This is a genomic window from Mycobacterium genavense ATCC 51234, from assembly GCF_000526915.1.
GTDB lineage: Bacteria > Actinomycetota > Actinomycetes > Mycobacteriales > Mycobacteriaceae > Mycobacterium > Mycobacterium genavense.
Map to the genome: position 1 here is coordinate 115,343 of NZ_JAGZ01000007.1, position 57,228 is coordinate 172,570.

44 protein-coding genes and 17 pseudogenes (2 of these 61 only partly in view) are annotated in these 57,228 nt (G+C 66.9%); 36 read left to right on the forward strand and 25 right to left on the reverse strand.

Annotated features, from left to right (window positions below; genetic code table 11):
* Positions 1 to 323, reverse strand: partial view of an NADP-dependent oxidoreductase gene (locus T428_RS0116595; protein WP_084298781.1) — the 5' portion only. Its footprint begins 544 nt before the window's first position; the window shows 323 of its 867 coding nt (coding positions 1-323); its start codon is at positions 321 to 323; its stop codon lies off the left edge, out of view.
* Between the two features lie 386 nt (positions 324 to 709).
* On the opposite strand from T428_RS0116595, the gene T428_RS28815 reads away from it, so the two are divergent.
* The gene (locus T428_RS28815; RefSeq protein ID WP_245604956.1) at positions 710 to 1,117 is read left to right on the forward strand and encodes a hypothetical protein; all 408 of its coding nucleotides are present in this window, start codon (positions 710 to 712) and stop codon (positions 1,115 to 1,117) included.
* Positions 1,118 to 1,121: 4 nt separating this feature from the next.
* On the opposite strand, the pseudogene car reads toward T428_RS28815, so the two are convergent.
* Positions 1,122 to 4,641 (reverse strand): annotated as a pseudogene (car, locus tag T428_RS28820) (carboxylic acid reductase).
* Between the two features lie 200 nt (positions 4,642 to 4,841).
* Positions 4,842 to 5,597: a L,D-transpeptidase gene (locus T428_RS0116610; protein WP_025737355.1), complete on the reverse strand. Its 756-nt coding sequence runs from the start codon at positions 5,595 to 5,597 to the stop codon at positions 4,842 to 4,844.
* Between the two features lie 161 nt (positions 5,598 to 5,758).
* Here T428_RS0116610 and T428_RS28825 point away from each other — a divergent pair.
* Positions 5,759 to 6,413: pseudogene (locus T428_RS28825) on the forward strand (cysteine hydrolase family protein).
* Positions 6,414 to 6,455: 42 nt separating this feature from the next.
* On the forward strand, positions 6,456 to 7,388 hold the full coding sequence (locus T428_RS0116620; RefSeq protein ID WP_025737356.1) for a LysR family transcriptional regulator: 933 nt from the start codon (positions 6,456 to 6,458) through the stop codon (positions 7,386 to 7,388).
* Here T428_RS0116620 and oxc read toward each other — a convergent pair.
* On the reverse strand, positions 7,372 to 9,126 hold the full coding sequence (gene oxc, locus T428_RS0116625) for an oxalyl-CoA decarboxylase (RefSeq protein ID WP_025737357.1): 1,755 nt from the start codon (positions 9,124 to 9,126) through the stop codon (positions 7,372 to 7,374). The genes T428_RS0116620 and oxc overlap by 17 nt on opposite strands.
* A gap of 237 nt (positions 9,127 to 9,363) precedes the next feature.
* Here oxc and T428_RS0116630 point away from each other — a divergent pair, with 237 nt between their 5' ends.
* Entirely contained in the window at positions 9,364 to 10,938 is a 1,575-nt protein-coding gene (locus T428_RS0116630; RefSeq protein ID WP_025737358.1) for a FadD7 family fatty acid--CoA ligase, read from the forward strand.
* 25 nt (positions 10,939 to 10,963) lie between these two features.
* On the opposite strand, the gene T428_RS0116635 is transcribed toward T428_RS0116630, so the two are convergent.
* The 3 genes and pseudogenes from T428_RS0116635 to T428_RS28840 form a co-directional block, all read right to left on the reverse strand.
* Complete coding sequence (locus tag T428_RS0116635; protein WP_025737359.1) at positions 10,964 to 11,434, reverse strand: DUF2231 domain-containing protein; 471 nt, start codon at positions 11,432 to 11,434, stop codon at positions 10,964 to 10,966.
* 43 nt (positions 11,435 to 11,477) lie between these two features.
* Positions 11,478 to 13,655, reverse strand: a pseudogene (locus T428_RS28830) (elongation factor G-like protein EF-G2).
* 132 nt (positions 13,656 to 13,787) lie between these two features.
* Positions 13,788 to 14,214: pseudogene (locus tag T428_RS28840) on the reverse strand (TIGR03668 family PPOX class F420-dependent oxidoreductase).
* A 146-nt stretch (positions 14,215 to 14,360) separates the two neighbouring features.
* Here T428_RS28840 and T428_RS28845 point away from each other — a divergent pair.
* From T428_RS28845 to T428_RS0116665, 4 genes are all read left to right on the forward strand, one after another.
* Positions 14,361 to 15,440 (forward strand): S1C family serine protease, encoded by a 1,080-nt coding sequence (locus T428_RS28845; RefSeq protein WP_036468240.1) that lies wholly within the window; start codon positions 14,361 to 14,363, stop codon positions 15,438 to 15,440.
* A 108-nt stretch (positions 15,441 to 15,548) separates the two neighbouring features.
* Positions 15,549 to 17,333, forward strand: a complete 1,785-nt coding sequence (treS, locus tag T428_RS0116655) for a maltose alpha-D-glucosyltransferase (protein WP_036468242.1) — start codon at positions 15,549 to 15,551, stop codon at positions 17,331 to 17,333.
* A gap of 49 nt (positions 17,334 to 17,382) precedes the next feature.
* Entirely contained in the window at positions 17,383 to 18,756 is a 1,374-nt protein-coding gene (locus tag T428_RS0116660; protein WP_025737361.1) for a maltokinase N-terminal cap-like domain-containing protein, read from the forward strand.
* A 27-nt stretch (positions 18,757 to 18,783) separates the two neighbouring features.
* Positions 18,784 to 19,464 (forward strand): YoaK family protein, encoded by a 681-nt coding sequence (locus T428_RS0116665; protein ID WP_025737362.1) that lies wholly within the window; start codon positions 18,784 to 18,786, stop codon positions 19,462 to 19,464.
* A gap of 56 nt (positions 19,465 to 19,520) precedes the next feature.
* On the opposite strand, the gene ag85C is transcribed toward T428_RS0116665, so the two are convergent.
* The 5 genes and pseudogenes from ag85C to T428_RS0116700 form a co-directional block, all read right to left on the reverse strand.
* Positions 19,521 to 20,513: a diacylglycerol acyltransferase/mycolyltransferase Ag85C gene (ag85C, locus tag T428_RS28850; protein WP_036468245.1), complete on the reverse strand. Its 993-nt coding sequence runs from the start codon at positions 20,511 to 20,513 to the stop codon at positions 19,521 to 19,523.
* Between the two features lie 216 nt (positions 20,514 to 20,729).
* A pseudogene (locus T428_RS28855) lies at positions 20,730 to 21,522 on the reverse strand (ABC transporter permease).
* 28 nt (positions 21,523 to 21,550) lie between these two features.
* Entirely contained in the window at positions 21,551 to 22,375 is an 825-nt protein-coding gene (locus T428_RS0116690; RefSeq protein ID WP_025737369.1) for an ATP-binding cassette domain-containing protein, read from the reverse strand.
* Positions 22,336 to 22,833: a MarR family winged helix-turn-helix transcriptional regulator gene (locus T428_RS0116695; protein ID WP_025737371.1), complete on the reverse strand. Its 498-nt coding sequence runs from the start codon at positions 22,831 to 22,833 to the stop codon at positions 22,336 to 22,338. The genes T428_RS0116690 and T428_RS0116695 overlap by 40 nt, the downstream gene beginning before the upstream one ends.
* A gap of 64 nt (positions 22,834 to 22,897) precedes the next feature.
* Positions 22,898 to 23,389, reverse strand: a complete 492-nt coding sequence (locus T428_RS0116700; protein ID WP_025737373.1) for a metallophosphoesterase family protein — start codon at positions 23,387 to 23,389, stop codon at positions 22,898 to 22,900.
* Between the two features lie 35 nt (positions 23,390 to 23,424).
* Between T428_RS0116700 and T428_RS0116705 the strand changes: the two genes are divergently transcribed.
* The gene (locus tag T428_RS0116705; protein ID WP_025737374.1) at positions 23,425 to 23,880 is read left to right on the forward strand and encodes a MaoC family dehydratase; all 456 of its coding nucleotides are present in this window, start codon (positions 23,425 to 23,427) and stop codon (positions 23,878 to 23,880) included.
* A 74-nt stretch (positions 23,881 to 23,954) separates the two neighbouring features.
* On the opposite strand, the pseudogene T428_RS28860 reads toward T428_RS0116705, so the two are convergent.
* From T428_RS28860 to T428_RS28865, 3 genes and pseudogenes are all read right to left on the reverse strand, one after another.
* A pseudogene (locus tag T428_RS28860) lies at positions 23,955 to 25,246 on the reverse strand (acyl-CoA dehydrogenase family protein).
* A gap of 125 nt (positions 25,247 to 25,371) precedes the next feature.
* The gene (locus T428_RS0116715; RefSeq protein ID WP_025737375.1) at positions 25,372 to 26,067 is read right to left on the reverse strand and encodes a GAF and ANTAR domain-containing protein; all 696 of its coding nucleotides are present in this window, start codon (positions 26,065 to 26,067) and stop codon (positions 25,372 to 25,374) included.
* 115 nt (positions 26,068 to 26,182) lie between these two features.
* A pseudogene (locus T428_RS28865) lies at positions 26,183 to 27,275 on the reverse strand (F420-dependent hydroxymycolic acid dehydrogenase).
* Positions 27,276 to 27,352: 77 nt separating this feature from the next.
* Between T428_RS28865 and T428_RS32860 the strand changes: the two are divergent.
* Together T428_RS32860 and T428_RS28870 are read left to right on the forward strand one after the other, a co-directional pair.
* On the forward strand, positions 27,353 to 27,538 hold the full coding sequence (locus T428_RS32860; RefSeq protein ID WP_156942979.1) for a hypothetical protein: 186 nt from the start codon (positions 27,353 to 27,355) through the stop codon (positions 27,536 to 27,538).
* Between the two features lie 29 nt (positions 27,539 to 27,567).
* A pseudogene (locus tag T428_RS28870) lies at positions 27,568 to 28,172 on the forward strand (GNAT family N-acetyltransferase).
* A gap of 3 nt (positions 28,173 to 28,175) precedes the next feature.
* On the opposite strand, the gene T428_RS0116735 reads toward T428_RS28870, so the two are convergent.
* A complete protein-coding gene (locus T428_RS0116735; protein WP_025737376.1) occupies positions 28,176 to 28,850 on the reverse strand; it encodes a TetR family transcriptional regulator in 675 nt (224 codons plus the stop codon).
* Positions 28,851 to 28,919: 69 nt separating this feature from the next.
* On the opposite strand from T428_RS0116735, the pseudogene T428_RS28875 reads away from it, so the two are divergent.
* From T428_RS28875 to T428_RS28880, 4 genes and pseudogenes are all read left to right on the forward strand, one after another.
* A pseudogene (locus T428_RS28875) lies at positions 28,920 to 30,025 on the forward strand (ferredoxin reductase).
* Between the two features lie 16 nt (positions 30,026 to 30,041).
* Positions 30,042 to 31,163 carry a fatty acid desaturase family protein gene (locus T428_RS0116745; protein ID WP_025737377.1) on the forward strand — a complete coding sequence of 374 codons (1,122 nt, stop codon included), beginning with the start codon at positions 30,042 to 30,044 and terminating at the stop codon, positions 31,161 to 31,163.
* Positions 31,164 to 31,185: 22 nt separating this feature from the next.
* The gene (locus T428_RS0116750) at positions 31,186 to 31,710 is read left to right on the forward strand and encodes an SRPBCC family protein (protein WP_211243966.1); all 525 of its coding nucleotides are present in this window, start codon (positions 31,186 to 31,188) and stop codon (positions 31,708 to 31,710) included.
* Positions 31,710 to 32,760: pseudogene (locus T428_RS28880) on the forward strand (LLM class flavin-dependent oxidoreductase). The gene T428_RS0116750 and the pseudogene T428_RS28880 overlap by 1 nt, the downstream one beginning before the upstream one ends.
* Positions 32,761 to 32,764: 4 nt before the next feature.
* Here T428_RS28880 and T428_RS28885 read toward each other — a convergent pair.
* Together T428_RS28885 and T428_RS0116765 are read right to left on the reverse strand one after the other, a co-directional pair.
* The gene (locus T428_RS28885; protein ID WP_245604965.1) at positions 32,765 to 33,847 is read right to left on the reverse strand and encodes a DUF1214 domain-containing protein; all 1,083 of its coding nucleotides are present in this window, start codon (positions 33,845 to 33,847) and stop codon (positions 32,765 to 32,767) included.
* A 29-nt stretch (positions 33,848 to 33,876) separates the two neighbouring features.
* On the reverse strand, positions 33,877 to 34,452 hold the full coding sequence (locus tag T428_RS0116765) for a TetR/AcrR family transcriptional regulator (RefSeq protein ID WP_025737379.1): 576 nt from the start codon (positions 34,450 to 34,452) through the stop codon (positions 33,877 to 33,879).
* A gap of 29 nt (positions 34,453 to 34,481) precedes the next feature.
* Between T428_RS0116765 and T428_RS0116770 the strand changes: the two genes are divergently transcribed.
* The 4 genes from T428_RS0116770 to T428_RS0116785 all read left to right on the forward strand — a co-directional run bounded on the left by T428_RS0116770 (position 34,482) and on the right by T428_RS0116785 (position 38,096).
* Positions 34,482 to 35,711 carry a sulfotransferase family protein gene (locus tag T428_RS0116770; RefSeq protein WP_025737380.1) on the forward strand — a complete coding sequence of 410 codons (1,230 nt, stop codon included), beginning with the start codon at positions 34,482 to 34,484 and terminating at the stop codon, positions 35,709 to 35,711.
* Between the two features lie 158 nt (positions 35,712 to 35,869).
* Positions 35,870 to 36,427 (forward strand): CsbD family protein, encoded by a 558-nt coding sequence (locus T428_RS0116775; RefSeq protein WP_025737381.1) that lies wholly within the window; start codon positions 35,870 to 35,872, stop codon positions 36,425 to 36,427.
* Between the two features lie 27 nt (positions 36,428 to 36,454).
* Complete coding sequence (locus tag T428_RS0116780; protein ID WP_025737382.1) at positions 36,455 to 37,129, forward strand: hypothetical protein; 675 nt, start codon at positions 36,455 to 36,457, stop codon at positions 37,127 to 37,129.
* 76 nt (positions 37,130 to 37,205) lie between these two features.
* Positions 37,206 to 38,096 carry an alpha/beta fold hydrolase gene (locus T428_RS0116785; RefSeq protein WP_025737383.1) on the forward strand — a complete coding sequence of 297 codons (891 nt, stop codon included), beginning with the start codon at positions 37,206 to 37,208 and terminating at the stop codon, positions 38,094 to 38,096.
* Between the two features lie 63 nt (positions 38,097 to 38,159).
* On the opposite strand, the gene T428_RS0116790 is transcribed toward T428_RS0116785, so the two are convergent.
* Positions 38,160 to 38,372 carry a TOBE domain-containing protein gene (locus tag T428_RS0116790; protein ID WP_025737384.1) on the reverse strand — a complete coding sequence of 71 codons (213 nt, stop codon included), beginning with the start codon at positions 38,370 to 38,372 and terminating at the stop codon, positions 38,160 to 38,162.
* A 16-nt stretch (positions 38,373 to 38,388) separates the two neighbouring features.
* Positions 38,389 to 38,993: pseudogene (locus tag T428_RS28890) on the reverse strand (TetR/AcrR family transcriptional regulator).
* A 129-nt stretch (positions 38,994 to 39,122) separates the two neighbouring features.
* Between T428_RS28890 and T428_RS28895 the strand changes: the two are divergent.
* Positions 39,123 to 40,458: pseudogene (locus T428_RS28895) on the forward strand (cytochrome P450).
* Here T428_RS28895 and msrA read toward each other — a convergent pair.
* Complete coding sequence (gene msrA / locus T428_RS0116805; RefSeq protein WP_025737385.1) at positions 40,455 to 40,964, reverse strand: peptide-methionine (S)-S-oxide reductase MsrA; 510 nt, start codon at positions 40,962 to 40,964, stop codon at positions 40,455 to 40,457. The pseudogene T428_RS28895 and the gene msrA overlap by 4 nt on opposite strands.
* A gap of 142 nt (positions 40,965 to 41,106) precedes the next feature.
* Between msrA and T428_RS28900 the strand changes: the two genes are divergently transcribed.
* From T428_RS28900 to T428_RS0116820, 3 genes are all read left to right on the forward strand, one after another.
* Complete coding sequence (locus T428_RS28900) at positions 41,107 to 41,562, forward strand: nuclear transport factor 2 family protein (RefSeq protein WP_036468249.1); 456 nt, start codon at positions 41,107 to 41,109, stop codon at positions 41,560 to 41,562.
* Entirely contained in the window at positions 41,559 to 42,572 is a 1,014-nt protein-coding gene (locus T428_RS0116815) for an NAD-dependent epimerase/dehydratase family protein (protein WP_025737387.1), read from the forward strand. Before T428_RS28900 ends, T428_RS0116815 begins: the two co-directional genes overlap by 4 nt.
* A gap of 203 nt (positions 42,573 to 42,775) precedes the next feature.
* Complete coding sequence (locus T428_RS0116820; protein WP_025737388.1) at positions 42,776 to 43,156, forward strand: DUF427 domain-containing protein; 381 nt, start codon at positions 42,776 to 42,778, stop codon at positions 43,154 to 43,156.
* Position 43,157: 1 nt separating this feature from the next.
* Here T428_RS0116820 and T428_RS0116825 read toward each other — a convergent pair whose 3' ends face one another.
* Positions 43,158 to 43,544, reverse strand: coding sequence for a nuclear transport factor 2 family protein (locus T428_RS0116825; protein WP_025737390.1), 387 nt, complete (start codon positions 43,542 to 43,544; stop codon positions 43,158 to 43,160).
* Between the two features lie 64 nt (positions 43,545 to 43,608).
* On the opposite strand from T428_RS0116825, the gene T428_RS0116830 reads away from it, so the two are divergent.
* Both T428_RS0116830 and T428_RS32165 read left to right on the forward strand, forming a co-directional pair.
* Complete coding sequence (locus T428_RS0116830; protein ID WP_036468253.1) at positions 43,609 to 44,508, forward strand: DNA-3-methyladenine glycosylase family protein; 900 nt, start codon at positions 43,609 to 43,611, stop codon at positions 44,506 to 44,508.
* 76 nt (positions 44,509 to 44,584) lie between these two features.
* Positions 44,585 to 45,135, forward strand: a pseudogene (locus T428_RS32165) (Dps family protein).
* A gap of 4 nt (positions 45,136 to 45,139) precedes the next feature.
* Here T428_RS32165 and T428_RS28905 read toward each other — a convergent pair.
* Positions 45,140 to 46,573, reverse strand: a pseudogene (locus T428_RS28905) (chloride channel protein).
* A gap of 78 nt (positions 46,574 to 46,651) precedes the next feature.
* Here T428_RS28905 and T428_RS28910 point away from each other — a divergent pair.
* From T428_RS28910 to T428_RS0116875, 7 genes and pseudogenes are all read left to right on the forward strand, one after another.
* Positions 46,652 to 47,632 (forward strand): annotated as a pseudogene (locus T428_RS28910) (pirin family protein).
* Positions 47,633 to 48,260, forward strand: a pseudogene (locus tag T428_RS28915) (TetR/AcrR family transcriptional regulator). It begins immediately after the preceding pseudogene.
* A 268-nt stretch (positions 48,261 to 48,528) separates the two neighbouring features.
* Positions 48,529 to 49,079, forward strand: a pseudogene (locus T428_RS35800) (SAM-dependent methyltransferase).
* Between the two features lie 78 nt (positions 49,080 to 49,157).
* Positions 49,158 to 49,403 carry a hypothetical protein gene (locus T428_RS35805; RefSeq protein ID WP_245604958.1) on the forward strand — a complete coding sequence of 82 codons (246 nt, stop codon included), beginning with the start codon at positions 49,158 to 49,160 and terminating at the stop codon, positions 49,401 to 49,403.
* 24 nt (positions 49,404 to 49,427) lie between these two features.
* Positions 49,428 to 50,363: a class I SAM-dependent methyltransferase gene (locus T428_RS0116865; protein WP_025737393.1), complete on the forward strand. Its 936-nt coding sequence runs from the start codon at positions 49,428 to 49,430 to the stop codon at positions 50,361 to 50,363.
* 136 nt (positions 50,364 to 50,499) lie between these two features.
* Positions 50,500 to 51,927 carry an aldehyde dehydrogenase family protein gene (locus T428_RS0116870; protein ID WP_025737394.1) on the forward strand — a complete coding sequence of 476 codons (1,428 nt, stop codon included), beginning with the start codon at positions 50,500 to 50,502 and terminating at the stop codon, positions 51,925 to 51,927.
* Positions 51,928 to 51,972: 45 nt separating this feature from the next.
* Positions 51,973 to 52,836, forward strand: a complete 864-nt coding sequence (locus T428_RS0116875; protein ID WP_025737395.1) for an SDR family oxidoreductase — start codon at positions 51,973 to 51,975, stop codon at positions 52,834 to 52,836.
* 3 nt (positions 52,837 to 52,839) lie between these two features.
* Here the strand turns inward: T428_RS0116875 and T428_RS0116880 are convergent, their stop codons facing one another.
* A complete protein-coding gene (locus tag T428_RS0116880) occupies positions 52,840 to 53,673 on the reverse strand; it encodes a tyrosine-protein phosphatase (RefSeq protein WP_025737396.1) in 834 nt (277 codons plus the stop codon).
* The gene (locus T428_RS0116885) at positions 53,670 to 54,887 is read right to left on the reverse strand and encodes an acyl-CoA dehydrogenase family protein (protein WP_036468303.1); all 1,218 of its coding nucleotides are present in this window, start codon (positions 54,885 to 54,887) and stop codon (positions 53,670 to 53,672) included. The genes T428_RS0116880 and T428_RS0116885 overlap by 4 nt, the downstream gene beginning before the upstream one ends.
* Positions 54,888 to 55,045: 158 nt before the next feature.
* Between T428_RS0116885 and T428_RS0116890 the strand changes: the two genes are divergently transcribed.
* The 4 genes from T428_RS0116890 to T428_RS0116905 all read left to right on the forward strand — a co-directional run.
* Positions 55,046 to 55,516 (forward strand): nuclear transport factor 2 family protein, encoded by a 471-nt coding sequence (locus tag T428_RS0116890; protein ID WP_025737398.1) that lies wholly within the window; start codon positions 55,046 to 55,048, stop codon positions 55,514 to 55,516.
* Positions 55,517 to 55,589: 73 nt separating this feature from the next.
* Complete coding sequence (locus tag T428_RS0116895) at positions 55,590 to 56,684, forward strand: Re/Si-specific NAD(P)(+) transhydrogenase subunit alpha (RefSeq protein ID WP_025737399.1); 1,095 nt, start codon at positions 55,590 to 55,592, stop codon at positions 56,682 to 56,684.
* On the forward strand, positions 56,685 to 57,011 hold the full coding sequence (locus tag T428_RS0116900) for an NAD(P) transhydrogenase subunit alpha part 2 (RefSeq protein ID WP_025737400.1): 327 nt from the start codon (positions 56,685 to 56,687) through the stop codon (positions 57,009 to 57,011).
* Positions 57,008 to 57,228, forward strand: partial view of an NAD(P)(+) transhydrogenase (Re/Si-specific) subunit beta gene (locus T428_RS0116905; protein WP_025737401.1) — the start only. Its footprint extends 1,204 nt past the window's final position; the window shows 221 of its 1,425 coding nt (coding positions 1-221); its start codon is at positions 57,008 to 57,010; the stop codon falls past the right edge of the window. The genes T428_RS0116900 and T428_RS0116905 overlap by 4 nt, the downstream gene beginning before the upstream one ends.

Below are 57,228 nucleotides of genomic sequence, written 5' to 3' on the forward strand. Positions count from 1 at the left end.
GTGGCGCCGACGACGTAGAGTGAACCCGCTGCCTCCCAACTCAATTGGGGTGGCTTGCGGATCAGTTGGTGCACCGGGACGACGGTGTGGGTGGCATGGCTGGAGCGCCGGAAGCTGAACCCGAGCACCTCGTCGCCGACCGCGAACTCGCTGACATCGGGCCCGGTGGCCGTCACGACACCGGCCAGGTCACTGCCCTCCCCAGAGGGAAACGTGGTGGGAGACATCTCATGCATCGCTCCGGACCGGATCGCGGCCTCACCGGGGTTGATGCCCGCGGCCCGAACTTCGACCACTACCTCACCCTCGCCGGGCGTCGGCATGTCGATGTCCGTCACGTACAGCACGTCACGGTCCCCGTAGCGGTCGAACCGTACCGCGCGCCAGCCCAGCCGTCATCTCGATCTCCTCACCGCACGAATCGAAACTCCTACCCGGCCCCTAGCCAGGATAGGCGCCGACCATGAGCTGTCGATCGGCGTATGTTCATATGCGCCCGCCGTGGTCTCGCTGGAAAGGATGCCGATGCGACGTGCTCGAATGGCTGTCACCGGTTGGGTGGCCGCCACCATGGTGGTCGGCCTCGCGATCACCGGGTGCGGCAGCGGCGCCAAGACCTCGGCCCCAGCATCCACGAGCGGCGCGACCGCCGCCGTGAGCACCACGACCGGACCTTCCCCGGATTACAGCGGGTTGCTGATCCAGCCCGGTGACCTCGGCGGCGACTTCACCGCGCCGGACCCACCTGCTCAACTCCAACAACACCGCCGGCGTGGCGCAACTGTTCGTCAATGCCGACAACAGCCGACGCATCGGAGACACCGTCCTGGTCGTCGCCGACCCCTCGGTCGCCGCCGCCCTGGAGAACACCAAGACGAACTACGCGAAGAAGGTCGCCGGCACGTGGCAGCCCGTCGACGTCGGCTCCAACGGCGCGATGATCTCGGGCACCTCGGCGGACAACTCGCAGGCCATCGCGGTGTTGTTGTTCACCGAGGGCAGGGCGCTGGTCAACCTCGAATTCGACAGCGCACCCAACGACCCGATCGACCCGGCGATCGCCACCGATATCGGCCGCAAACAAGACGCGGCGGTCAAGAACGGTCTGCACGGCTAGCGGGCTAGACCAGACCGAGCAGCCGCAGATCCGAGACGTACTTCTCGATCAGCCGTTCCGACAAGTGCGGAATGTCTTCGTCCGCACCGATTTTGGATGCCTGCACCGACGCGCGGAAAACGCCCGTGGGAGCCGGTGCGCCACGCAGCGGCGCCTCGGGCTTCCGGTAGGCATCGAGCAACGGAAGCACCGAATGCTGACGCTGCTTGTCCGGCAGCGCGCGCAGCGCCGTCTCGAAACGCCCGAACCATTCGTCGTGATCGTCGATGCGCCGGATGTCGTGGCCGCCGGCGATCAACCAATCCACGAAGACGTCCAGCGAAATGCCGTCGTCGTGCGGGTTCATCACGTCGAAGGACCGGTACTCCCTGGCCGTCGCCGTCTGCTCGCCCAGCGTGGTGACCGACTCTGCAACGAAGTCGGCGGGCAGACCGTCGTAGTGCGCCGCGGCGCGGCCTCCCCGCGGGTCGGTTTGATAGAACGACGACGGCGCGATGCCGGTCACCAGCAGGCTGAAGATCAAGCGGGTGAACGCATCCGGGACATTCAGCTGTCCGGCGTACTGGCTGTGCGCCAGGATCATGTCGGACCGGAACACCGCGGCCGGCAACCCGCACAGGTCGTGTGCCTCGCGCAGCAATACCTCGCCGCCCCACTTGCTGTTCGCGTACCCGTTCGCATAGCTGTCGTCGACAGGGCGTACCGCACTGACGGTGCGGATGTCGCCGTCCTCGGCGAACACCGCAGGATCGACCGACATGGCCACCGCGACGGTCGACATGTAGGTCACCGGTTTGATACGCGTCTTGATCGCCGCGCGGATCAACTCGGCGGTGCCCAACACGTTGGGGCCGAACAGTTGGTCGTAGGGCAGGACGTGGTTGACCAGCGCCGCCGGGTGCACGACGATGTCCACGTCTTGTGCGAGACGCTCCCAACTCGCTTGATCCAAGCCAAGATTCGGCTTCGCTATGTCGCCCACTATAACCTCGAGGTGGTCGGCGGCCAGGGTGCGGTAGCGTGCCAGCAGTTGCGGATCGGTGTCGAAAACCGCTTCCAGCCGTTTGGGGGCGGCCGCGGCATCGGTGCCGCGGACGATGGTGATCAGCTTCCCGCCTCTTTCGACAAGCCGCTCGAGCCATTCCAGCGTCAGGAAGCGTCCCAGGTAGCCGTTGGCGCCGGTGAGCAGCACCGTGTGCGGCGTACCGGTGGCATGCGGAAGGTTGGGTGCCTGGGCCAGGGTCGCGGCATCGATGAACTTGTCGAGGGTCAGCTCGGATGCGTGGACTTCGGTGGCGCCCCGGCCGTGCACGGTCGAGAAGGTGGGCCGCTTGGAGCCGGAGTTCCGTTGCGATTCCACGTATTCCGCGAGCTGACGCAGGTCGGTCGCCGGGCTGATAATCTGGCCCACCGGCACTTCCACCTCGAAGATGTCCTGCAGCAGGTTGGAGAAGGTGAGCGCGGACAGCGAGTCGCCGCCCAGGTCGAGGAAGTGGGTGTCGGGCTGCGGCGGGCCACCGGCCAGACCGAGTAGCACCTCGGCGGCCCGGGTCAGTGTATCGATCGCCGGCCGGTCAATCGCGCCGTCGCGCAACGCGCGCAGTTCGGCGGTTCGGCTGGCGGCGAGTTCGGCGTAGAGCTCTTCGAGCCGGGCGCTGTAGTGCTCCTTGAGCTTGGGCCGCAACAGCTTTCCGACTCCCGACAGCAGTCCGTTGTCCTCGCTGAACGGCTCGAAGTCCACCAGGAAGTCGACGGGCACTTCGTAGGATTGCAGCTCGGCGAGTTTGGCGGTACGGCGCAGGGATTCGCTGAGCGCCGCCTTGAGGCCGTCGGCATCGTCCGCGAATCGTTGCGCTGCTTCGACAGTCGGAACGACGACGGCCATCAGATACGGCCGTTCGCTGTTGCCGTACACGAAGATCTGCCGGATCAGGGCCGCGCTGCTGAAGATGGCTTCCAGCCGGGCCACCGCGACGAATTCGCCTTGCGCCAACTTCAATACGTTGTTGCGCCGATCGACGTAGACAAGACGATCCGGTCCTACCTCGGCCATCACGTCGCCGGTGCGGTAGAAACCGTCCGGGTCAAACGCATTCGCGGTCACGTCGGGACGTTTGAAGTAGCCCTGGAACGCGGTAAGCGATTTGACCAGCAGCTCGCCGCGCGGATGGGGTTTGTCGGTGTGGAAGTACCCCAATTCGGGCACGTCGATCAGTTTGTAATCGAGGATCGGCGGTCGCGCCACCACGCCGTCCTTGAACACCATCCCCACCTCGGTCGGGCCGTATCCGTCGAGCACATGCACGTCCAGACACGACTCGATGAAGGTCCTCATCTCCGCGGCCAGCGGTGCGGTGGTGGAGAAGCTGGTGATCACCCGGCCGCCCAGAAGCTGTTCGCGCAGTTCGGCTTTCGCCTGTGCGTCGGCTTCCTCTGGGTCGGCGCCCTGGCCGATCAGCCGGTCCACCGCGCTCTGGTAACGCTGGTAGAGCATCTCGACCACCCGAGGCACCATGCCCATTTCGGTAGGGCGCACCAAATTCCAGTCGTCGAACAACGTGGACAGGTCACTTTCCGGCACGAAGTAACTGGTGCCGCCCGCCTGGAACGACGACGACAGCGGTATCCGTCCGCCAACGTGGTTGAGCGGCATGAAGTTGACGTTGAACACCGGTATGTCGGCGAAGTCCGGGTAGAGCTCGTTGGTCCACAGCTTCGAGACCATGCGCTCGGTGTACATCGCACCCTTGGGCAGCCCGGTGCTGCCCGAGGTGTACATGATCAGGGCCAGCCGCTCATCGGTCTCGCCGGTGTACATCGGCTGCGGCGGCAATGCGGGGCCCCGCTCGACCAATTCGTCGAAGGTCTCGATGGTCACCGCCATGCCGGCGTCGGCCAGCTTCGCCCGCGCGCTCCAGCTCCTCCCGCTGGTCGTCGACCTCGGGTTGGTAGTCGAAGACCACCAGGCGCCGCAATGACGTGCTGCCCAGCACCGCGTCGACGGCGAGGTCCAGATACCCGGCCCCGGTGGCGAGCACCTGCGGCTCGACTTCGGCGACGATGGGCTGCAACCGCGCGGCCGTCGCGTTGTGCTGCAGCGGTACCGCTACCAGGCCGAGGTAGCCGGCCACCAAGTCGAGGGTCAAGTACTCCGGGCTGGCGAAACCGAGAGTGGCCAGCACGTCACCCGGAGTCACCGGATCGGCTTCGTCGCGTCGCCACGCCGTGGCGACCGCGCGCACGTTCGCCCACAGATCGCGGTAGCTGATGGTGTCGAATCGATGCAGCAGCCTGGTCGTGGTGCGACCGGTCGCGGCATCGGTGGCCAATTCGCGGGCACGCCATCCCAACGCGGGGCGGTCGGCGTAGCCTTCGGCGAACATCTCCAAGATCTGCGGGAGTCGAAGCCCGGGTTGGCGTGCCGCGGCCTGCAGTGCGAGATCCGGCGTGGCGCGCCGGTATTGCTCGTCGCTGGCCTCGACCCGGCGGATGCGTTCGGCGACTCGTTGCCGCGGCGTGACCATTGGAGTTGCGCTGCTGCCGTTCTCGCGCTTCGCATCAGTAGTCATGGCCAGCCTCTCGTTTGGACGACTCCTTAGCGCAACCGACGGCCCGCTGCGAGTCTTCCACCCGATCGTTGTGACCGTCACCACACGCGCGCTGAGCGCCTCGGCCGGGCGCGGGGACGCGGATTTGCTGGTGGCCGGGCCAACCGCCGCCGCTACTACGCCACGACCTGGATGGGGTCGCCCACGTTGACGTTGTTGAAATACCACGCGGCGTTGTCCGGGCTCAGGTTGATGCATCCGTGGCTGACATTGGCGTGGCCCTGCGAGTCCACCGACCACGGGGCCGAGTGCACGTAGACGCCGCTCGAGGTGACACGGACGGCGTACTGGGCGGTGATCTTGTAGCCCTCGGGCGAACTGAGCGGGATGCCAATGGTCCGCGAGTCCATCACGACGGTGCGTTCCTTCGACATTGCGCTGAAATTGCCGATCGGCGTCGGGCGGCTCGGCTTGCCCATCGAGGCCGGCATGGTGCGCAGCACCTCGCCGTTGCGGCTGGCGGTGAACGTGTGCCCGGAGATGCTGGCGACGCCGAGGAACGCGTCGCCGGTGTCGAAGCCCGTCGTCAGCTCCTGCACGCCCACCGAGACGTGGGTGTGCGCAGGCCAATATTGGTTCGGAACCCACTGCACGACATTGTTCGCCGGCCATTCGAAGTGGCCGGTGACGTTGCTGGGGGAGGCGACGTGAATGGACCGCTCGACGGCGGCTCGGTCCAACACCGGCGCGCTGAATTTCACGACGACCGAGTGCGCAATTCCCACCACCGCGCCATCGGCCGGCAAAATCGAGGCGATGACCGGGGCTGGTTCCGGTACCGGAACCGCGGCGACCGCCCGGGAGCCGGATCCCAGCACGCCCAAGCCCGTGATCGCGACCATAACAAATAGATAACGAACCCCACGACGCATGGCGTCCACCCTTCGAGATGGTGCAATCAACACGACGATATTCTACTGGCAGTCCGATCATTGCGGCTTTAGCAAACAATGACACTTCCGCCGGTCGCCACGATAACGATGCGATCACCGGTTGAGTTCGATCCCGTCACGAGCGATTTTAAGGAGCGGGCATGACGCCAGCGGACGACTACGTCCGGCCGCACGCGGCCTCGGCGGCATTGGTCTTGATCGACATGCAGCGCGACTTCCTGGATCTGCCGGGCGGCGATGCGCCGATGCCGGTTCCGGGTACGGCCGGTGATCGGGGCAATTACCAAGTTGGCGACGGGCTTCCGGCAGCGCGGGCTGCCGATCGTGCATGCGGTTCGGCTCTATCGGCCGGACGGGTCAAATGTCGACCCGGTTCGGCGGCGGTCCGTCGAGCGAGGGGCGCGCATTGTGCAGCCGGGCAGTCCCGGTTCGCAAATCACTGCCGAACTGTTGCCCAAAGTCGTTGAGCTGGACCACGAATTGCTGTTAGGTGGTGGTCTGCAGCACGTCGGTCCCGCCGAGTGGATCATGTACAAGCCGAGGTGGGGTGCTTTCTACGCCACCACACTTGAACAACATCTGCGTGAAAGCGGCAGCGACACAGTGGTCTTCGCGGGCTGCAACTTCCCGAACTGTCCCAGGACGTCGATCTACGAGGCGTCCGAACGCGACTTCCGCATCGTGCTGGTGTCCGACGCGATGTCCGGTGTGTACGACCGCGGAATCGACGAGTGCCGCGCGATCGGCGTCGCGGTTCGCGGCTTGTCCGAGACACTGGATTGGCTGGCCGGCTAGCGACGGGCTAACCTCAGGTGCCGCCAGACCGAGGAGGTGCGGGTGCTCTTTCGCCAGCTGGAGTACTTCGTCGCGGTCGCCCAGGAGCGGCACTTCGCCCGGGCCGCCGAGAAGTGCTATGTTTCGCAACCCGCCCTGTCCGCCGCGATCGCCAAGCTGGAACGGGAACTCAATGTCACGCTGATCAATCGCGGGCACAGCTTCGAAGGCCTCACCCCCGAAGGCGAGCGACTGGTCGTGTGGGCCAAGCGGATTCTGGCCGAGCACGACGCGTTCAAGGCCGAAGTGGACGCCGTGCGATCGGGGATCACCGGAACGCTTCGGCTGGGCACCGTGCCCACCGCGTCGACGACGGCGTCATTGGTGCTTTCGGCCTTTTGCTCGGCACATCCCTTGGTCAAGGTGCAGATCAATTCCCGATTGGCCGCCACCGAACTGTACCGGCGGCTACGGGAATTCGAGCTCGATGCCGCGATCGTGCACGCAGCACCCGACGAGACGGACGACGTGGATCTGGTGCCGCTTTACGCCGAACGCTACGTGCTGTTGTCGTCGTCGGACATGCTGCCCCCCAGCGCGTCGACGGTGCGGTGGGCGGATGCCGCGCAGCTGCCGCTGGCATTGCTCACCGCCGACATGCGCGACCGTCAGATCATCGACGAAGCCTTCGCCGGGCACGGCATCACTGTCACCCCGCAGGTCGAAACCGACTCCGTGGCTTCACTGCTCGCGCAGGTCGCTTCGGGTAACTGGGCGTGCATCGTTCCACACACCTGGTTGTGGACTTCGCAGCTGGGCGCCGAGATCCGCGCGGTCGAGATGGTCGACCCGGTCGTGACAGCCGATATCACGTTGGCCACCAACGCCTCCGGCCCCGGATCGCCGATGGCTCGAGCGCTTGTCGCCGCGGCGCGGGAGCTGTCGCTCGACGAGTTCTTCAACGCCCAGCTGCGGGGTGTCACGCACCGGCGCTGATCGCGGGCTTCCGGTTGACCGCACTGGACGGGTTGAGGCTTGCCAGATGTCCGCTCTCCACCCCGGCGGCCGGGTCGAGTTCGCAGTCGATCAGCGACGGCTCGCCCGACGCGAGGGCCTCGCTCAGCGCCGACCGCAGCTCGGCCGGGGTGGTGACGTGATATCCCTTGCCGCCGAATGCCTCTGCGAGTAGCTCGTGCCGTGCGCCGGCGTTGAGCACGGTAGGAGCGGGACGGTCACCGGTGGGCTCTTCGTCACCGCGGTACACCCCGCCGTTGTTGAGGATGACGACCGTCACCGGTAGCCGGTAGCGGCAGATGGTCTCGATCTCCATGCCGCTGAACCCGAATGCACTGTCCCCTTCGATCGCGACGACGGGCCGGCCCGTCTCGACGGCGGCGGCGATCGCGTAACCCATGCCGATGCCCATCACACCCCAGGTTCCGGTGTCGAGGCGGTGGCGCGGCAGCTCCATCTCGATGACGTTGCGGGTCAGGTCCAGCGCGTTGGCCCCCTCGTTGACCAGATAGACATCCGGATGCTGTTGCAGCACTGAGCTAATCGCACTCAGCGCGTTGTAAAACCGCATCGGGTGCGGATTCTCGGCCAGCCGAGCGCTCATCTTGGCGTCGTTGCGCGCCCGGCGGTCGGCCAGCTCGTCGGTCCATTCCGTCGGCACGGTGATCGGACGGGTGGCCAGCCCGTCCCGCAACGCGAACATCACCGAGCCGATGTCGCCGGCCAGCGGAGCCACGATGGGCTGGTTGCTGTCGAACTCCGAGGCCGCGATGTCGATTTGGACGAACTTGGCGTCGGCAGCCCATTGCGGCGACTCCCCATGGCCGAGAAGCCAATTCAGTCGCGCGCCGACGAGCAACACCGCGTCGGCGCGGGCGATGGCAAGGGAGCGCGCGGCCGCCACCGACTGGCGATGCGAATCCGGCAGCAGCCCTTTGGCCATCGACATCGGTAGGAACGGAATCCCGGTGGACTCGACGAAATCGCGGATCACCGCGTCGGCCTGCGCGTAGGCGGCGCCCTTACCGAGCACGATCAGCGGCCGGCGCGCTCGCGCGAGCACGTCCAGCGCGCGATCGATCGCCTCCGGCGCCGGCAGCTGGCGGGGTACGGGATCGATGACGCGCCAGACACTCTCGGCACCAGCGGCGGCGTCCATGGCCTGACCCAGCACCATGCCGGGGATGTCGAGGTAGACACCGCCCGGCCGCCCGGAAACGGCGGTACGTATCGCGCGCGCGATCGCGAGGCCGATGTCCTCGACCCGCTCGACCCGGTAGGCGGCCTTCACGAACGGCCGTGCGGCGTTGAGCTGATCCAGATCTTGGTAATCGCCGCGCTGCAAATCGACCAGCGCCCGATTGCCCGAACCCGAGATCTGGATCATCGGGAAACAGTTCGTGGTGGCATTGGCCAGTGCGGGCAGGCCGTTCAGAAACCCGGGCCCGGACGTCGTCAGGCACACGCCGGGGCGGCCGGTGAGAAACCCCGCCGCCGCGGCGGCGTGGCCCGCGGACGTCTCCTGCCGGAAACCGATGTACCGCATGCCGCAGGCCTGCGCGACCCGGGCCAGGTCGGTGATCGGGATGCCGACGATCCCGTAGATGGTGTCGATGTTGTTGGCCGCCAACGCGTCGACGACGAGGTGGAAGCCGTCGGTCTGGGCCGCGTCCGCCGACCCGTCCGGCGCAGCGGTGAATGATGCCGACGGTGTGGTCATGTCCGGACTCCTCGAGTAGCCGTGCCTATCGTCTTCCACTGTGGTCCGGGCCCCGGCCGCTGTCCAAGACCCAGCGACTATGCCGCGATTCACGGTGGTTATCGATCCGGGGCCCACCGCATCGATAGTCGCCGATTATCGATTGTGAGCGAAACGGTATTGGACGCAGAGCGAGGTTTCTCGGCAGAGTGCAATCGGGTGCTGTCACACGTGCGAGAAAGCGGAGGGACTACGGCGATGTCTGACTCGATCACCACGGCCACGGAATTGGCCGACGAATCCCCGAGCATCGCCGATCTGGTCGCCGCCGCGGCCATCCGCGAGCCGGAGGCGACGGCGCTCGTCGCCACCCCGGAGCGCCGGCCGGTCAGCTACGGCGAGCTGGTCCGGCTGGTCGACGACCTGGCCACCCGGCTCGGGGCCGGCGGCCTGCGGCCGGGAAACCGGATCGCGCTGCGGTCCGGCAGCAACGCCGAATTCGTCGTCGGCTTGTTGGCGGCCTCCCGCGCCGGGCTGATCGCGGTGCCGCTGGACCCGGCGCTGCCCGTCGGTGACCAGCGTGCCCGCAGCGCGATGGTCGGCGCGTCGGTGGTGCTCGTCGACGCCGAAGGCGACCAGCAAGAGCCGGGACTGGCGTGGTGGACCCTCGCGGTGACCGTCGGCGGTGCCGGTGTCCCCTCGTCGGTCAGTCTGGATGCGTCCGTGGCGCCGACGGACGACGTGACGACGCCCGCCGGCCTGCACGACGACGACGCGATGATCATGTTCACCGGTGGCACTACCGGTACGCCGAAGATGGTCCCGTGGACCCACGCGAACATCGCCAGTTCGGTGCGGGGCATCATCGGCGCCTACCAGCTGGGCCCGGCGGACGCGACGGTCGCGGTGATGCCGCTTTACCACGGCCACGGTCTTATCGCCGCGCTGCTGTCGACACTGGCATCCGGCGGGACGGTGCTGTTGCCCGCGCGCGGGAAGTTCTCGGCGCATACCTTCTGGGACGACATCGCCGCCGTCGGGGCCACCTGGTACACCGCGGTCCCGACGATTCACCAGATCCTGTTGGAACGCGCCAAGACCGAGCGGCCGGCCGCCGGACATGCCGGGCTACACTTCATCCGCAGCTGCAGCGCCCCGCTGACCCCGGAGACGGCCCGGGCGCTGCAAGAAACCTTCGGCGCGACGGTGGTGTGCGCGTTCGGAATGACCGAAGGCACCCACCAAGTCGCCACCACGGCCATCGACCAAAGCGAAAACCCAGCCGAGACAACGGGTTTGGTCGGAAAATCGACGGGGCCGCAGATCCGCGTCGTCGGGCCCGACGGTCAAACCCTGGCGGCCGACGCCGTCGGCGAGGTCTGGCTGCGCGGCCCCACCGTGGTGCGCGGCTACCTCGGCGATCCGTCGATCACCGCCGCGAACTTCACCGACGGCTGGCTGCGCACCGGTGATCTCGGGTCGCTTTCTCCTGCGGGCGATCTGAGCATTCGCGGCCGGATCAAGGAACTCATCAACCGTGGCGGCGAGAAGATTTCGCCGGAACGCGTGGAAGGCGTGTTGGCCGGCCATCCCGGCGTCTTGGAGGTGGCCGTGCTCGGACTGCCGGACAAGATGTACGGCGAGACGGTGGCCGCGGTGATCGTCGCGCGTGGAGCGACTCCGCCGAGCGCCGGGGAGCTCACGGAATTTTGCCGGGGCCGGCTGGCGCCCTACGAGGTGCCCGCCACCTTCCTGGACACCAACGAGCTCCCGCACACCGCCAAGGGCTCGTTGGACCGCCGCGCCGTGGCCCAGCAGTTCGGCGGAGCTTGACGCCGAGAAAGACCGTGCGGCAACCTCACTGGCCCGACGTCACGTTTCCCCACGCGGCACGCGCGCCGGAATCGCCGACTCGATAGGTCTGCACCAGGGTGGCCACGGCCGCGATGACCACCAGCGCACCGACCGCGGCGTGCAGGGTGCGCTTCATGTCCACGCCGTGCGCCTCGCGAACGTGCAGCACGGCCAGCACCGTCACCGTCGCCGCCAGGGCCGCCACGACGTAGATCAGGGTGGAGCCGAGTTGCTCGTGGTTGGTCAGCGCCGGCGACGGCGCACCGACTCGGGCCGACAACCAGACTCCCGACGTCGTCGTCAACGGCGTCAGGACCAGCGTGCCGACCGCCAGCAGCAGAACCAGCCAGATCAGCCGGCGGCGCGCCGCGGGCCACACCACGCACAGGATCGCCAGAACCGCGGTCAGCGGACCCAGGACGACGACGAAATGATTGAGCAGAATATGGGCAGGCAGTCCGTTGAATGTCGACATACTCGAATCCGGGGCTCCCAATCTGGCTGACCATCAGGTGCTTTCACACAGTAGCCGCCAGCCGGGCCGCGGCGGACTCCGGCATCGGTTCGTAACGGGCGAACGAACGGGTGAAGGACGCGGCGCCGTGCGCCAGCGAACGCAAATCGATCGCGTACCGGGTCAGCTCGACCTGCGGCACCTCGGCGCGCACCACCGTGCGGTCCTGACCCGCGGTATCGGTGCCCAGCACGCGGCCGCGCCGCCCCGACAAGTCGCCCATCACCGCACCCACGAAATCGTCGGGCACCAGCACCGAGATCTCGTCGATCGGCTCGAGCAGCGTCACCTTCGTCGCGGCGGCCGCCTCGCGCAGCGCCAAGGAACCAGCCATCTGGAACGCGAAGTCCGAGGAATCCACGCTGTGGGCCTTGCCGTCGAGCAGGGTGACCCGGATGTCGACCACCGGGTAGCCGGCGTGCACGCCCTTTTCCATCTGCGCGCGGACACCCTTCTCCACACTCGGGATGAATTGGCGCGGGATCGCACCTCCGACCACCTTGTCGACGAATTCGAATCCGGAACCCTCCGGCAGCGGCTCCACGTCGATGTCGCACACCGCGTACTGACCGTGGCCGCCGGACTGCTTGACGTGGCGGCCGTGGCCTTATTGCCTTGCCGCCGAAGGTCTCCCGCAACGGGACGCGCAGCTCCACGGTGTCCACGGTGACGCCGTACCGGTTGGCCAGCGCCTCGAGGACGACGCCGGCGTGCGCCTCGCCCATGCACCACAGCACGATCTGGTGCGTCTCGGAGTTCTGCTCGATCCGCAGCGTCGGGTCCTCGGCGGCCAGCCGGCCCAGCCCGACCGACAGTTTGTCCTCGTCGCTCTTGGCGTGTGCCGCGATGGCGATCGGGAGCAGCGGTTCGGGCATGGTCCACGGTTTGAGCACCAGGGGTTCGGCCTTGTCGGACAGGGTGTCGCCGGTTTCGGCGCGGCTCAGCTTGCCGATCGCGCAGATGTCGCCGGCCACCACCTGGGGTGCGGGCCGCTGCTGCTTGCCCAACGGGAAGGACAGCGCCCCGATGCGTTCGTCTTCGTCGTGGTCGGGGTGGGTGGTGCCCAGGGAATCCGAGCCGTTGGCGTGGCCGAAGAAGGACGAAAATGGCCCGACACATGCACCGTCGTGTCGGGCCTGATGGTGCCGGAGAACACCCGGACCAGACTCACCCTGCCGACGTACGGGTCGGACGTCGTCTTCACCACCTCCGCCAACAGGGGCGCCTCGGCATCACAGGCCAACTCGGCATGCGGGGCGCCGTGCGGCGTAAACACCTCCGGGATCGGATGTTCCATCGGAGACGGGAACCCGCGGGTGGCGACCTCGAGCAACTCCAGGGTCCCGACGCCGGTGGTGCTGCAGACCGGGATCACCGGGAAGAACGACCCGCGGGCAACGGCGCGCTCCACGTCGTCGATCAGCACGGCCTCGTCGATCGCCTCGCCGTCGAGATAGCGATCCATCAGCGACTCGTCCTCGGATTCTTCGATGATTCCCTCGATCAGCGTGCCGCGCGCGTCCTCGATTCGGTCGGCGTCCGAGGGGTCCGGCGGCGCGATCGTGCGGGTGCCACCGGAATAGTGGTAGCGCTGCTGCGACAGCAGGCCGATCAGTCCTTCGCAGTTGTCGAGCGCGGTCGGCAGGTAGAGCGGTAAAATCTTGTCGCCGAAGGCGTTTTGTGCGGCCTGCAGTGCTGCGGAGTAGTTCGCGCGGGCGTGGTCGAGTTTGGTGATCACCACCGCGCGGGGCATGCCGACCTGACTACACACGGCCCACAGCGACTTGGTCGGCTCGTCGATACCGTCGCAGCCCTCGTGGGCCGCGATCACGAACAGGGCGCAATCCGTGGCGCGCAATCCGGCGCGCAACTCGCCGACGAAATCGGCGTATCCGGGTGTGTCGATCAGGTTGACCTTGATGCCGTCGTGCGCCAGCGAGGCCACCGCGACACCCACCGACCGTTATTGGCGGATTTCGGGGTCGTCGTAGTCGCAGATGGTGTTGCCGTCGGTCACCGATCCCGCGCGGGGCAGCACGCCGCCGGCGACGAGCAAGGCCTCGACCAGTGTCGTCTTGCCGCCGCCGGACGGGCCCACCAGGGCGATGTTGCGGACATCGCCGGGACAGTTCGCGGCGGGAGCAGCCCCCGTGCCCGCCGCAGCGTTCGCCTTGTCTGCCATGAGCTTCTCCACTTCACTCGGTCGGGCACGCTGTGTCCTAGCTCACAGAAGCGTATTAGCCAACTTTTCTCCCAACGGCCGCCCAGCACAAGGCCAGGGGCCGGGTGCAATTGCCGGTCGCGTGCCGCCGGGTCAGGCGTGCCAGCTCGACCAACGGTGCACGGTTATCGCGATAACCGGACCGTTCAGCGAAACCGATTGGTACTGAGGGTATTTGGCGCGCAACAGGTGGTAGCCGGTGTGCATTGCCGCGCCGTCGGTATGAATGGCGGCTGCCCCGTCGGCCCGGACCCACCACAACTGCGTCCACTCGTCGGCGTAGTGGTCGACCAACAGGCTGACCTGCGGGTTGTCGGCGATGTTCGCCAGCCGGCGCAACCGCTGCGTGCTTTTCGGTTTCGCGTCGATCGCGGTGTACACCGTGTCGGGAGCCTGCTGAGGAGGCCTCCGAGACGGCGAAAACCACCGGCACCAGGTGCGGTTTTCCGTCTGCCGAGCTGGTGGCCAGGCGTGCCACCGGGGATTGCGCGAAGCTGACTTTGGGGTCGAATCCTCCCACCGTCCCAGCTTAGGGGCGCAATAGCCAGCAGCGTTCCGTGCGGTGTGAACTAGCTACCTGCATTACGGTGAGGTACACAAATCGTGCGGTCCAGACGTTGAGGCTGGGCCGCTTCTGGTTCACACCCCGATGCAGGGAGGTACGGGATGAGCAAAGGGCACCCCCGCTCAGTCTGGTGGTCATGGTTGGTCAGCGTGCTGGCTGTGGTCGGACTGGGCCTGGGCCTGACCACCGTCCCGGCTGCCGCCACTACATTCGGGCCGTCCGCCCCGGCGCAGGACCGGTTCCGCGACGCGCCGATGTTCCCGCTGGACCTCGGCGCGATCGCCGCGCAGGTCGGACCGCAAATCGTCAACATCAGCACCCGGTTCGGCTACAACAATGCCATCGGGGCCGGAACCGGGATCGTCATTGATCCCGCCGGCGTGGTGCTGACCAACAACCACGTGATCTCGGCCGCCACCGACATCAGCGGGTTCGACGTCGGCAACGGTCAGACCTACGCCGTCGACGTGATCGGCTACTCCCGCAGCGCCGACATCGCGGTGCTGCAGCTTCGGGGTGCGGGCGGGTTGCCCGCCGCTGTGATCGGCGGTGGCGTCGCGGTCGGCGAGCCGGTCGTCGCCCTGGGCAACACCCACGGCCAGGGCGGCGCGCCCAGCGTCGTGCCCGGCAAGGTCGTCGCACTCAACCAGACCGTCTCGGCCACCGACACCCTGACCGGCGCCGACGAGACGCTGGGCGGGTTGATCCAGGCCGACACCGCGATCAAGCCCGGCGACTCGGGTGGGCCGCTGGTCAACAACGCCGGACAGGTGGTCGGGGTGGACACCGCCGCCACCGACAGCTACAAGATGTCCGGCGGCCAGGGCTTCGCCATCCCGATCGGGCGCGCGATGGGCGTCGCGAATCAGATCCGGTCCGGTGCCGGCTCCAACAGCGTGCACATCGGGCCCACGGCCTTCATCGGCATGGGCGTCGCCGAGAACGGCGGCAACGGCGCGCGGGTCCAGCGGCTGGTCGCCGGCGGTCCGGCCGCGGGGAGCGGAATCGCGCCCGGTGACGTCATCGTCGCGGTCGACAACGTGCCGATCAACGGTCCCACCGCGATGACGGACGTGCTCGTCCCGCACCACCCGGGCGACGTCATCACGCTGCACTGGCGTGCCGCCGCGGGCGGTGACCGCAGCGCACCGGTGACCCTCGGAGACGGGCCGCCGGCCTGATCCGGACGCGCATCCGCCCGGCCCGCGGCCAATTCGGTTGCCGGGACGGCAGATTAGCGGCGGGGTTCCAAGCTGCCAGCCTCGGGTACACGTGGCATCGTGGATTTGATGAACGACGCGAACGACGCCTCGAAGAAGGATCCCGAGCACGATCCAGCCGCAGGTAGTCACGTCGAGGGGGGTGTAGTCGAGCACCCCAACGCGGAGGATTTCGAGATCGCGGCCTCGTTGCCGGCCGACCCGACCTGGTTCAAACACGCGGTGTTCTACGAGGTATTGGTACGAGCGTTCCTGGACGGCAATGCCGACGGATCCGGTGACCTGCGCGGGCTGATCGCCCGGCTGGACTATCTGCAATGGCTCGGGATCGACTGCATCTGGCTGCCGCCGTTCTACGACTCGCCGTTGCGCGACGGCGGCTACGACATCCGCGACTTCTACAAGGTGCTGCCCGAGTTCGGCACCGTCGAGGATTTCGTCGACCTGTTGGACGCCGCCCACGAGCGGGGCATCCGCGTCATCACCGACTTGGTCATGAACCACACATCGGAGTCACACCCCTGGTTCCAGGAGTCGCGCCACGATCCGGACGGCCCCTACGGCGACTTCTACGTGTGGAGCGATACCAGCGAGCGCTACACCGACGCCCGCATCATCTTCATCGACACCGAGGAGTCGAACTGGACGTTCGACCCGGTGCGCAAGCAGTTCTATTGGCACCGGTTCTTCTCGCATCAGCCGGACCTGAACTACGACAATCCGGCCGTGCAGGAAGCGATGATCGACGTGCTGCGCTTCTGGCTCGACCTCGGGATCGACGGGTTCCGCCTGGATGCGGTGCCCTACCTGTTCGAGCGCGAGGGCACCAACTGCGAGAACCTGCCGGAGACGCACGCCTTCCTCAAGCGCGTCCGCAAGGTCATCGACGACGAGTTCCCGGGCCGGGTGCTGCTGGCCGAGGCCAATCAATGGCCGGCCGACGTCGTGGAGTACTTCGGCGACCCCAGCACCGGCGGCGACGAATGCCACATGGCGTTCCACTTCCCGCTGATGCCGCGGATCTTCATGGCGGTGCGGCGCGAGTCGCGGTTCCCGATCTCGGAGATCCTCGCGCAGACACCTCAGATCCCGGACATGGCGCAGTGGGGAATCTTCCTGCGTAATCACGACGAGCTGACGCTGGAGATGGTCACCGACGAAGAACGCGACTACATGTATGCCGAGTACGCCAAGGACCCGCGGATGAAGGCCAACGTCGGGATCCGGCGCCGGCTGGCGCCGCTGCTGGACAACGACCGCAACCAGATCGAGCTGTTCACCGCGCTGCTGTTGTCGCTGCCCGGCTCGCCGGTGCTGTACTACGGCGACGAGATCGGCATGGGCGACGTCATCTGGCTGGGTGACCGCGACGGGGTGCGCACCCCGATGCAGTGGACCCCGGACCGCAACGCCGGTTTCTCCAAGGCCAACCCCGGCCGGCTGTATTTGCCGCCCAGTCAGGACCCGGTCTACGGCTACCAGGCCGTCAACGTCGAAGCCCAGCGCGACACCTCGACGTCGCTGCTCAATTTCACCCGCACGATGCTGGCGGTGCGCCGCCGGCACGACGCCTTCGCCATCGGCACATTCGAGGAACTCGGCGGGTCGAACCCGTCGGTGCTGGCCTTTTTGCGCCAGGCGCCCGGTGACGGTGACATCGTGCTGTGCGTCAACAACCTGTCGCGGTTTCCTCAGCCGATCGAATTGAATCTGCAGCATTGGAGCGGCCACACCCCGATCGAGCTGACCGGGCAAGTCGAGTTCCCGCGCATCGGCCATCTGCCCTATTTGCTGACACTGCCGGGACATGGGTTCTACTGGTTCCAGCTGTGCGCATCGGAGGAGAACGCATGATTCGCGCCCACGACGATGCGGGACGAAGCGATCAGGAGGAGTGGCGCTCATGACACAGTCAGCCAAGCTGCCCTGGGCCGAATGGCTACCGCAGCAGCGGTGGTACGCCGGGCGCAATCGCGAGCTGTCCAGCGCCGAGCCCGGACTGGTCGTTCCGCTGCGCGACAACCTCGAGCTGGTGCTCGTCGACGCCAACTACACCAGTGGCCCGGCCGAGCGGTATCAGGTGTTGGTCGGGTGGGACGCCGAACCCGTCACCGAGTACAACACCGTGGCCACCATCGGTTCGGCCGACGACCAGACCGCCTACGATGCGCTGTACGGAACGGACGGCCCGCGGTTCTTGCTCTCGCTGATCGACGAGTGCGCGGACCCGCTGATCGACGAGTGCGCGGACCGCTCTTCGGACGGCACCCAAGTGGTGTTTCGCAAGGAGCCGGATGTCACGCTGCCGCTGGACGCCTGGCCGCGGGTCGCCGACGTCGAGCAGTCCAACACCAGCGTCATCTTCGACCGGGACGCCATCTTCAAGGTCTTTCGCCGCGTCAGCAGCGGCATCAACCCGGACATCGAGCTGAACCGGGTGCTGGGCCGCGCCGGCAACCCCAACGTGGCGCGGCTGTTCGGCACCTACGAGATCGCCGGGGCCGACGGCGAGGACTCGGCCTGGCCGCTGGGCATGGTCACCGAGTTCGCGGCCAACGCCGCCGAAGGCTGGGCGATGGCCACGGCCAGCGTTCGCGATCTGTTCGCCGAGGGTGACCTGTACGCGCACGAGGTCGGCGGCGACTTCGCCGGCGAGTCGTACCGGCTCGGGGAGGCCGTCGCCTCGGTGCACGCCACCCTGGCCGAATCCCTCGGAACCGCACAGACTTCCTTCCCGTTGGACAACGTGCTGGCCCGGCTGGCGTCGACCGCGGCGCAGGTCCCCGAGCTGGCCGAGCACGCGGCGACGATCAAAGAGCGCTTCGGCAAGTTGGCCGGCGAGACGATCACCGTCCAGCGCATACACGGCGACCTCCACCTGGGCCAGGTGCTGCGCACCCCGGAGAGCTGGTTGCTGATAGACTTCGAGGGCGAGCCCGGCCAGCCGCTGGACGAGCGACGGGCCCCGGATTCGCCGCTGCGCGACGTGGCCGGGGTGTTGCGGTCATTCGAGTACGCCGCCTACGGCCCGCTGGTCGACCACGAGGGCGACAAGCAGTTGGCCGCGCGCGCCCGGGAGTGGGTCGAGCGCAATCGCACCGCCTTCTGCGACGGCTACGCGGCCGCGTCGGATACCGATCCGCGGGATTCGCCGCAGCTGCTCGCGGCGTACGAACTCGACAAAGCCGTGTACGAGGCCGGCTATGAGGCACGGCACCGGCCGGGATGGCTGCCGATCCCGTTGCGGTCCATCGTCCGGCTCACCGCGGTCGAGTAGTTGTGCGCCGTCTGATAGCATGGCCGGGTGGCGAGTGAGGTTTTCGACAGTGAGGCCCGGTTGGCGTGGGTGCTGGCCGGGTTGGCCGGGGTGCTGGGGGCGACGGCATTTACGCACTCCGAGGGGTACTTCGTCACCTTCATGACCGGCAACGCCCAGCGCGCGGTGCTGGGCTTTTTCCGGCATGACGAGCTGGTGTCGATATCGGCGGGCGTGCTGATGCTGTGCTTTGTCACCGGCGTGGTGGTGGCCTCGGTGTGCCGCCGCCGATTCTGGTCGGCGCATCCGCACGGCCCGACGGTGTTGACCACGTTCAGCCTGATCGCCGCCACCGTGCTCGACGTGTTCGAAGAAGGGTGGCAGGAGAACATGCTCGATTTCACGCCGATCATGCTGGTGGTGTTCGGCATCGGCGCGTTGAACACGTCGTTCGTCAAAAACGGCGAAGTGTCGGTGCCGTTGAGCTATGTGACCGGCACGCTGGTCAAGATGGTCCAGGGCATCGAGCGGCACATCGCGGGCGGAACGGCCGCCGACTGGCTCGGGTACTTTCTGCTGCTGGCGAGTTTCATGCTGGGTGCGGCAGTCGGTGGCTGCATCAGCCTGGTGGTCAACGGCACCTGGATGTTGGTGGCCGCGTCGGGCGTGTGCGCGTTGACCACCGTCGTCACCTATTTCCACCTGGACCGGCGGGCCGTCCTCGACTGATCCACCAAAAAGCATCGGCAGCGCTGCCGGCACTGCCGATGCTTTTTCTTCGGGTGTCAGGCGGGCGCCGCGCCCGTGTTCAGCACCTGCAGCATGTCGGGCTTCATCGCCATCAGCTGCTGGTTCCAGTAGGGCCACGAGTGCGTCCCGTTGGCGGGGAAGTTGAACACACCGTTGCGTCCACCCGCTGCCACATAGTTGTTCTGGAACTGCTCGTTGGTGCGCAGCGTGAGGCCCTCGAGGAACTTCGCCGGCATGTTGTCGCCGCCGAGGTCGCTCGGAGTGCCGTTACCGCAGTACACCCAGACGCGGGTGTTGTTGGCGACCAGCCGCGGAATCTGCACCATCGGGTCGTTGCGCTTCCACGCCGGGTCGGTCGACGGGCCCCACATGTTGTTGGCGCTGTAGCCACCCGAGTCGCTCATCGCCAAGCCGATCAGCGTCGGCCACCAGCCCTCGGACGGGTTGAGGAAGCCGGAAAGCGAAGCGGCGTAAGGGAATTGCTGCGGGTAGTAGGCGGCCAGGATCAGCGCGGAGCCACCCGACATCGACAGGCCGACCGCGGCGTTGCCGAACGGCGACACCTGCTTGTTGGCTTGCAACCACAGCGGCATCTCCTGGGTCAGGAAGGTCTCCCACTTGTAGGTGTAGGTCTGGCCGTTACTGGCCGACGGCTGGTACCAGTTGGTGTAGAAGCTGGACTGACCCCCGACGGGCATCACCACCGACAGTCCGGACTGGTAGAACTCCTCGAACGCCGGGGTGTTGATGTCCCAGCCGTTGAAGTCGTCCTGCGCCCGCAGACCGTCGAGCAGGTACACGGCGTGCGGGCTGCCGCCCTGGAACTGGACCTTGATGTTGCGGCCCATCGACGGTGACGGAATTTGCAGGGTCTCCACTGGAAGACCCGGCTTCGAGAACGCCCCTGCAGTCGCCGAGCCGCCCACAACGGCGACCAGACCGGACAACAGGGCAGCGCCTACAACCGCGATAGCCAGCCGGCGCGGCAAGGTCGTTGCGGCGCCACGCAACTTCTCAACGAATGTCATAGCTCTTACCCATCCCAACTTTCATCTGCCGCATTTGCGCGGTGGAATCTGTTCTGGGGGAGTCAAACACAACGGCAGCAGCTAAACCGTTCGTCGCGGCCGGGCCGGCAGATCGCGGTTCGCTAACGATTGAGAGTCGGGCAGACATCGTCACATTGCGGTCACGATCGGCTCTCGATTCGGCGCCCGGTGGTTGCCCACCGTCGCCGGTGCCGCCTAGGCGACCAGATGTCGTAAAAGCGTTGACGCCGTGGCAATTCCGAGCACCGCCGCGACGAGCAACACGACGAGGTCCAGCGGGTGCAACGGGGTGCCGATCAGCAGCGCCCGCAGCGCGTCGACCTCGTAGTTCAGCGGATTGACGGTGCTGAGCACCCGCAGCCACGACGGCATCACGTCGGCGGGGTACAGCGCGTTCGACGCGAAGAACAGCGGCATCGTGATGGCCTGCCTGCCCGATTCCCATCAGGCGGTCGCGGTTGCGGACCAGCCCGGCCAGCGTCATCGACAGGCAGGCGAAGAACGCCGCGCCCAGCATCACGGTGGCCATGGCCGCCAGGATGCGCAACGGGTTGACGGTCAGGGAAACCCGCATCAGGTAGGCCAGCGCCAGTACGCCGACGACCTGGGCGATCGAGCGCACCCCGGCCGCGAAGGCCTTACCGCTGATCAGCGCCGACGCCGGGGCCGGGGTCACCATCAGTTTGGCCAGCACGCCGGCGTCTCGATCCCAAATGATCTGTATGCCATAGAAAATCGAGATGAACAACGCCGACTGCGCGATGATACCCGGCGCCAAAAAAGCCAGATACGACACCGCTCCGGTGTTGATGACATGCAACTTGCTGAACGTCGTCCCGAAGATCAGCAGCCACAGGGCGGGCTGCATCATCCGGGTGACCAGCTCGGTGCGGTCGTGCTGCAGCTTCCGCAGTTCGACGATCGCGAACGCGCCGATGCGGCCGAACGTCGCGCCGACCCGCTGCCATCCGCGCGGCGCGTGCACCAGGGTGGCCGCCGGGGCTTCGCAGCCGTGATCAACAGGCACGACTGGCAACCTTTCTGCTGGAGCGGATTTCGCGGAAATTGGATGACGACTCGGTGCCGCGCAGCTCGCTGGATGCGTAGTGGCGGAACACGTCCTCGAGCGTGGCGCCGGGCGAGACCTTGGATATCCGTCCCTTCAGCTCGCTCGGGGTGCCCACCGCGCGCAACACGCCGCGGTGCATCAGCGCCACCCGGTCGCACAACGCGTCGGCTTCCTCCATGTAGTGCGTGGTCAACAGCACCGACATGCCGAACTGGGCCTGCATGCGCTGCACCTGAGTCCACACGCCGTCGCGCGCGATCGGGTCCAGTCCCACCGTCGGCTCGTCGAGCACCAACAGCGACGGGCGGTTGACCAGCGCCTGCGCCACTTCCAGGCGGCGCACCATGCCGCCGGAGTACGTCCCCGCCAGCCGGTCGGCCACGTCGAGCAGCTCCATGGCCTGCAGTGCCTGCGTGACACGGTCGGCGCGCTCGGCGCGCAATACGCCGTAGAGCCGGGCGAACCGTTCCACGTTCTGTCGGCCGGTCAGCGCGGGCTCGATCGAAAGTTGTTGCGGGACATAGCCGATATTGCTGCGGATGTCGACGGTCTGGCGCCGGGAGTCCAGGCCGAAGATGCGCAGCTCCCCGTGTTGCACGGGGGTCAGGGTGGTCAGCATCCGCACCAGCGTGGTCTTGCCGGCGCCGTTGGGCCCGAGCAGGCCCATCGTCTCGCCGGCGCGCACCTGCAAGGTCAGGTCGTCGACCGCGGTGAACCGGCCGTAGCGGAATCTCAGGTGCCGGCAGTCGATCGCCATCGGTAATTTCGCCATCGCCGTCTCTCCTGTAATCTGCGGGCCACCACGTCGACTACCGCCAACCCCTTTGTCAGAGAATCGATTTGGCCGTCGTCGAGTTCGCCCAGCACCTCGGACAGCAGCGCGCGCCGGGCGGCCCGCGAGGCGTCGACGATCTGCTGGGTGGGCTCGGCGAGGCGTAGCTGGCAGGCGCGCCGGTCGGTCTCGTCGACGGTCCGGATCAGCGAACCGTTGGCCACCAGCTTGGAGACCATCGTCGAGGCGGTGTTGGGAACCAGCCCGAGTTCGGCCGCCGCGGCGCGCACCGAAATCCCGAGCCGGCGCCCCACCAGCCACAGCAGCTCGGTATGCGATTCGGTCAACCGCGCCGAGTCGAATCCCCGGCCGGCCGACCCGCGCAGCTGACGGCGGAACCTGCCGACGACGCCGAACACGTCGGCGACCAGGTCGGTATGCGAGCGCAGTGCTTGCATATATAACTCTGTTTATGAGCTATACATGTGTGCAGGCTGTGTAGGACCTATACCGGAGCTACTTCTACAGGTGGTGCAGCGCGACGTCGGTCACCGCCCCGCGATCGACGCTGGTCGTCATGTAGCTGCAGTGCGGTTGGCGACGCCGATCCGTCGGGGAGCCGGGGTTGAGCAGCCGCAGCCCGGTCTCGGTGGTGGTATCCCACGGGACGTGGCTGTGCCCGAACACCAGCACGTCGCTGTCCGGGTAGAGTCGTGACATGCGGGCCTCGCGGCCGGACGAGGCGCCGGTTTCGTGCACGACCGTGAAGCGCACGCCGCCCAACGTCACATCCGCTCGCTCCGGCAGCCGCGCCCGCAACTCCGGCCCGTCGTTGTTGCCCCAGCAGCCGACCAGGCGCGCGGCCCTGGATTCCAGTTCGTCGAGCAGGCCGAGCGATATCCAATCACCGGCGTGGATGACGGCGTCGACTCGCTCGACTTCCTCCCACACCCGCGCCGGCAGACCGCGGGCGCGTTTCGGGACATGGGTATCGGCAATCAGCAGCAGCCTCACGAGTTCTACGCTTACCCGCGAGCAGAGGAGAAAGCATGCGCATCTTCGAGTCAGTCGCCGACCTCGCCGCCGCCGCGGGGGAGACCATCGGGCAAAGCGACTGGGTGACCATCACTCAGGAAGACGTCAACCTCTTTGCCGACGCGACCGGCGATCACCAGTGGATCCACGTCGATCCGGAACGGGCGGCCGCCGGTCCGTTCGGCAAGACCATCGCCCACGGGTACCTGACCCTGTCGCTGCTGCCGCGCCTGCAACACCAGATTTACACCGTCAACGGCATCAAGCTCGCAATCAACTACGGCCTGAACAAGGTTCGCTTTCCCGCACCGGTGCCGGTGGGTTCGAAGGTGCGGGCAACCAGCTCGCTGGTCTCGGTCGAGGACGTCGGCGGGGGAGCGGTGCAGGCGATCGTGTCGACCACGGTCGAGATCGACGGGTCGCCGAAGCCGGCCTGTGTGGCCGAAAGCATCGTCCGCTACATCACCTAGCGCGCGAGATGTAAACCATTGCGGGCTTTCCCGGCGTGTCGTCGACGTCGTGTAAGTGTCGCGACGCTCGGCCGTCAGAACTCGGCGATCGCGTGTTCCAGTCGTTCCGCCAGCCGGGCTTCGGCTTCGGCGCGCCGGGTCGGTATGTGTGCCGACGGGAAAGGCGTTGTCACAGGCTGGTATTCACGCAGTGTGCGGCGGGTCATGGTCATCTTGTGCAGCTCGGTGGCACCGTCGGCGATTCCCAGCGACTCGGCGGCCACCAGCATCTTGACGAACGGCATCTCGTCGGAGACCCCGAGGGCGCCGTGCAGGTGCAGGGTGCGCTGCGCGACGTCGTGCAGCACCTGGGGCATCGCGACCTTTACCGCGGCGATGTCACGGCGCACCTTGGAGTAGTCGTGGTGCTTGTCGATCAGCGACGCCGTGCGCAGCACCAGCAGCCGGAACTGCTCGATCTGGATCCAGCTGTCGGCGATCTTCCCCTGAGTCATCTGGAAGTCGGAGAGATGGCCGTTCCTGGTCTTGCGTGACACCGCACGCTCGCACATCATGTCAAAAGCTTTGCGTGCCAAAGCGATTGTCCGCATCGCGTGATGCACCCGGCCGCGGCCGAGACGGGTCTGGGCGATCATGAACGCCGCGCCCTCACCGCCCAGCACGTGATCGGCCGGGACCCTGACGTCGTTGTAGCGGACGTAGCCGTGCGAACCGTGCTTCGACTCGCCGCCCACCCCGACGTTGCGGATGATCTCGATCCCCGGCGTCTCGCCCGGAACGATGAACAGCGACATCTTGTCGTAGGTGCGGGCGTCGGGCTTGGTGACGGCCATGACGATGAAGAACGACGCGTGCTTGGCGTTGGAGGAAAACCACTTCTCGCCGTTGATGACCCAGTCGTCTCCGTCGCGGGTCGCCTGCGTCACGAACATCCGGGATCGGAGCCGCCCTGCGGTTCGGTCATCGAATAGCAGGAGGAGATCTCGCCGTCGAACAGCGGCTGCAAATAGCGGGCCTTCTGCTCGTCGGTGCCGAACAGCGCGAGGATCTCGGCGTTGCCGGAATCCGGCGCCTGGCAGCCGAACACGGACGGCGCCCACCGGGAGCGGCCGAGGATTTCGTTGAGCAGCGCCAGCTTGACCTGGCCGAAACCCTGACCCCCGAGCTCGGGCCCCAGATGCGCCGCCCACAGGCCCTGGTCCTTCACCTGCTGGTGCAACGGCCGCAGGATGCGCATCATCTCGTCGTTCTTCTTGTCGTACGGATCAAGGGCGACCAGATCGAGCGGTTCGAGCTCGTCGACCATGAACTTTTCCACCCAGTCCAGCTTCGCCTGGTACTCTGGGTCCGTTTGGAAGTCCCACACGGCGGCCAACCATTCCCCGGCGCACCGTCGCGCCGGCACCCTAGACAAACTCCTGGACAAACGCAGCAGGAGCTATCCCATCGTAGATGCGGTCCAAGGCGGCCGGGTGATCGCGCCGACCGAACTCAGTCGCCGCGGGTAGCTATGACCCGATCTGCTATTTCGACGAGTTTCGTTTGTTTCTCCTGGGATAGCAGTCGCAACATGTCGAAGGCGCGCACGTCGTCCACGCCGTAGCGTTCCATGATGATGCCCTTGGCCTGGCCGATGCGATCCCTGGACGACAAGGCCGACTGCATGTGCTCCCCGTGACGCTCGGTCAGAATCGCCGCGGCAGCATGCGCGGCCAGCACCGATCCAATGGTCTCCGCTTCGGTGTCCCACACCCCGGCCTCGAAAGCGAACATGTTCAGCGCGCCTGCCGTGCGGTCGGCCGTGTACAGCTTGAACGACTGGCCGCTGAGTACACCAAGTTGCACGGCCGCCGGGGCGTAGCGGGGCCACCGTGTCTCGCTGCGCAGATCGTCGGTTCGCACGATCGTTTCTTGCAGCGCCGCCTGGGCGCAGGGCCCCTCGCCGAAATCGTGCTGAAGCTTGTCGAGCTGTCCCGCCAGGCCATCGGTGTCGGCAAGGGCCTCGAACTCCCGGCCCTTCTTCACCAGCAACACCCCCGCGACGTCGCACCCGGGTATCAATTCCACTGCCGCCTCGGTCACATCGGTGAAAACCTGGTCGAGTCCGCGAGGTGTGACCATCGTGCGGGCCAGCTCGGCCATGCGGATAGCCAGCTCATGCCTGGAGCGCGGCTGCGAAGGATCCATGTGATCGCATTCTGCACGATGTGGCGCGCGCGGGGTACACGGGTCGGCCGGGTGAGGCGCACGGAGAGCGAAATGCGTTGCACCACAGCGTAAACGAAGGATGCAGCGAAGCGGCCTAGTGCGATTTGGGCAGCACGTAGTCGCGATAGAAGTTGATCGCGGCGATGGGATCGCCCTGCGGGAAGTGCAGAAACGGTATGGCCCCGCCATCGAGAACCCATTGCACGGCCGTGACGTGGGTGGCGGGATCGGTGCCGACCGTCCAGCTAGCGAGGACCTTCTCGATCGGGTTCGACTCGGCGGCCCGCTGAATTTCGACCGGATTGGGTTGATCGACGGCTCCGGCGGTGAACCGCCACAGCGCCGCCGTGCGCGCGGCCTCCTCGCTATCGCCGACGACGGCGAACAGTTCGGCACGCTTGCCTAGCGTCGCGGGATCGCGCCCCGCCGCGCGGGCACCGTCGCTCAACGCGCCCAGCAGTTTGGCGTTCGTGAGATCGCGGGCCTGGGTGATCCAGCCGTCGCCGTATTGCCCTGCCAGCCTTGCGCTTTTGGGCCCACTGGCGGCGACGAAGATCTGCGGCGAGGCCTGCGGCAGGTCGTAGAGCTTGAGCGAATTGGTCTAAAAATAGCGGCCCGCGAACGAGATTCGCTCACCGCTCCACAGCTGGCGGATCAGTTGGATCGCCTCGACCAGCCGGTCGTGCCGCTCGCGGTATTTGCCCCACATGTTGGTGGCGGCCTGTTCATTGAGCAGCTCGCCGGGTCCCGACCCCCAAGAACACCCGGCCCGGACTGAGCATCGCCAGCGACGCGAAGGCCTGCGCCACGGTTGCCGGATGGTAGCGGTAGGTCGGACACGTGACGCCGGTGCCGAAGGAGATGCGGCTGGTGGCGTTGCCCACCAGCGCCAGCGTCAGCCACGGAAACATCGAGTGGCCCTCGTTGTCCTGCCACGGCTGGATGTGGTCGCAGGCCCAGACGTATTGAAAGCCGGCCTTTTCGGCTGCCTGCGCCTGCAACACCAGCTGGTCAGTGCGAAATTGCTCGTACGACAAGGTGATTCCGACGCCCTTGGTCACCGCCGGCGCGGTGGCGGGCGCGGTGTGGTGTTCGCGGGCGCATGCGCCGGCCAACGCCCCGGCGCCGAGCACCCCTACGCCGGTGGCGATCTGCCCGAACGTCCGCCGGGAAAGACCATCCGTCACCGCACCAAGGTACCCCTCGTCTGTACCGTCACACGCGTGTGCGTTTTGTGGGGGATACGAACAGGAACTCGCAACCCATGGTGAGAAGTGATCGTCCACACCGCGCACCGCTGCGCAGCGTGAGCATGATGTGCGGCGCAGTTCTGCTGTGCTGGCTCGCCTCGACGATCGGCGTGCAGTGGCTTTCGATCTCCATCTACGCGCTGGGGGCCGTCGCGGCGGTGACGGGTTTCGCCACCATGTTCCGGGGTTCGTCGTCCTGAGCCGGGTCGTTTGCCATTAGCCTGACGTCATGGCTGCCCAGGCACGTCCCGCACGCAAGGCCGACCTGCGCGAGTCGTCGGCCACCCTGAGCCGGGCCTTCTACGACGATCCGGTGATGACCTGGCTATTTCCCGACAACGCGACCCGGGCCACCCAGCTGACCCGGATGTTTGCCGCGATGACCCGGCACCATCATCTGCCGCTCGGCGAAGTCGAGGTGGCCCACGACCAAGGTGCGATCGGCGCGGCCGCCCTGTGAGATCCGCCGGGTCATTGGCAGGAATCGCGGTGGGCGCAGTTTGCGATGACGCCGGCCTTCCTGCGGGTGTTCGGCCTGCGCACCGGCATGGCGCGGGGCATCCAGGACGTGATGAAGCGTGAGCATCCCGAAGAGCCGCACTGGTATCTGGCCGCGATCGGAAGCGACCCGGGGGTGCGCGGCCAGGGCTACGGCCAGGTGCTGATGCGGTCGCGACTGGACCGCTGCGATGCCGAGCACTGCCCGGCCTACCTCGAGTCGAGCAAGCCCGAGAACGTGCCCTATTACCTGCGGTCGGCTTCGAGGTCACCCAGGAGATCCCGCTGCCGGGCGGCGGCCCACCGCTGTGGGCGATGTGGCGCGAGCCCCGCTGACGATCAGGGGTTGCTGCGCCAGCCGGCGATGCCGATCGCGATCATGCGCAGCTGTTTGACCGCGATGCGCCGGATGTCTTCCAGCGATTCGGTGGTCTGGGCGTCTTCGATCGCCTCGGCGATCACGATCATCGAGTTGACGAACAGCGTCGCCAGCACATTGAGGTCCTCGGTGCTCCACGCGTTGAGCCCGGGAAAGCGGGCCAGGTCGGTCGCCAACTCCGAGGTGCTCAGCCGGATCTCGGTGCGGATCGCGTAGCGCAGCACGCTCAGCCCGCTGTTGCGCTCGCGGCCGATCAGACGCCAGTGCTCGCGCCGGTCGGCGACGCTGGCGATCAGGATCTCGACCGACGACTCGATGACCCGGCTCGGGTCGAGTTTGCCGGCGCGCGCGTCGCGCAGGGTGTCGCGCAGGCTGCGAAACGACTCGTCGATGAGCACCAGCCCAAGGGCCTCCATCGACTCGAAGTGTCGATAGAACGCCGCGGGCACGATCCCGACCTCGCGGGTCACCTCGCGCAGGCTCAGCGCGGAAAAGCTGCGGTCCTGCAGCAGCTTGAGCGCCGCCGCGATGATGGCGCGCCGAGTGGCTTCCTTCCGCTCTTCACGCGAGGGGCTTTCCCGGGAACGCTCGCGGCTGGAACGGTGCGGCCTCGGGCTAGGAGTACGACCGTTCACTGTGTGAAGCCTACCAGAAAGCTGAGTAAACCCTTGATTCGCCCCGCTGATGCGTCGCACGGTGCACATATGTTCACTCAAAGAAGTCGGACCTCGCGGCGAAGCTTCGCCAAGACTTTCCGGGACCGCATCCTCGGTTCCGACCTGGTCGACCTGCTGACCGGCCCGCACGGCGTCGACCGCTACACCGAGCTGGTCGACCCGACCTGGACCCGGGGTGAAGCCCGCGCCAAGGTCGTCGGCGTGCGGCGCAGCACGCCGCGCAGCGTCACCCTCACCCTCGCTCCGAACCAGAGCCTCACGTCCACCCACACCGTCAGGGCCGGCCAGTACGTCAACGTCAGCCTCGAGATCGACGGCCGCCGGCACACCCGCTGCTATTCACCCGCCAACGTCGAAGGCAGCTCGACCCTCGAGCTGACCGTCGGCTGCTACGACGGCGGGCTGGTGTCGAACTACCTGTATGAGCAGGCCCGCCGCGGCATGGTGGTCGGGTTGACCGGGGTGGGCGGCGACTTCGTCCTGCCGGCGGATCGGCCGCGGCGGATCCTGTTCGTCGCCGGGGGCAGCGGCATCACTCCCGTGCTGGCGATGCTGCGCACCCTGGTGGCGCAGGGCCACGTGCAAAACCAAAGGGGCGAAATCGCGTTCGTTCACTACGCCCGCAGCCAAGCAGAGGCCTGCTACCGCGACGAGCTGAGCGCGATGCCCGGAGTGCGGGTGCTACACGGTTACACCCGATCGGGTTCGGGCGATCTCGTCGGACGTTTTGACGCCGAGCACCTCAATGCCGCCATACCCTCGCCCGATGCGGTATTTGTTTGCGGCCCGACCGCTTTGGTCGACGCCGTCCACGAACACTGCGACAACGTGTACACCGAGAGCTTCGTGCTGCCGGCGATCACGGCGCCAAAAACCCGTCTGGTGGCCGAATAATGTTCGCCGACAGCGACATTGACGTCGTGGACGACGGACGCTCGCTGCTTGAGCAGGCGGAATCGGCCGGCCTGACCCCGGAGAACGGATGCCGGATGGGCATCTGCCACACCTGCACGCGCCGGAAGGTCTCCGGCACCGTGCGCAACCTGACCACCGGCGCCGTCTCGACCGGCCCGGACGAAAACATCCAGATCTGCGTATCCGTCCCCGTCGGGGACGTCGACCTCGCGCTCTGACTCGAACGGAGAACCCATGTCACACGACGAGATCACCCTTACCCCCGAGCAGGCCGACGCGTTCGGCCGGGAACTCGACGCCATCCGCGACCTCGTGATGGCCGACCTCGGCGAAGAGGACGCCGACTACATCCGTCGCGTCATCAAAACCCAACGGGCACTGGAAGTGGGCGGGCGCGTGCTGCTGTTCCTGCCACCGGCCTGGCTGCTCGGCACCGCGATGCTGGGCGTCGCGAAAATCCTGGACAACATGGAGATCGGCCACAACATCATGCACGGCCAGTACGACTGGATGCGCGACCCGACCATCTCCGGGCGCTCGTTCGAGTGGGACACCGCCTGCCCGGCAGACCAGTGGCGGCACTCGCACAACTACATGCACCACACCCACACCAACATCGTCGGGATGGATCGCGACATCGGCTACGGCATCATCCGGATGAGCGAAGACCAGAGGTGGACGCCCTACTTTCTCGGCAACCCGGTGTATGCGTTCCTGCTGATGGTGCTGTTCCAATACGGCGTCGCGCTGCACGAGCTAGAAACCGAGAAGATCCGCTCCGGCGAGATCCGGGTCTGGGAAAAGAAGGACACCCTGAAGCAGATCTGGCAGAAGACCAAGCGCCAGACGCTCAAGGACTACGTCGCCTTCCCGCTGCTGGCCGGTCCGCTCGCGCCGTTCATCTTCACCGGCAACATGACGGCCAACCTGATGCGCAATGTGGTGTCGTACATGATCATCTTCTGCGGGCACTTCCCGGACGGCACGCAGGAATTCACCGTCGCGGAGACCGCCGAGGACTCGCGCGGCCAGTGGTACTTCCGGCAGGTGCTTGGCTCGGCCAACCTGACCGGCGGCAAGCTCTTCCACCTGCTGTCCGGCAACCTGTCGCACCAGATCAAGCACCACTTGTTCCCCGACATGCCGGCCCGCCGGTATGCCGACATCGCGCCCGAGGTGCAGCAGATCTGCCAGCGCTACGGCATCCCCTACAACAAGGGCCCGCTGCTGCAGCAGTTCGGCACCGTGGTGCGCAAGATCGTCCGGTTGACCTTCCCGAGCCCGGGCAAGGTGACGTCGTTGCTGCCGAAGGTCAGGGCCGACAAGCCGGCCGATCGCGAGCCCGTCGCGGCCTGAGGACCGCCCCGGGTGGGGGACAATGGGCGGCGTGGAATGGACCGGTGCACGTTATGCGGACAAGCCGACGGTGGAAGCCTCGACGTGGATTGACGCCGATCCGTCCCGGGTCTGGAATCTGGTCTCGGACATCAAGCTGATGCCGACGTTCAGCAGCGAGTTGCAATCGGTCCAGTGGGCCAGCGGCGCCGATCGACCGAAGCTGGGTGCCCGTTTCGTCGGACACAACCAGCACGAGGCGTTCGGCGAATGGAGCACCACCTCGCACGTCGTCGCCTGCGACCAGCCCCACGAATTCGCCTGGGCGGTCGGCGATGTCGAGCACCCGTCGTCGATCTGGCGGTTCCGGCTGGAACCCCGGGATGGCGGCACCAGCCTGAGCTACTGGATGCAGATGGGGCCGGGACGCTCGGGGTTGTCGGTGGCGATCGACTCGATGCCGGACAAAGAGGAAAAGATCGTGTTCGTCCGGATGCGCGAATTCGAGACTGCGATCGGCAAGACCCTGGCGGCGATCAAGAGGCTGGCCGAACACGGGGTGCGCTGATGCGCACCGCGACGACGGTCGAATTGTCCGGCGGCAGCGACGAAGTCGCCCAGGTGGTGCCGCTGGCCGTCGAAGCCGAAAAGCTGGAACTCGACGTGTGCTGGGTCGCCGAGGCGTGGGGTGCGGATGCGGTGTCGGCGCTGGGCTACCTGGCGGCGCGGACCGACACGATGCTGCTCGGCTCCGGCATCCTGCAGGTCGGCACCAGGTCGCCGGTCCTGGTTGCGCAGACCGCGATCACGCTGTCCAACCTGTCGAACGGGCGATTCCTGCTGGGGCTGGGGGCATCCGGGCCCCAGGTCATCGAGGGCCTGCACGGCGTCTCGTTCAGCCGGCCGCTGGCCCGCGTCTCGGAGACGGTCGACATCGTGCGGCAGGTGTTCGCCGGGGGCAAGATCTCCCATACCGGCAAGGAGTTTCAGATTCCCCGCCCCGGTGAAGCCGTGCCGATGCGGGTGTCGAACGCGGCGCAGCACCCGATTCCGATTTATCTGGCCACGCTGTCGCCGGCGATGCTGAGGCTGACCGGGGAGATCGCCGACGGCTGGCTGGGCACCAGCTTCGTGCCCGAGGGTGCCGCGCAGGCGTACTGCGCCCACCTTGACGAGGGTCTTGCGGCCGCCGGGCGCAGCCGCGCGGATATCGACATCTAGCCAGGGCGCCGAGGTCGCGTTCGCCGCCGACTAGGACGAGCTGAGCGCCATGATCGCCGACCGCAAGAAGGAGCTCGCGTTCAGCCTCGGCGGCATGGGGTCCTCGAGCACGAACTTCTACAACCGGGCCTCCAGTCGACAGGGCTGGGCCGACGTCGCCGCCGCCGTGCTCGAGCGTTGGCAGGCCGGTGACCGCGACGGCGCCGCGCGGCTGGTGACCGACGATATGGTGCTGGGCACCACGCTGATCGGCACCGAGCAGATGGTGCGCGCACGGCTCGCGGTATGGCGCGACGCGGGTGTCGACACCGTGCGGCTCTACCCCGCCGGTGACACGCTGGCCGCCAGGCTGGAGACGCTCGGCCGGGCGATAGAGCTGGTCCGCGAGGCGGGTTGACGGGTCAGGTGGTGGCGGTCGGGGCGTCCGCGACCTTGACGAGTTGCGCCTCGGGCCGCTCCGGCACGCCGTCGGACAGGAACCATCGGAACGCCAGGTTGCCGCGCGGATAACCCAGCGTCGTCAATGAATTCGGTTGCGCCGTCGTCCCGTTGGACAACACGATCGTCACCGAGCCGTCGCTGTTGAGCGCGGCGCTGTGGTTGTTGAGCGAAGACCGGGCATCCTCCTCGCCGTAGCTGGCCATGAACTGGTTCCACACCACCAGGTTCCAGAACCGGCACGCCGGAGGCCGATGCGTGATGACCAGTGCCTCGTCGTCGTCCAGCACGAAACTGCCGTAGGCATAGCACGCGTCGCGTGCCGACCAGCCGAAGTTGGCGTTGGGCACCTGATCGGGATCGGCGAATTGGTTTGCAGCGTGGGCGGCTTCATGGCCCAGCCCATGTATGGCTGAGACTGTTTCACGGACCCGTGTCCCGACCGCCAGCGGGACGATGGCGAACATGGTGCGCATCCAGGCGGCCGCGGCCCGCAGGCGGGCCGCGGTCTCGGCGTCGCCGTGCCGGATCGGTTCCGGACCGTCGAGTGCCTCGATCTGCCAGGTCACCGGGCGACCGGTCAGCGGGTGCGCCTGGTAGTCGCGGGTCATCAGCACCACGGCGTCGGGGGTCGCCGGGAAGTCGAAGCAGAAGTTGCCCTCGGCGTCGATGTCGAGATCGGTGTCGCGGACGATCGCGACGATCCGGTCCGACCACGCGCCAGGCGAGGGTTCGCTGTAGGCGGTCACCGAAAAGTACACGCTGTCACCCTTGTTGCCGCTGATGCGATACCGCCGCTTCTCGTCGACCGGGCAGATGTAGTAATACGCATCGGTGTTGTCGCCGCCCCAGCGGCGGTCGCGACGAAACGGGGTGTTGACCGCGACGAACTGCGGGCGGCCCGGGTCGGGGAACAGGTAGGTGTCGAAAGCGACGCCCAGGGTGGTGGCCAGCATCCGGTAGCCGTCGGCAACGTGGCGGTCGTCGGTCACCGCCCGGTCGTCCTCCAAAAACGACCGATCGAGGTCGCCGAGGGTGGCCAGCAGCTCTTTCCACGCGGCCGTCTATTCGTGTGTCATGCGCTGATTCCTTTCAGGAGCAACGTGGTGGTGCGGTCCACCCAGGCGTCGTCGAGTCCGTCGGGACGGGTGAGCAGGGCGACCAGCGTGATGCCCGCCATCGCCTCGGCACGTTCGGCGGCGGTCACGCCGGACCGGACCTCACCGCGGGCCGCGGCGGCGTCGAGCCACTGCGCCAGGCCGCCGCCGATGATGCCGGTGAACCGTTCCAGCAGCGCCGAATGCAGCGTCGGGTCGGACGCCATCTCGCCGACCAGGCCGGGCAGCGCCGCTCTGGCGGCCGGAGTGGTCAGGAAAGCCATTGTTCGCCGGACCATTTCGCGCACATCCTGGACCCACGATCCGGTGGCCGGGATCGCGGTCGCGGCGCCGATCGGAAACACCGCCTCGTGCACCTGGTGCGCCTTGCTGGGCCAGCGGCGGTAGATCGCGGGCTTGCTGGTGCCGGCGCGTTCGGCGATGGCGGAGACCAGCAGCCCCGGGTAACCCGTCTCGGCGAGCAGCTCGACGGTGGCGCGCAGCACCGCACCGTCGATACGCGGGTCGCGGGGTCGGCCAAAATCGACAACCATTACGAAACTCAACGTAACAGTAAGTCGCGGTGACCGACGCCGTTCGCCTCGACGACCTTGACCTGTCCAAATTCAGCGCCGAGGGCCAGCAGATCCTCGACATGATGGCCATGATGGCTTCGCAGTGCCCACTGGATTCCGACGCGCTGCACGCCCAGGCCAGCGCCAACACCGGGCTGCACGACTTCGGCCCCGACGACTACCGCGAACGCCTCGACGTCTACCTGGCCGCGTTGCGCGAGATCGACGGGCTGCACGACGCCGGAGTGGTCAATTTCTACGGCCAACTGCTGCAGCTGCTCAAGAACCGACTGCTGCTGACCGACCTACTGCGTCGGCATCCCGAGATCCATGACATCGAACTGCGCTCGCCGGTGGTGATCGCCGGGCTGCCCCGCACCGGCACCACGCACCTGCACAATCTGCTCGCCGCCCCGCCCACCTTCCGGACCATGCCGTACTGGGAAAGCAACGAGCCGTTTCCGTTGCCGAATGAGGTTGGCGCCGAACCGGATCCGCGCCGGGCGCGAATGGACGTCGCGGTCGGCGTGGACAACACGGTGATGCCGTATTTCCCGCTGATGCACGAGATAACCACCGACCACGTGCACGAAGAGATCCAGCTGCTGGCCAACGATATTTCGACGATGCTGTTCGAGACGCTCGGCGAGGTGCCGCGCTGGCGCGATTACTACCGGGCGCACGACCAGACGCCGCACTACGAATACCTCGCCACGCAACTGCGGGCCATGCAGTTCCTGCGCGGGGGCCGGCGCTGGCTGCTCAAGTCGCCGCAGCAACTCGAGCAGGTGCCGGTGCTGGATCGGGTGTTCGGCGACAGCATCATCGTGTTCACCCACCGCGATCCGGTGCCGGTGGCGTTGTCGATGATCGCGATGATAACCTACTCCGCCCGGATGCACCGCTCGCCGGTGGCACAGATCGCCAACTCGTGGATCGACCGGCTCGACCAGATGCTGCGCGCGCTGGTGCGCGATCGCGACACGATCGGTCCGGAACGCTCGATCGACATCCGGTTCGACGACTTCATGGCCGACGAACTCGGTGTCGCCGAGCGCGTCTACGCCCTGGCCGGCGAACCGGTCACCGACGAGGTGCGTAAGGCGATCGCCGACTATTTGGCCGGCCATCGGCGCGGCCGGTTGGGAAACGTCGAGACGTCGTTCGAGATGTTCGGGCTGCGCGAGAGCGCGCTGCGTGACCGGTTCGCGCCCTACATCGAGCGGTTTCTGAAGTAACTCAGATTGTGGGTTTGCTTCACGACAACGGGGAAACCCTGTAGTTCACGACGCTGACGGGCGCCTTGGTCGGGGGTCACGGTTGGTTGGCCCGTCAGACACGTGAAATCACCCGACGTTGAATCGAGGGCCTCCGCGTGGGGGGAAGGGGATTATTCATGGCTGAGCAGGACAAGGCTGGTCAAGCCCGCAAGGGACTGATCGACTCGGTGAAAGGGAAGGTGAAAGAGGTTGCCGGCGCCATTACCGGCAACGACTCGCTGACCGCCGAGGGACAACTCGAACAAACTCAGGCGCACGAGCATAAAGAAGCCAACGCAATCGAGGCCGTCGCGGAGTCGGAGGCACAACAGGCGCGGGCGCAGGAAGCTCAAACCAAGGTTGAAAGCGCCCAGCAGCGCTTGGCCGCCAATGCGCAAGAGGTGGCGGCCAGGGATTCGGCCGAAGCCCAGCAAGCGGTGCAAAAGCGCGCCGCCGAGCAAGCTGCGCAACAGGGCTCCGCCGCCGAACAAACGCGAGCCGAGGCGGCTGCCCAACGCCAGGTGCAACAGGCCGAGGCGGCCGAACGCGAGCAATTGCGCGACGCCGCAAAGGAAGTCATCGACGCCGCCGCGGAACACCAGAGTTCGGCTCAGGTGGCTGCCAACGAAAAACTGGCAGCCGATCGCCTCCGCCGCGATGCCGAAAACATCACCGACCAGGCCGACCTTCCCTGAGTACTGGGCCAGAAGTAGGAGAACTCGATGAAAATATCTGACGTGCCGTTCGCGGTGCTGCGATTCCAGTATCAGGTGGCGCGGTATCCACTACGGCTGCTCGAGGATGTCTTTTTCACTCGGATCAGCAACGAAGCTCCCGCCCGACTGCTCTATGAGCGCTCGGTGGGCACGCTGGACGCCACCGTCGGCAATGCGCTCGGTGACCCGGAGCTCGCCCGACGGGGGGAGGCGCTGGTCGAGCGCAGCGACACCCTGGGGCGGGCGGCAAAGCTGGACGCGAAGGCGGAAACTCGGCGCCAGCAGGCGGACGGCAAGCTAAAAGCCGCCCGCGCCAGTGCAATCGAGGAGCGACAGGAAGCGCAGCAGGCCACGAAGCAAGAGATCAAACTAGCCCGTCAAACCGTGCAGGACCGTAAACGTGAGGCGATCGATTCCGCCCAAAAGCAGAGCGTCGCTGCCAAGCGCCGCGCCGACCAGGCGGCCGCCGAGCGCAAGGAGATGGCCGAATCAGCCAGGCGCCAGGTGGAGAACCGGACGCATGCCGTCGACAGGGCCGCGGCCAAGGCCGCCGAGTCGAAGGTCGACGACGCCGAGGACAAGCTCGCCGGCGCGGCCCGCAAGCGCTCGGAGGCGGACCGGCTGGAGCAACTGGCCGACGCCGAAAAGGAAAAGCGCCAAGCCGAGCGTGCGAACGACTGACAAACCGGGCGGTTTGCGAACGATCCACGTTGTTCGATGGTTTCTGAAATAGCCTCGGTGCGCTAGCTTTTCCAGCATGGTCGCTATGCCCGTGTTGGACGGCGTCGAGCATCGGTACGTAGAACTGGGCGACGGCGTGACGATCCACGTCGCCGACGCCGGTCCGCCCGACGGGCCGGCCGTCATGCTGGTACACGGCTTCCCGGAGAACTGGTGGGAGTGGCACGAGCTGATCGGCCCGCTGGCCGCCGACGGCTACCGGGTGCTGTGTCCCGACCTGCGGGGCGCGGGCTGGAGTTCGGCGCCGCCGTCGCGGTACTTGAAGTCCGAGATGGGCGAGGACCTCGCGGGCGTGCTGGACAAGTTGGGCGTCGACAAGGTGAAGCTGGTCGCCCACGACTGGGGTGGACCCGCCGCGTTCATCATGATGCTGCGCCATCCGGACAAGGTGACCGGCTTTTTCGGCCTGAACACCGTGGCACCCTGGCCGAAGATGAATCTGGGTGCGGTCCGCGACCTCTGGCGGTTCTGGTACCAGATTCCAATGTCGTTGCCCGTCATCGGGCCCCGGGTGATCAGCGACCCCAACTCGCGGTTTCTCCGGATGCTGGGTACCTGGGTCGGCAGCGGGTTCTCGCTACCCGAGGAGAGCGTCCGGCTGTACAGCGAATACATGAACCAGCCCGGCCACGCCGAGGCCGGCTCGCGGTGGTACCGCAGCTTCCAGACCACCGAGATGCGCAGCTGGCGGGCCGGTGAGTACAACGACGCTGGCGTCGACGTCCCGGTGCGCTGGCTCAGCGGCACCGACGACCCGGTGATCACGCCGCGACTTCTGGACGGATATGCCGACCGCATAAGCGATTACCAGGTCGAGCTGGTCGACGGTGTCGGCCACTGGATCGTCGCGCAACGACCAGACCTGGTGCTGGATCGGTTGCGGGCGTTCCTGCGCGCCGAAACTTAAACCATCACACCGTTTTTCGGGCGTGTCAGGCGCGTGGTTCAAGTGACGCCGCGCGCACCGGAGTTACTCGACGCCGATCGTGACTTCGGTCGACCTGATGAATACCGTCGCGGACTGACCGACCGCCAGACCCAGGTCGAGTGCCGCGTCCTTGGTGACCGAGGAGGTGACGACCTGGTCGCCGCCGTCGAGCTTGACCTTCACCACCGCCATCACGGTGCCGAGGTCGACCTCGGTAATGGTCCCTTTGAGCTGATTTCGGGTGGATAGCCGCATGCGATGAGACTAGCCGCTAGTGCCGGGGTCCGAGCAGCGCGATGCACGCATCGACGGCCGGTTCGACGATCTGCCGCAGGGCCTGCCCGTCTCGACGGCCAGCGCGGTCAGTTCGCGCAGCCCGCCCAGCAAGATGACGGCCAGCGGCGAGGTCAGCGGCGGCAGTTCGGCGCGCTGGAACCCGGGGCTGGCACTGAGGTCGATCAGCAGGTCGGACAGCAGCTGCAAACCGCGGCGCTGCACCGGACGTCCGACGGCTCCCAGCGAGGGCAGTTCCCGGATCCAGCTCAACGTAATGGCCGGCCGCGCTTCGATATACGCGACGTAAGCCTCGACGGCCTGACGGATCTGCCGGTGCCAGTCGGCCTCGGGATCGACGGCGGCCGCGATGCTCTCGCCGGGCTGTTCGATGTCGGCGGCCAGCAGTTCGAGGAAGCACTCTTCCTTGCTGGCGAATTGGTCGTAGAACGTGCGCTTGGACGTGCGGGCGTGGCGCACGACGTCGGCGACCGTGCTGGCGCGGTAGCCGCGCTCGCCGATCGAGGTGGCGAGGCCGTCAAGCAGTCGGAGCCGAAACGATTCGCCGACAACGGGCTCTATCACCGTCGTCGCGGGTGGCATAGGCGGTCGCCCTTTCGGTTTCAACCCCTTGTCAGGTTCGGTACTACAGAGTGCCGTACACGGCAAGGTCTGTGGTACACCGCGGTACCAATCCCGGACTCCGGGCAGATGTTGGGGAGCGATAAGGCCATGAGCGAACTAGTCACCGCTGCGCCGCCGGGGTCCGCAGTAAACCTGCCTCCCGCGCCCCCGCTCCCAAAACTGGTGCAGGGCTCGGGCTTTGCGATGTCACGACGGTTCATGATGCGGCGACTGTCCCGCCGCTACGGCAGCGTCTTCACGCTGAAGTTGCCGATGTGGGGGCCCGTCGTCGCGGTCAGCGACCCGCAGCTGGCCAAGCAGATCTTCACCACCAGCCCGGACGAACTCGGCAACATCCAGCCCAACCTGAGCCGATTGTTCGGCCACGGCTCGGTATTCGGACTCGAGGGCGACGACCACCGCCGCCGTCGACGCCTGCTCGCACCGCCGTTCCACGGCAAGAGCATGAAGAACTACGAAAGCATCATCGAAGAAGAGACCCTGCGGGACAGCGCCGACTGGCCCGAGGGTGAGCCGTTCGCGACGCTGGCGCCGATGATGCGGATCACGCTCAACGCGATCCTGCGCGCGGTGTTCGGGGCCGACGGCGCCGAACTCGACGAGCTGCGACGGCTCCTCCCGCCCTGGGTCACCCTGGGCTCGCGCCTGGCGGCGCTGCCGAAGCCCAAGCGGACCTACGGCCGGTTCAGCCCGTGGTACCGGCTGGACGAGTGGCGGCGCCAGTACGACCCAGTACGACAACGTCATCGACACATTGATCGCGGCCGAGCGGGCGGACCCGAACTTCGCCGACCGGGCCGACGTGCTCGCACTGCTGCTGCGCAGCACCTACGACGATGGTTCGGCCATGTCGCACAAGGATATTGGCGACGAGCTGCTGGCGCTGCTGGCCGCCGGACACGAGACCACCGCGTCGACCCTGGCCTGGGCGTTCGAGCGGATCAGCCGGCACCCGCAAATACTCGCCGACCTGGTCGCCGACGCCGATGACGGCGGCAACGAGCTGCGCCAGGCGACGATCCTGGAGGTGCAACGGGCCAGGACGGTCATCGACTTCGCCGGTCGCCACGTCTACCCGGCGACCTACCAGCTGGGCGACTGGACGATTCCGCGCGGCTATTCGATCATCATCGGAATCGCGCAGATACACGACAATCCGGAGGTGTTCCCCGATCCCGGGCGCTTCGACCCGCAACGCTTCGTCACGACGAAACCGTCAGCGCTGTCCTGGATTCCGTTCGGCGGGGGAACCCGGCGCTGTGTCGGGGCGGCATTCGCCAACATGGAGATGGATGTGGTGCTTCGAACGGTATTGCGCCACTTCACTATCGAGACCACCAGCGCGCCCGACGAGCCCTGGCACTGTCGCGGGGTGGCATTCACCCCGAAGCACGGTGGCCGGGTGGTAATGCGCAGACGCTAAGCAGAAGCGCGGCGCGGCAACTTCCAGCCGGGACGGATGTAGTGGCAAATGTACCCGCTGGGGTAGCGCTCCAGGTAGTCCTGGTGCTCGGGTTCGGCCTCCCAGAAGTCGTCGGCGGGACTGACCTCGGTCACGACCTTGCCGGGCCATAGGCCCGAGGCCTCCACGTCGGCGATGGTGTCCAGCGCGATCTGCTTCTGCTCGTCGTCGACGTAGAAGATCGCCGACCGGTAGCTGGTGCCGACGTCGTTGCCCTGGCGGTTTTTCGTTGTCGGATCGTGGATTTGGAAGAAGAACTCCAGCAGCGAGCGGTAGTCGGTAACGGCCGGGTCGTAGACGATCTCGATGGCCTCGGCATGCGTGCCGTGGTTGCGGTAGGTCGCGTTGGGCACATCCCCGCCGGTGTAGCCGACGCGGGTGGAAACCACACCGGGCTGCTTGCGGATCAGGTCCTGCATGCCCCAGAAGCAGCCCCCGGCGAGAATCGCCTTTTGCGTATCGGTCATGTCATTGCCTCGTTTCGTTCGGGCAGGATGGTCGCAATCTCCTTCCGATTATCCTGATGTTCTTCGTCGGGTACACCCCCGCGGCAAAGCTCTCGACAAACCACGGTAGAACGTGTTCTAGTTTTCGCGTGAACAGCCCACAATTCTCCCGCAGCGAGTCTCCCGCAGCGAGCTCGCCGACGCGTTCGCGCAATTCGAGGCGACCGTCGACGCGGCCGCGCAGTCGCACGACTGGGACGCCTTGGTTCAGCACTACACACCCGACGTCGTGTACATCGAGCACGCGGCGGGCACCATGCACGGCCGCGACGAGGTCCGCGAGTGGATCGGTCGGACGATGGGCAGTTTCCCGGGCAGTCACATGGTCGCGATTTCGTCGCTGTGGTCGGTGATCGACGAACCCACCGGACGCGTCATCATGCAACTCGACAACCCGATGCGCGACCCCGGTGACGGCACCGTCATCGGCGAGACGAACATCTACAACCCGCTGCGCTTCGTGCAGGCCACGCTCAAGTGGTGCCGCAAGGCGGCCGAACTCGGTACGCTCGACGAGGACGGCGCGCGTTTCCTCGAGCAGTACGGCGGCGCCCAGTGAGCGCCAAGCCCAAACTTGTCATCGGCGGCAACGGTTTTCTGGGCTCGCATGTGACCCGCCAGCTGGTCGCCGACGGCGAGCAGGTTCGGGTGATGGTGCGCGACGGCGCGAATACCCGCTCCATCGACGACCTCGACGTCACCGGCTTCCACGGCGACGTTTTCGACACCGCCACCGTGCGCGCGGCGATGGACGGAGTCGACGACGTCTACTACTGCGTCGTCGACACCCGCGCCTGGCTGCGTGACCCGGCGCCGCTGTTTCGCACCAACGTCGAGGGGCTGCGCAACGTTCTCGACGTCGCCGTCCAGCAACCCCTGCGCCGGTTCGTCTTCACCAGCACCTATGCCACGGTCGGCCGCAGGCGCGGTCGGGTGGCGACCGAAGACGACGTGATCGCCCCGCGCGGTCTGACCCCCTACGTGCGATCCCGCGTCCAGGCCGAAAACCTGGTGATGCGCTACGTCGCCGAGGCCGGGCTGCCCGCCGTGGCGATGTGCGTGTCCACCACCTACGGCGACGGCGACTGGGGCGGCACTCCGCACGGCGCCTTCATCGCCGGCGCGGTCTTCGGCAAGCTGCCGTTTCTGATGAACGGCATCCAGCTCGAGGTCGTCGGCGTCGACGACGCCGCGCGGGCCATGATCCTGGCCGCCGAGCGCGGCCGCATCGGCGAGCGCTACCTGGTCTCCGAGAAGATGATGGCGCTCAACGACTCGATCCGGATCGCGGCCGACGAGGCCGGCGTCCCGCCGCCGCAACGCGCGATCTCGGTCCCGATGCTCTACGCCCTGGCCGCGGCCGGCACGCTGAAAGCCAGGCTCACCGGCACCGACGCCCAACTCAGCCTCGCGTCGGTGCGGATGATGCGCGCCGAAGCGCCGGTGGACGCCGGCAAGGCGCGGCGCGAGTTGGGCTGGCAGCCGCGCCCGGTCGAGGAGTCGATCCGTGCGGCCGCCCGGTTCTGGGCCGCGATGCGCGCCCCCCGAACGGCGGCCCAACCCGAATAGGCTCGGTTGGGTGGACCGGATACGTGTCGACCTGAACGGTCCGCCGCGGACGACGGGCTGGCGCTGCTGCGTCGTGTCGTCGAACGATTCGAGTCGGGCGGCGGTGCCGGCGCTGCGGTACATGTCGCAATACCATCGCTACGCCGTCGGGAAGCCTTGAACGCACACCGGTGTTGAACCCCTACGTCTGAGGAGGAGCAAACATGGCCCACAAGGAGATCCTGGAACCCAACGCCGGGCACCCGATCACCATCACCCCGACGAAGGGACGCGTGCGGGTTCGCGTCAACGGCGAGCTGGTCGCCGACACCACCGCGGCACTCGAACTGCGGGAAGCCACTATCCCTGGGGTGCAATACATTCCGCTGGACGACGTGGTGCAGGAGCGATTGACCCGCACCGAAACCGTCAGCTACTGCCCGTTCAAGGGGGATGCCAGCTACTACGCCGTCACCACCTCGGTCGGTGACACCGTCGAGGACGTGATCTGGACCTACGAGCAGCCCTACCCCACGGTCGCCGAGATCGCCGGGCACGTCGCGTTTTACCCCAACAAGGCCGACATCAGCGTCACCGCCGAATAGGTCACTCGCCCAGGAGTTTGGCGTGCGCGCGGGTGTCGCTGTACTCGCGCATCGAGACGATCAACCCCTCACTGGTCTCGAAGATGCACACGAACGGGGTGTCGTATTGCTCGTCGTCGGCGTTGGTGCCGGTGGCATAAGCCTCGATGACGACCGTCTCTGCTTCGTTGATGCAACGCAGTAGATCGATGGTGAGCTCGACGGATTGTTTGCGCCGTTCGGTCGCGCGGCGCAGCGTTTCCTTGTCGTAGGACTGGCGGGTGAACAGGCTCCAATAGCTGAAGTCGTTGCTGAGCAACGCGAAACCCTCGTCGACGTCGCCGCCTTCGCTCAGACTCTGGAGGAACATCCAAGCCAGCTCGGCATTGGGAGCATCGAACGGCGACATCACATCGCAATGGTGTCTTGGCAGGTAGTGGACGGTCAATCAGAGTGGACATCCGGAGTCGTCGGTGACGGGCACACGTACGGTGAGGTTCCCGGGAGCGGTTAGCTTCGGGCACACCCTGGCTCCACTGCGCCGCGGGCTCCGCGATCCGACCTTTCGGCTCCCGGGTGACGGCACCATTTGGCGGACCAGCCTGCTGCCCAGCGGACCCGTTACCGCCCGCATCAGCCGCGCGGCCGCCGACGCCGCGCACTGCGAGGCCTGGGGCAGCGGCGCGGAGGAATTCCTCGAGCGACTGCCCGCATTGCTGGGTGCCGACGACGACGCCTCGGACTTCGTACCGACACACCCGACGGTGGCCGCGGCGCGGACGCGCGTCCCGCACCTGCGCCTGGGCCGCACCGGACAGGTGCTGGAAGCACTGATCCCGGCGATCATCGAGCAACGGGTGCCCGGCGCCGACGCGTTCTCCTCGTGGCGGGTGTTGGTGTCGAAGTTCGGCACCCCGGCACCCGGCCCCGCGCCGGCGGGCATGCGCGTGCTGCCGTCGGCCGAGGTGTGGCGAAACATCCCGTCGTGGGAATTCCATCGCGCCAACGTCGATCCGCGCCGGGCCCAGACCGTGGTCAGGTGCGCGCGCCGGGCGGCGGCGCTGGAGCGGCTGGCGGCGCCGGCACACGAAGCGCTGACGTCACTGCCGGGAGTCGGGCAGTGGACGGCTGCCGAGACCGTGCAACGGGCCTTCGGCGATCCCGACGCCGTTTCGGTCGGCGACTACCACATCCCGAAGATGATCGGCTGGACGCTGCTGGGCCGCCTCGTCGACGACGACGGCATGCTCGAACTGCTGGAGCCGATGCGGCCCCACCGCCATCGGGTGGTCTGCTTGCTCTATGCCAGCGGACTGGCCTACGAGCCGCGCCGTGGCGCGCGGCTGCCGGTCCAGCAAATTCATGCCCTCTGACCAGCCCGTGTTTTCGTGGCGGGCCTTCGGGTACCCGGTCGTCAATTGACGGCTACAAAATTCAGGAGAGCGATCGATGACGCAGTTCACCATTCCGGGATTGACCGAGAAGCAGGCCGCGCGGCTGACCGAACTGCTGCAGAAGCAATTGAGCACCTACAACGACCTGCACCTGACGTTGAAGCACATTCACTGGAATGTGTTGGGCCCCAACTTCATTGGTGTGCACGAGATGATCGATCCCCAGGTCGAAGCGGTGCGTGGGTTCGCCGACGATGTCGCCGAACGCATTGCGGCCCTTGGCGCATCCTCGGAGGGGACGCCGGGCGCCATCATTCGGGACCGGTCGTGGGACGACTACTCCGTCGGTCGCGACACCGTCCAGGCGCACCTGGCGGCGCTGGACCTGGTCTACAACGGCGTCATCGAGGACATCCGTGAAGCCATCGACGAGACAGACGAACTCGACCAGGTCACGCAGGATCTGCTGATCGGTCAGGCCGGGCCGCTGGAAAAGTTCCAGTGGTTCGTGCGCGCACACCTGGAGAGCGCGGGCGGCGCGCTGACCCACAGCGGCAAGAAGACGAAAAAGGCGCGGCCGATACCGCGCGGCGCAAGAAGTCCTAACCGGTCACCCGGGTGTCGCGCGGCGCGCGCGCTCGGCCGCAGCGGTCTCTCGGTTGAGCCGCTGCGCTTGGTAGATGGTCACGTTGGTGCGAGACATCAGCAACGACGCGATCCCCACCGCGATGATCGCTCCCGGCACCACCGAGAACGAGCCCGTCATCTCCGCGACCATGGTCATGATCGCCAGCGGGGCGCGGGCGACGCTGCCGAAACAGCTCATCATGCCGACCACGACGAAGATGCCCGGCCCGCCGGGTATGCCGGGCAATCCGGATAGCTCGCCGAGGCGCCAGATCGCGGCGCCGACAAAGGCGCCGATCACAATGCCCGGGCCGAACAGTCCGCCCGAGCCGCCGCTGCCGATCGACAGCGAGGTGGCGACGATCTTGGCCAGCGGCAGCACGATGACGATCCACAGCGGGATTGCCAGCAGCGACCCGCGGTCGACCGCGAGCTGGGCCCAGCCGTAGCCGCTGCTGAGGATCTAGGGGATCAGCAGACCCAGCAGTCCGACCAGTAGGCCGCCGATCGCGGGCTTGAGTATCGGTCCGCCCGGCAGCCGGCGGGTGAGCCGGACCGAGGCGTGGAAAATGACGGCGTACAGGTAGCCGATCGCCGCGGCGACCAGGCCGATCACCACGAACCACAGCAGCGGCCCGGCCTTCTCGAAGCGGTACTCGGCGATATAGCCGAATAATGGGTCGAAGACCAGGAACGCACCGAGCACCGCGTACGCCGTGCCGGAGGTGATGAATCCGGGCAGCAGGCAGCGATAGTCGAAATCGTCGCGGTAGGTGATCGATGCGGCCAGCACCGCCCCGCCCAGCGGCGCGGCGAAGATCGCCCCGATACCGGCTCCGATGCCCAGTGCCACCGCGATCCGCGCGTCCTCGTCGGACAGGCCGAGGCGCCGGGTGAGCAGCGAGCAGAAGCCCGCCGAGATCTGTGCCGGCGGTCCCTCGCGACCGCCCGAACCGCCCGAGCCGATGGTCAACGCGCTGGCGGTCATCTTCACCAGCACCGCGCGGAAGCGGATCGCGCGGGGGTCGGTGTGCACCGCTTCGATGGCTTCGTCGGTGCCGTGCCCGGTGGCTTCCGGTGCGAGCTTGGCCACCAGCAACGCCGACAGCAGCGCCCCGCTTGTCGTCACCAAGGGAATCGCCCACGGACGGGTGAAGCCCGGTGACCCATGGCTGCCGCCCTCACCCACCGGCGTGGGGATGCGGTAGTCGGCCAGGTATCCGAGCAGGAAATCGCCGGTGTACTTCAGGACCAGATAGAACGCCACGGCGCCGAGCCCCGAGATCACGCCGATCGCGATGCCCAGCGGGAACCACTTGCGCAGGTAGCTCGCGCTTCTGATCGATGTCCCGAATCGCCCGCCGGCAGCGGCGGCGGGAGCGACCGCGGGCTGGGATTCGTCCTCGGTCGGCTCCACCGGGCCATCCTATGACAGTGCGGAATAAGCGGACTCTGGTCCGGTTATACCGGTGGTCGTTCAGCAAAGGAGGTCGACATGCCTGCCATCACCGCAGACACCTTGACATTGCCCCGGGTCGGCGCGGCCGCCCCGCAGGAGACCGAACGCCCAGTCCGGTCGATCACCACCGGTCCGCGCGGATACGAGGGCGAGGGGTTCCCGGTCGTCCGGGCATTCGCCGGCGTCAGCGCCGCCGCCCTGGACCCGTTTGTGCACATGGACCAGATGGGGGCGGTGGACTACGAACCGGGAGAGCCCCGGGGCACCGATTGGCACCCGCACCACGGCTTCGAAACCGTCACCTACATGATCGACGGCAAATTCGCGCACCAGGACTCCCACGGCGGTGGCGGCTTGATCACCGACGGTGCAACGCAGTGGATGACGGCCGGGTCCGGCATCCTGCACATCGAGACCCCGCCGGCCGAATTGGTGGAAAGTGGCGGACTCTTCCATGGCGTCCAGCTCTAGGTGAATCTGCCGAAGAAGGACAAGTTCGCGGCGCCGAGGTATCAGGCCATCGAAGGCCACGACGTCGGGCTGCTCGCCTCCGACGACGGCGGGGCCTTGATCCGCATCGTCGCTGGCCAGATCGACGGTCGCGGCGGGCCCGGTATCACTCACACCCCAATCACGCTGGCGCACGCCACAATTCAAAACGGCGCCAGGCTCGATATTCCGTGGCGACGTGAATTCAACGCCCTGGTTTACGTCCTTTCCGGCAGTGGTGCCGTCGGCCCGGTCGCGCATCCGATACGCCAGGGGCAGTTAGCTGTGCTCGGACCCGGCGATCGGATCACGCTGGCCGCCGGCCCGGGTGAATCGTCGTCGGCCTCGGCGATGGATGTGTTGCTGCTGGGCGGACAACCCATTCGTGAGCCGGTTTTCCACTACGGACCTTTTGTGATGAACTCGCGGGCGGAATTGATCCAAGCACTTCAGGACTACCAAGCGGGAAAGCTTGGCGATATTCCGCCAAATGCCTTAATGCCCACCCGAACGGGTGGCACACTCTAGGTGCCGTCAACGGCGAGGCGCCGGCCGGGCCGTCCACCCGCCGTGAAGGCAGACGAGACGCGCAAGAGAATCTTGCGCGCCGGGCGCATGGTGATCAGCGAGCGCGGCTACGAGGGAGCGACTTTCCAGGCCATCGCGGTGCGCGCGGACCTGACCCGGCCGGCCATCAACCACTACTTTTCCAGCAAGCGGGTGCTGTATCGGGAAGTGTTGAGCCAGACCTCCGAACTGCTGTTCGGCGCCGGCATCGCCCAGGCGGACCGCGAGACCACCCTGATGGCGAGGCTGACCGGGTTCATCTCCCGGCGGTGGCGGTGAATTCCGAGCATCCGGCGGCCTCGGCGTTTCTGATCAGCTCGATTCTGGAATCTCAGCGCCACCCGAATTGCAATCTGAAAACGACGCGGTACGGATTTGTCGGGAATTCTTGACGCGTGTCATCAACGACGCAATCGCGCAGGGGGAGTTCGCTGTTTCCTTCGACGCGAATGCGTTGATCGAGACGCTTCTGGTGGTGCTGTGCGGCGCGGGGTTCTATGCCGGGTATGTGCAGTGCTATCAGGAGATGCAGGCCGTCACCGACATGCTCGGACAGTTGCTGGAGGGCGCGCTGTTCAAGGCTCGGTGACCACCCCGTTCGGCGGCAGTGAGATCGCACACAAAGCGCATAGGCTAACTAACTTTTTCGGGTATCATGGCCCGGAATTGACCGATGGCCCGCGCGGTCCCCGCAAACCTGGCCGACGATGCCGTCCGCAGCACGCTGTCACGCGCATGCTTCGGCGGACCGTCGCACTGACCCCGACCGAACAAAACCTGGAGCACCGCCGATGAGTTCACTTCGCACCCATGACGACACCTGGGACATCAAGACCAGCGTCGGTAGCACCGCGGTCATGGTGGCCGCCGCCCGGGCCATCGAGACCGAACAGCCCGACGCGCTGATCCACGACCCCTACGCCAGGCTGCTGGTAACAACGCCGGGGCCGAGATCATCTGGGAGGCCATGCTCGACCCGGAAGTCGTGGCCAAGATCGAAGCCATCGACGAAGAATCCGCCGCCCGCATCCACCACATGCGCGGCTACCAGGCGGTGCGGACGCACTTCTTCGACGCGTACTTCGCCGACGCCGTCGCCGCCGGGATCCGCCAGATCGTGATCCTCGCGTCGGAACTGGACTCGCGGGCCTACCGGCTGGACTGGCCGGCCGGCACCACCGTCTACGAGATCGACCAGCCCCAGGTGCTGGAGTACAACTCGGCGACGCCGGCCGAGAGCGGCGCCACCCCGTCCGCCGATCGCCGCGAGGTCGCCATCGACCTGCGCGAGGACTGGCCGACCGCGCTGCGGGCCGCCGGCTTCGACCCGTCGCAGCGCACCGCCTGGCTGGCCGAGGGACTGCTGATGTACCTGCCCGCCGAGGCGCAGGACAAGTTGTTCACCTAGATCGGCGAGCTGAGCCCGGCGGGCAGCCGCGTCTCGGCCGAAACCGCACCCACGCACTCCGACGAGCGGCGTCAGCAGATGCGCGAACGGTTCAAGCGGGTGGCCGACGAGATCGGCATCGAGCAAAGCGTCGACGTCGGCGAGCTGATGTATCGCGACGAGAACCGGGTGGACGTCGCCGAGTGGCTCAACCAGCACGGCTGGCGCGCCACGTCGCAAAACTCGATCGACGAGATGGAACGCGTGGGCCGCAGGGTCGCCAGCGTCGAGCTGGACGACGACAAGGATTCGTTCTCCGATTTCGTGATCGGGGAGCGGTTGTAACCGGGGGCACGTTAAGTCCCAGCCATGCCTCGCACCGCGGACGACACTTGGGACATCGCCACCAGCGTCGGCTCGACGGCGGTGACGATTGCCGCGGCCCGAGCCGTCGAATCCGAACAGTCGGATGCGCTGATCCGGGACCCCTACGCCAAACTGCTGGCCACGAGCGCCGGTGTCGGGATGCTGTGGGCGGCCATGTTCGACCCGGCCGTCGCCGCCAAGGTGGCGGCGATCGACTCGGAGTTCGTCGCCGATCTCGACCAGATCCGCGGTTACGTGGCGGTGCGGACGCATTTCTTCGACCGGTATTTCGCCGATGCCGTGGCCACCGGGATTCGGCAGGTGGTGATCCTGGCGTCGGGACTGGACTCTCGCGCCTACCGCCTGGACTGGCCCGACGGCACCGCGATTTATGAGGTCGACCAGCCCCGGGTGCTGGCCTACAAGGCCACGACGCTGGCCGAGCACGGCGTAAGCCCGGCGACGGATCACCGCGAGGTTGCGATCGACCTGCGCCGGGACTGGCCGCCCGCGCTGCGGGCCGCCGGCTTCGACCCGTCGGCACGTACGGCGTGGCTGGCCGAGGGACTGTTGATGTACCTGCCCGCCGAGGCCCAGGACGAGTTGTTCACCCGGATCGGCGAGCTGAGCGCGGCCGGCAGCCTGGTCGCGGCCGAAACCGCCCCGGCGCGTGTCCAAGAACGGCGCACTCACATCCACGAGCGGGTGAGCAAGCTGGCCGACGAGATCGGTCTGGTGTGCAAGCCCGACGCCGGGGAACTGATGTATCTCGACGAGCATCGGGCGGATGTCGCGGATTGGCTGAACGAGCACGGCTGGCGCGCGCAGCTGCACCGGTCGACGGACGAGAGGCGCAGGCTGGGTCGTTGGAACGACGATCACCCGCTCGCCGACGATCAGGACATCTTCTCCAACTTCGCGACCGGGGAGCGGTTGTAACGGCCCACCCGGCGGAGCTTGCTTACCGCCCAACCGACCGGATGGTTAGGATCGCGATCATCGCCCGTTTGTGTCCTTGTGTCCGCGAGCACATGTTGTGGGCATTCCCGGGAAGGTGCGAGAGGGGAAGACAGCGATGACTACCGAATCGGTTGCACCCAAGACATCCGAATCCACCAACGGGGCTTCGCCGGGCTCCGCCGACATCCCGGCGACGGTGGCCCGGCTGCGCCAGACTTTCGCCACCGGGCGCACCCGCGACGTCGAGTGGCGCAAGCGCCAGCTGCTGCAGGTGGCGCGATTGATGGAAGAGAACGACGCGGCGATCAACGCCGCGCTCGCCGAAGACCTGGACCGCCACCCGTTCGAAGCGTTCATCGGCGACACCGCGGGCACCATCGCCGAAGCGAAATATGCCGCCAAGAAGGTGCACAAGTGGACCAAACGCAAGTACGCGCGCCTCGAGGCCGCGCAGCTGCCCGGCCGGGGCTGGGTCCAGTACGAGCCCTACGGCACCGTGCTGGTCATCGGCGCCTGGAATTACCCTTTCTACCTGACCCTGGGTCCGGCGGTCGGCGCGATCGCCGCCGGTAATGCCGTGGTGCTCAAGCCCTCCGAGATCGCGGCGGCGTCATCACATCTGATGGCCGAGCTGGTGCCGCGCTACCTGGACAACGACGCGATCGCGGTGATCGAAGGCGACGGCGCGGTGAGCCAGGAGTTGATCGCGCAGGGCCTGGACCGGGTGATGTTCACCGGTGGTACCGAGATCGGCCGCAAGGTCTACGAAGGCGCGGCGCCGCACCTGACCCCGTGCACGCTCGAGCTCGGCGGCAAGAGCCCGGTGATCGTCGCGGCCGATGCCGACATCGATGTCGCGGCCAAGCGGATCTCCTGGATCAAACTGCTCAACGGCGGACAGACCTGTGTCGCACCCGATTACGTGCTGGCCGACGCGACGATCCGCGACGAACTAGTCGACAAGATCGGCGCGGCCATCACCAGGTACCGCTCGGCCGGGCCGACCGGGATGGAGGTGGCCAACCAGCGCCAGTTCGACCGGCTCAGCGGCTACCTCAAGGGCGCCGGCGGCAAGGTCACCATCGGCGGTGGCTGCGACGCGTCGACCCTGCGCATCGAGCCGACCGTCGTCGTCGATCCCGATTTGGGCGGTCCGCTGATGGCCAACGAGATCTTCGGACCGCTGCTGCCGGTGATCACCGTCCAATCCCTGGACGAGGCAATACGTTTCGTCAACGCTCGGCCCAAGCCGTTGTCGGCCTACCTGTTCACCAAATCGCGCGAGGTGCGGGAGAAGGTGATCCGGGACGTTCCGGCCGGTGGACTGGTGGTCAACCACCTCGCCTTCCAGGTGTCGACGGCCAAGCTGCCGTTCGGTGGGGTCGGCGCCTCGGGAATGGGTGCCTACCACGGCAAGTGGGGTTTCGAGGAGTTCAGTCACCGCAAGTCGGTGCTGACCAAACCGACCCGTCCGGACCTGTCCAGCTTCACCTATCCGCCCTACACCGACCGGGCCCTGAAATTGGCGCGCAGGCTGTTTTGACACACTAGCCCCGGAGCCCGTTGGTCAATTGCAGAGAGGAACCTGATGCCCGGAGTGCAGGATCGCGTCATCGTCGTCACCGGAGCCGGCGGAGGACTGGGGCGTGAGTATGCGCTCACCCTCGCCAAGGAGGGCGCCAGCGTCGTCGTCAATGACCTCGGCGGAGCCCGCGACGGCACCGGCGCCGGCCACAACATGGCCGACCAGGTAGTCAAGGAGATCAAGGACGCCGGTGGCCGGGCCGCCGCCAACTACGACAGCGTCGCCGACCCCGAGGGCGCCGAGAACATCATCAAGACCGCACTGGACGAGTTCGGCGCCGTGCACGGCGTGGTCAGCAACGCCGGCATCCTGCGCGACGGCACCTTCCACAAGATGTCGTTCGAGAACTGGGACGCCGTGCTCAAGGTCCACCTGTACGGCGGCTACAACGTCCTTCGCGCCGCCTGGCCGCACTTCCGGGAGCAGAGCTACGGGCGCGTGGTCGTGGCCACGTCCACCAGCGGACTGTTCGGCAACTTCGGCCAGACCAACTACGGGGCGGCCAAGCTCGGGCTGGTCGGTCTGATCAACAGCCTGGCGCTCGAGGGCGCCAAGTACAACATCCACGCCAACGCCGTCGCCCCCATCGCGGCGACCCGGATGACCGAGGACATCCTGCCCAAGGAGGTGCTCGAGAAACTCACCCCGGAGTACGTCGCCCCGGTGGTGGCCTACCTGTGCACCGAGGAAAACCCCAACAGCGCATCGATTTTCGTGGTCGGTGGCGGCAAGGTGCAGCGCGTCGCGCTGTTCCAGAACGACGGCTTCACCTTCGACGCCCCTCTGTCGGTGGACGACATCGCCGCGCAGTGGGACAAGATCACCGACCTGTCCGCGGCGAAGAAAGCCGAATTCAAACTCGGCTGACGGTCAGACCAGCAGCTCGTCACGCAGGCGGTCCACATCCGCCTGCGTGACGCCTGCGTCGCGCAGGTAGGCGTCCAGCGAGCCGAACTCCTTGTCGATGGTGTGGCGTGCGGCGTCGAGGTATTCGGGACGCACGCCCAGGACGCCGTCGGCCAGCCGGGCTTTGGTGAACGTGACGACCTCCGGGGTCAATTCGACGTCGGAGCGCTGGGAGATCATCTCGTAGATGTGGTCGCGCAGTTGGGGTACCGCAGCGTTGCTGCGCAGATAATCGGCGACGATGGTGTCGCGGTCGATGCCGATCGTCTCCAGCACCGTGGCGATCACGAACCCGGTGCGGTCCTTGCCCGCGAAGCAGTGGGTGAGCACCGCGCGCCCCGCCGCCAGCAGGGTGAACACCCGATGCACGGCCTGATGCGCCCCGTTGCGGGTGGGGAATTGCCGGTACTCGTCGGTCATGTGGCGGATGGCGGCCTCGTTGACCTCTTCGTCGGTCTGGTCGGCCTCGCCCTGGAACAGTCGCCGAAACGCCGTCTCGTGCGGCGCCGCGTCTTCCGGGTCGTCGGTCGGCTTTTCGTCGCCGAGGTCGGGAAACGGCAGCAGATGAACGTCGATGCCATCCGGCACCAGCCCCGGTCCGCGCCGGGCGACCTCGCGCGCGGCGCGCAGATCCGCGACATCGGTAATTCCCAACTCGCGCAGCGTATTTCGGCCCTGGTCGTCGAGGCGGCTCAACTCCCCGGACCGGAACAGTCGTCCAGGCCGCAGCGCCGACGCTCCGTCCGCGACGTCGCGAAAGTTCCACGCGCCGGATAGTTCTCGCAGCGCCTCGGTCATTTCCCGGTCACCGCCGCGGCGAAGGTGGACTGTTCCCGGCCGATTTCGGAACGTGCGATGGTCCGCATGTGCACCTCGTCGGGTCCGTCGAAAATCCGCATGGCGCGGTGCCAGCCGTAGAGCCGGGCCAGCACCGTGTCGTCGCTGACGCCGGCCGCCCCGTGCACCTGGATCGCGCGGTCGATCACGTTGCAAGCCACTTGCGGCGCAACCGCTTTGATCTGCGACACCAGCAGGTGTGCGGCCTTGTTGCCGTGCTGATCGATGGTCCACGCGGCTTTTTCGCAGAGCAGCCGGGCTTGGTCGATTTCGTTGCGGGACTGGGCGATTGCCTGCTGCACCAGGCCCTGGTCGGCCAGCGGGCGGCCGAACGCGATCCGGTTGTTCGCGCGGTGCACCATCAGGGCCAGGGCACGTTCGGCCCCGCCCAGCGCCCGCATGCAGTGGTGGATGCGGCCCGGTCCGAGCCGAGCCTGGGCGATCGCGAAGCCGCCGCCCTCCTCGCCCAGCAGGTTGGTGACCGGCACCCGGACGTTGTCGTAGACGACCTCGCAGTGCCCGTGCTGGTCCTGCCAGCCGAACACCGGCGTCGAGCGCACCACCGTCACACCCGGGGTGTCCATCGGCACCAGGACCATCGACTGCTGCTGATGACTGGCCGCGTCGGGGTTGGTGCGCCCCATCACGATCAGGATCTTGCAGCGCGGGTCCGCCGCACCCGAGGTCCACCACTTGCGGCCGTTGATGACGTAGTCGGCGCCGTCGCGCACGATGGCCGTCTGGATGTTGCGGGCGTCGCTGCTGGCAACGGCGGGCTCGGTCATCGAGAAGGCGCTGCGGATCTCGCCGGCCAGCAACGGCTCCAGCCACTGCTTGCGTTGCTCCTCGGTGGCGAACAGGTGCAGGGTCTCCATGTTCCCGGTGTCCGGCGCCGCGCAGTTGACCGCCTCGGGCGCCAGCTCCAGGCTCCAGCCGGTCAGCTCGGCCAGCGGCGCGTACTCCAGGTTGGTCAACCCGGACTCGGCCGGCAGGAACAGGTTCCACAGGCCGCGCTCTTTGGCCTTGGCTTTGAGTTCCTCGGTGACGGGAGGAACGGTGTGATCATCTGCGCCGGCCTCGTGGCGGTATTTGTCGTAGGCGGCCTCAGCCGGAAAGACAAACTCGGTCATGAAGTCGGACAACCGCTTGTGGTAGTCGGCGGCCTTAGCCGACATCGCGAAGTCCATGACCGTCACGATAGGACACGAATCGGGGGGCTTCATTTCCGGTCGGCGACGCGACATTGAAACCATGCGGACGACACGCCGCCGCGGGTCTACCCGGTTTCGGTCTCGACGAGGTGCAGGCGCATTCGGTGGAGCACGATGGAGACATGACCGACGTCGCCGAATCCCGTCCGCCGTTTCCCCCGTTCACTTACGAAACAGCGCTGCAGAAGGTCCAGGTCGCCGAGGACGCCTGGAACACTTGCGATCCCGAGAAGGTCAGCCTGGCGTACACGCCCGACTCGCACTGGCGAAACCGCGACGAGCACGTCGTGGGCCGCGCCGAGATCGTGGCATTCCTGACCCGTAAGTGGCAGCGCGAACTCGACTACTCGTTGCGCAAGGTGCTGTGGGACTTCCACGACAACCGCATCGCCGTGCGGTTCCAGTACGAATGCCACGACGCGAGCGGCCAGTGGTATCGCAGCTACGGCAACGAACTGTGGGAATTCTCGCCGTCGGGATTGATGGCGCGCCGCGAGGCCAGCATCAACGACGTCCGGGTCGACGAATTGCAGCGGCGCTACTTCGGGCCCCGGCGGGCGTCGGAACACGGCCAAGACATTCCGCTTTGGTAGCGGCCGCTAGGGTGTTCAACTCAACGAGGTTCGCATTAGGGCAGCTGAGGTAAGGAAAGTAGATGTACGCGCCATGACAGATGCGCAGACGACGATCGGTGTGGTTGCCGAGTCCGGGACCGACGAGCGCCGCGTTGCACTGGTACCTAAGGCGGTCGCATCCCTGGTGAGCGGTGGTGTGGCGGTGGTGGTCGAATCCGGTGCGGGTGCGCGGGCGTTGCTTCCCGACGAGCTCTACACCGCCGCCGGTGCCACCATCGGCGACGCATGGTCGGCCGACGTCGTCGTCAAGGTCGCTCCGCCGACCGCCGACGAGGTGGGCAAGCTGAACAGCGGTCAGACGCTGATCGGCTTCCTGGCGCCGCGCAATGCGGAGAACTCGATCGGCGCGCTCAAGCGGGCCGGGGTGCAGGCGTTCGCGCTGGAGGCCATCCCGCGCATCTCGCGGGCGCAGGCGATGGACGCGCTGTCGTCGCAGGGCAACGTCTCCGGCTACAAGGCCGTGTTGCTGGCGGCGTCGGAGTCGACCCGGTTCTTCCCGATGCTGACCACGGCCGCGGGCACGGTGAAGCCCGCGACGGTGCTGGTGCTCGGCGTCGGCGTGGCCGGGTTGCAGGCGCTGGCGACGGCCAAACGGCTGGGCGCTCGCACCACCGGCTACGACGTGCGCCCCGAGGTGGCCGACCAGGTCCGTTCGGTGGGCGCGCAGTGGCTCGACATCGGGATCGAGGCGGCCGGTGAGGGCGGCTACGCCCGCGAGCTCACCGACGACGAGCGCACCCAGCAGCAGGCCGCGCTGGAGAAGGCCATCAGCGGATTCGACGTCGTGATCACCACGGCGCTGGTCCCGGGCCGCCCCGCGCCGCGGCTGGTGACCGCCGCGGCGGTGGAGGCGATGAAGCCCGGCAGCGTGGTGGTGGACCTGGCCGGGGAAACCGGGGGGAACTGCGAGCTCACCGAGCCCGGCCAAACGGTGGTAAAGCATGACGTCACCATCGCCTCGCCGCTGAACCTGCCGGCGACCATGCCCGAGCACGCGAGCGAGCTCTACAGCAAGAACATCACGGCTCTGCTGGATCTGCTGCTCACCGACGGCAAGCTGGCCCCGGACTTCGACGACGAAATCATCGCCGCCTCATGCGTGACCCGCAGCGGAGAGGACTCCTAGATGTACGACGAGCTGTTGGCGAACCTCGCGATCCTGGTGCTGTCGGGATTCGTCGGGTTCGCCGTGATTTCCAAGGTGCCCAACACCCTGCACACGCCGCTGATGTCGGGCACCAACGCCATCCACGGCATCGTGGTGCTCGGCGCGCTGGTGGTGTTCGGCGAGGTCGAGCACCCGTCGCTGGCGGTGCAGATCATCCTGTTCGTCGCGGTGGTGTTCGGAACCCTCAACGTCATCGGCGGCTTCATCGTCACCGACCGGATGCTGGGCATGTTCAAGGGTAAGAAGCCGGTGCCCGCCAAAGCCGAGGAGCCGGCCGCCAAATGAACTACTTGGTGATCGGCCTCTACATCGTTTCCTTTGCCCTGTTCATCTACGGCCTGATGGGCCTGACCGGACCCAAGACCGCGGTACGCGGCAACCTGATCGCCGCGGTCGGCATGGCCCTGGCTGTGGCCGCAACCCTGATCAAGATCCGCCACACCGAATCGTGGGTGCTGATCATCGCCGGTCTGGTGGTGGGCGTCGCGCTCGGCGTTCCGCC

Excerpts from the sequence above, each read along its gene's own strand:
- T428_RS0116745 (WP_025737377.1), top strand. The coding sequence starts at position 30,042 with ATGTCACACGACGAGATCACCCTTACCCCCGAGCAGGCCGACGCGTTC.
- ag85C (WP_036468245.1), bottom strand. The coding sequence starts at position 20,513 with ATGACATTCGTTGAGAAGTTGCGTGGCGCCGCAACGACCTTGCCGCGC.
- T428_RS35805 (WP_245604958.1), top strand. The coding sequence starts at position 49,158 with ATGCGCGAACGGTTCAAGCGGGTGGCCGACGAGATCGGCATCGAGCAA.
- T428_RS0116785 (WP_025737383.1), top strand. The coding sequence starts at position 37,206 with ATGGTCGCTATGCCCGTGTTGGACGGCGTCGAGCATCGGTACGTAGAA.
- treS (WP_036468242.1), top strand. The coding sequence starts at position 15,549 with ATGAACGACGCGAACGACGCCTCGAAGAAGGATCCCGAGCACGATCCA.
- T428_RS32860 (WP_156942979.1), top strand. The coding sequence starts at position 27,353 with ATGGTGAGAAGTGATCGTCCACACCGCGCACCGCTGCGCAGCGTGAGC.
- T428_RS0116890 (WP_025737398.1), top strand. The coding sequence starts at position 55,046 with ATGACCGACGTCGCCGAATCCCGTCCGCCGTTTCCCCCGTTCACTTAC.
- T428_RS0116880 (WP_025737396.1), bottom strand. The coding sequence starts at position 53,673 with ATGACCGAGGCGCTGCGAGAACTATCCGGCGCGTGGAACTTTCGCGAC.
- T428_RS0116820 (WP_025737388.1), top strand. The coding sequence starts at position 42,776 with ATGGCCCACAAGGAGATCCTGGAACCCAACGCCGGGCACCCGATCACC.
- T428_RS0116895 (WP_025737399.1), top strand. The coding sequence starts at position 55,590 with ATGACAGATGCGCAGACGACGATCGGTGTGGTTGCCGAGTCCGGGACC.
- T428_RS0116775 (WP_025737381.1), top strand. The coding sequence starts at position 35,870 with ATGGCTGAGCAGGACAAGGCTGGTCAAGCCCGCAAGGGACTGATCGAC.
- T428_RS0116825 (WP_025737390.1), bottom strand. The coding sequence starts at position 43,544 with ATGTCGCCGTTCGATGCTCCCAATGCCGAGCTGGCTTGGATGTTCCTC.
- T428_RS0116750 (WP_211243966.1), top strand. The coding sequence starts at position 31,186 with ATGGGCGGCGTGGAATGGACCGGTGCACGTTATGCGGACAAGCCGACG.
- msrA (WP_025737385.1), bottom strand. The coding sequence starts at position 40,964 with ATGACCGATACGCAAAAGGCGATTCTCGCCGGGGGCTGCTTCTGGGGC.
- T428_RS0116715 (WP_025737375.1), bottom strand. The coding sequence starts at position 26,067 with ATGGATCCTTCGCAGCCGCGCTCCAGGCATGAGCTGGCTATCCGCATG.
- T428_RS0116705 (WP_025737374.1), top strand. The coding sequence starts at position 23,425 with ATGCGCATCTTCGAGTCAGTCGCCGACCTCGCCGCCGCCGCGGGGGAG.
- T428_RS0116765 (WP_025737379.1), bottom strand. The coding sequence starts at position 34,452 with ATGGTTGTCGATTTTGGCCGACCCCGCGACCCGCGTATCGACGGTGCG.
- T428_RS0116885 (WP_036468303.1), bottom strand. The coding sequence starts at position 54,887 with ATGTCGGCTAAGGCCGCCGACTACCACAAGCGGTTGTCCGACTTCATG.
- T428_RS28845 (WP_036468240.1), top strand. The coding sequence starts at position 14,361 with ATGAGCAAAGGGCACCCCCGCTCAGTCTGGTGGTCATGGTTGGTCAGC.
- oxc (WP_025737357.1), bottom strand. The coding sequence starts at position 9,126 with ATGACCACACCGTCGGCATCATTCACCGCTGCGCCGGACGGGTCGGCG.
- T428_RS0116690 (WP_025737369.1), bottom strand. The coding sequence starts at position 22,375 with ATGGCGAAATTACCGATGGCGATCGACTGCCGGCACCTGAGATTCCGC.
- T428_RS0116865 (WP_025737393.1), top strand. The coding sequence starts at position 49,428 with ATGCCTCGCACCGCGGACGACACTTGGGACATCGCCACCAGCGTCGGC.
- T428_RS0116635 (WP_025737359.1), bottom strand. The coding sequence starts at position 11,434 with ATGTCGACATTCAACGGACTGCCTGCCCATATTCTGCTCAATCATTTC.
- T428_RS0116875 (WP_025737395.1), top strand. The coding sequence starts at position 51,973 with ATGCCCGGAGTGCAGGATCGCGTCATCGTCGTCACCGGAGCCGGCGGA.
- T428_RS0116870 (WP_025737394.1), top strand. The coding sequence starts at position 50,500 with ATGACTACCGAATCGGTTGCACCCAAGACATCCGAATCCACCAACGGG.
- T428_RS0116630 (WP_025737358.1), top strand. The coding sequence starts at position 9,364 with ATGTCTGACTCGATCACCACGGCCACGGAATTGGCCGACGAATCCCCG.
- T428_RS0116780 (WP_025737382.1), top strand. The coding sequence starts at position 36,455 with ATGAAAATATCTGACGTGCCGTTCGCGGTGCTGCGATTCCAGTATCAG.
- T428_RS0116695 (WP_025737371.1), bottom strand. The coding sequence starts at position 22,833 with ATGCAAGCACTGCGCTCGCATACCGACCTGGTCGCCGACGTGTTCGGC.
- T428_RS0116790 (WP_025737384.1), bottom strand. The coding sequence starts at position 38,372 with ATGCGGCTATCCACCCGAAATCAGCTCAAAGGGACCATTACCGAGGTC.
- T428_RS0116660 (WP_025737361.1), top strand. The coding sequence starts at position 17,383 with ATGACACAGTCAGCCAAGCTGCCCTGGGCCGAATGGCTACCGCAGCAG.
- T428_RS0116610 (WP_025737355.1), bottom strand. The coding sequence starts at position 5,597 with ATGCGTCGTGGGGTTCGTTATCTATTTGTTATGGTCGCGATCACGGGC.
- T428_RS0116900 (WP_025737400.1), top strand. The coding sequence starts at position 56,685 with ATGTACGACGAGCTGTTGGCGAACCTCGCGATCCTGGTGCTGTCGGGA.